40 protein-coding genes and 1 other annotated feature are annotated in these 44,290 nt (G+C 46.5%); of the genes, 10 read left to right on the top strand and 30 right to left on the bottom strand.

From position 1 onward, the window contains the following. Window positions 1-18: 18 nt before the first annotated feature. The 7 genes from cheW to UC15_RS22245 all read right to left on the bottom strand — a co-directional run bounded on the left by cheW (window position 19) and on the right by UC15_RS22245 (window position 7,858). Window positions 19-516: a chemotaxis protein CheW gene (cheW, locus tag UC15_RS22275; protein WP_013575095.1), complete on the bottom strand. Its 498-nt coding sequence runs from the start codon at window positions 514-516 to the stop codon at window positions 19-21. A gap of 82 nt (window positions 517-598) precedes the next feature. Next, complete coding sequence (gene cheA, locus UC15_RS22270; RefSeq protein WP_198659754.1) at window positions 599-2,614, bottom strand: chemotaxis protein CheA; 2,016 nt, start codon at window positions 2,612-2,614, stop codon at window positions 599-601. A gap of 36 nt (window positions 2,615-2,650) precedes the next feature. After that, window positions 2,651-3,754 carry a flagellar motor protein MotB gene (gene motB, locus UC15_RS22265; protein WP_112291024.1) on the bottom strand — a complete coding sequence of 368 codons (1,104 nt, stop codon included), beginning with the start codon at window positions 3,752-3,754 and terminating at the stop codon, window positions 2,651-2,653. Then, a complete protein-coding gene (gene motA / locus UC15_RS22260) occupies window positions 3,751-4,641 on the bottom strand; it encodes a flagellar motor stator protein MotA (RefSeq protein ID WP_112291022.1) in 891 nt (296 codons plus the stop codon). The genes motB and motA overlap by 4 nt, the downstream gene beginning before the upstream one ends. Window positions 4,642-4,818: 177 nt before the next feature. After that, the gene (flhC, locus tag UC15_RS22255; protein WP_112291020.1) at window positions 4,819-5,427 is read right to left on the bottom strand and encodes a flagellar transcriptional regulator FlhC; all 609 of its coding nucleotides are present in this window, start codon (window positions 5,425-5,427) and stop codon (window positions 4,819-4,821) included. Between the two features lie 2 nt (window positions 5,428-5,429). Then, window positions 5,430-5,774, bottom strand: a complete 345-nt coding sequence (gene flhD / locus UC15_RS22250) for a flagellar transcriptional regulator FlhD (protein ID WP_101078669.1) — start codon at window positions 5,772-5,774, stop codon at window positions 5,430-5,432. Window positions 5,775-7,033: 1,259 nt separating this feature from the next. Continuing rightward, entirely contained in the window at window positions 7,034-7,858 is an 825-nt protein-coding gene (locus tag UC15_RS22245; protein ID WP_112291019.1) for an SDR family oxidoreductase, read from the bottom strand. Between the two features lie 326 nt (window positions 7,859-8,184). Further along, window positions 8,185-8,306, top strand: a sequence feature (His leader region). Window positions 8,307-8,379: 73 nt separating this feature from the next. Between UC15_RS22245 and hisG the strand changes: the two genes are divergently transcribed. Genes hisG through hisIE form a run of 8 tightly spaced genes read left to right on the top strand, consistent with a single transcriptional unit; the run spans window position 8,380 to window position 15,534 of the window. Next, window positions 8,380-9,279, top strand: a complete 900-nt coding sequence (gene hisG, locus UC15_RS22240) for an ATP phosphoribosyltransferase (protein WP_013575087.1) — start codon at window positions 8,380-8,382, stop codon at window positions 9,277-9,279. A gap of 3 nt (window positions 9,280-9,282) precedes the next feature. Next, the gene (hisD, locus tag UC15_RS22235) at window positions 9,283-10,596 is read left to right on the top strand and encodes a histidinol dehydrogenase (protein ID WP_112291017.1); all 1,314 of its coding nucleotides are present in this window, start codon (window positions 9,283-9,285) and stop codon (window positions 10,594-10,596) included. Then, window positions 10,596-11,729, top strand: a complete 1,134-nt coding sequence (hisC, locus tag UC15_RS22230) for a histidinol-phosphate transaminase (protein WP_112291016.1) — start codon at window positions 10,596-10,598, stop codon at window positions 11,727-11,729. Before hisD ends, hisC begins: the two co-directional genes overlap by 1 nt. A 14-nt stretch (window positions 11,730-11,743) precedes the next feature. Continuing rightward, window positions 11,744-12,808: a bifunctional histidinol-phosphatase/imidazoleglycerol-phosphate dehydratase HisB gene (gene hisB / locus UC15_RS22225; protein ID WP_369921255.1), complete on the top strand. Its 1,065-nt coding sequence runs from the start codon at window positions 11,744-11,746 to the stop codon at window positions 12,806-12,808. Continuing rightward, a complete protein-coding gene (gene hisH, locus UC15_RS22220; RefSeq protein WP_112291012.1) occupies window positions 12,808-13,398 on the top strand; it encodes an imidazole glycerol phosphate synthase subunit HisH in 591 nt (196 codons plus the stop codon). The genes hisB and hisH overlap by 1 nt, the downstream gene beginning before the upstream one ends. Before the next feature lie 5 nt (window positions 13,399-13,403). Beyond that, the gene (gene hisA / locus UC15_RS22215; protein ID WP_112291011.1) at window positions 13,404-14,141 is read left to right on the top strand and encodes a 1-(5-phosphoribosyl)-5-[(5-phosphoribosylamino)methylideneamino]imidazole-4-carboxamide isomerase; all 738 of its coding nucleotides are present in this window, start codon (window positions 13,404-13,406) and stop codon (window positions 14,139-14,141) included. Then, a complete protein-coding gene (gene hisF, locus UC15_RS22210; protein ID WP_112291009.1) occupies window positions 14,123-14,896 on the top strand; it encodes an imidazole glycerol phosphate synthase subunit HisF in 774 nt (257 codons plus the stop codon). Before hisA ends, hisF begins: the two co-directional genes overlap by 19 nt. Window positions 14,897-14,919: 23 nt before the next feature. After that, window positions 14,920-15,534, top strand: a complete 615-nt coding sequence (gene hisIE, locus UC15_RS22205; RefSeq protein WP_112291031.1) for a bifunctional phosphoribosyl-AMP cyclohydrolase/phosphoribosyl-ATP diphosphatase HisIE — start codon at window positions 14,920-14,922, stop codon at window positions 15,532-15,534. A gap of 84 nt (window positions 15,535-15,618) precedes the next feature. Here the strand turns inward: hisIE and wzzB are convergent, their stop codons facing one another. The 19 genes from wzzB to galU form a co-directional block, all read right to left on the bottom strand. Next, the gene (gene wzzB, locus UC15_RS22200) at window positions 15,619-16,611 is read right to left on the bottom strand and encodes an LPS O-antigen chain length determinant protein WzzB (protein ID WP_112291008.1); all 993 of its coding nucleotides are present in this window, start codon (window positions 16,609-16,611) and stop codon (window positions 15,619-15,621) included. A gap of 202 nt (window positions 16,612-16,813) precedes the next feature. Further along, complete coding sequence (gene gndA, locus UC15_RS22195; protein WP_112291006.1) at window positions 16,814-18,223, bottom strand: NADP-dependent phosphogluconate dehydrogenase; 1,410 nt, start codon at window positions 18,221-18,223, stop codon at window positions 16,814-16,816. A 294-nt stretch (window positions 18,224-18,517) separates the two neighbouring features. Then, window positions 18,518-18,973: an acyltransferase gene (locus UC15_RS22190; protein ID WP_112291004.1), complete on the bottom strand. Its 456-nt coding sequence runs from the start codon at window positions 18,971-18,973 to the stop codon at window positions 18,518-18,520. Between the two features lie 86 nt (window positions 18,974-19,059). After that, on the bottom strand, window positions 19,060-19,959 hold the full coding sequence (locus UC15_RS22185; protein WP_112291002.1) for a glycosyltransferase family 2 protein: 900 nt from the start codon (window positions 19,957-19,959) through the stop codon (window positions 19,060-19,062). After that, on the bottom strand, window positions 19,949-20,854 hold the full coding sequence (locus UC15_RS22180; RefSeq protein ID WP_157961022.1) for a glycosyltransferase family 2 protein: 906 nt from the start codon (window positions 20,852-20,854) through the stop codon (window positions 19,949-19,951). The genes UC15_RS22185 and UC15_RS22180 overlap by 11 nt, the downstream gene beginning before the upstream one ends. Continuing rightward, window positions 20,841-22,190 (bottom strand): O-antigen polymerase, encoded by a 1,350-nt coding sequence (locus UC15_RS22175; RefSeq protein ID WP_112290999.1) that lies wholly within the window; start codon window positions 22,188-22,190, stop codon window positions 20,841-20,843. The genes UC15_RS22180 and UC15_RS22175 overlap by 14 nt, the downstream gene beginning before the upstream one ends. Window positions 22,191-22,200: 10 nt before the next feature. Then, window positions 22,201-23,451: an O-antigen translocase gene (locus UC15_RS22170; protein ID WP_112290997.1), complete on the bottom strand. Its 1,251-nt coding sequence runs from the start codon at window positions 23,449-23,451 to the stop codon at window positions 22,201-22,203. Then, on the bottom strand, window positions 23,448-24,551 hold the full coding sequence (locus UC15_RS22165) for a DegT/DnrJ/EryC1/StrS aminotransferase family protein (RefSeq protein ID WP_112290995.1): 1,104 nt from the start codon (window positions 24,549-24,551) through the stop codon (window positions 23,448-23,450). Before UC15_RS22165 ends, UC15_RS22170 begins: the two co-directional genes overlap by 4 nt. Before the next feature lie 94 nt (window positions 24,552-24,645). Continuing rightward, the gene (locus UC15_RS22160; RefSeq protein WP_112290994.1) at window positions 24,646-25,053 is read right to left on the bottom strand and encodes an FdtA/QdtA family cupin domain-containing protein; all 408 of its coding nucleotides are present in this window, start codon (window positions 25,051-25,053) and stop codon (window positions 24,646-24,648) included. Continuing rightward, complete coding sequence (gene rfbC / locus UC15_RS22155; RefSeq protein WP_112290992.1) at window positions 25,050-25,604, bottom strand: dTDP-4-dehydrorhamnose 3,5-epimerase; 555 nt, start codon at window positions 25,602-25,604, stop codon at window positions 25,050-25,052. The genes UC15_RS22160 and rfbC overlap by 4 nt, the downstream gene beginning before the upstream one ends. Before the next feature lie 80 nt (window positions 25,605-25,684). Further along, complete coding sequence (locus UC15_RS22150; RefSeq protein ID WP_112290990.1) at window positions 25,685-26,515, bottom strand: glycosyltransferase; 831 nt, start codon at window positions 26,513-26,515, stop codon at window positions 25,685-25,687. A 72-nt stretch (window positions 26,516-26,587) separates the two neighbouring features. After that, window positions 26,588-27,466, bottom strand: a complete 879-nt coding sequence (rfbA, locus tag UC15_RS22145; RefSeq protein ID WP_112290989.1) for a glucose-1-phosphate thymidylyltransferase RfbA — start codon at window positions 27,464-27,466, stop codon at window positions 26,588-26,590. A gap of 61 nt (window positions 27,467-27,527) precedes the next feature. Beyond that, window positions 27,528-28,427 carry a dTDP-4-dehydrorhamnose reductase gene (gene rfbD / locus UC15_RS22140; RefSeq protein ID WP_112291030.1) on the bottom strand — a complete coding sequence of 300 codons (900 nt, stop codon included), beginning with the start codon at window positions 28,425-28,427 and terminating at the stop codon, window positions 27,528-27,530. After that, complete coding sequence (gene rfbB, locus UC15_RS22135; protein WP_112291028.1) at window positions 28,427-29,512, bottom strand: dTDP-glucose 4,6-dehydratase; 1,086 nt, start codon at window positions 29,510-29,512, stop codon at window positions 28,427-28,429. The genes rfbD and rfbB overlap by 1 nt, the downstream gene beginning before the upstream one ends. Before the next feature lie 83 nt (window positions 29,513-29,595). Then, window positions 29,596-31,485: a nucleoside-diphosphate sugar epimerase/dehydratase gene (locus UC15_RS22130; protein ID WP_112290987.1), complete on the bottom strand. Its 1,890-nt coding sequence runs from the start codon at window positions 31,483-31,485 to the stop codon at window positions 29,596-29,598. Window positions 31,486-31,513: 28 nt separating this feature from the next. Next, window positions 31,514-32,092 (bottom strand): sugar O-acyltransferase, encoded by a 579-nt coding sequence (locus tag UC15_RS22125; RefSeq protein WP_112290986.1) that lies wholly within the window; start codon window positions 32,090-32,092, stop codon window positions 31,514-31,516. Continuing rightward, window positions 32,089-33,132 (bottom strand): glycosyltransferase family 4 protein, encoded by a 1,044-nt coding sequence (locus UC15_RS22120; RefSeq protein WP_369964593.1) that lies wholly within the window; start codon window positions 33,130-33,132, stop codon window positions 32,089-32,091. The genes UC15_RS22125 and UC15_RS22120 overlap by 4 nt, the downstream gene beginning before the upstream one ends. Next, window positions 33,129-34,073, bottom strand: a complete 945-nt coding sequence (locus UC15_RS22115) for an NAD-dependent epimerase/dehydratase family protein (protein WP_112290984.1) — start codon at window positions 34,071-34,073, stop codon at window positions 33,129-33,131. Before UC15_RS22115 ends, UC15_RS22120 begins: the two co-directional genes overlap by 4 nt. Before the next feature lie 540 nt (window positions 34,074-34,613). Further along, on the bottom strand, window positions 34,614-35,501 hold the full coding sequence (galU, locus tag UC15_RS22110) for a UTP--glucose-1-phosphate uridylyltransferase GalU (RefSeq protein WP_112290982.1): 888 nt from the start codon (window positions 35,499-35,501) through the stop codon (window positions 34,614-34,616). 461 nt (window positions 35,502-35,962) lie between these two features. Between galU and UC15_RS22105 the strand changes: the two genes are divergently transcribed. Continuing rightward, window positions 35,963-37,552: a TerC family protein gene (locus UC15_RS22105; RefSeq protein WP_112290981.1), complete on the top strand. Its 1,590-nt coding sequence runs from the start codon at window positions 35,963-35,965 to the stop codon at window positions 37,550-37,552. Window positions 37,553-37,660: 108 nt separating this feature from the next. On the opposite strand, the gene asmA is transcribed toward UC15_RS22105, so the two are convergent. The 4 genes from asmA to apbC form a co-directional block, all read right to left on the bottom strand. Beyond that, window positions 37,661-39,514 carry an outer membrane assembly protein AsmA gene (gene asmA, locus UC15_RS22100; RefSeq protein WP_112290979.1) on the bottom strand — a complete coding sequence of 618 codons (1,854 nt, stop codon included), beginning with the start codon at window positions 39,512-39,514 and terminating at the stop codon, window positions 37,661-37,663. A gap of 43 nt (window positions 39,515-39,557) precedes the next feature. Further along, window positions 39,558-40,139, bottom strand: a complete 582-nt coding sequence (gene dcd / locus UC15_RS22095; protein ID WP_112290978.1) for a dCTP deaminase — start codon at window positions 40,137-40,139, stop codon at window positions 39,558-39,560. A 37-nt stretch (window positions 40,140-40,176) separates the two neighbouring features. Continuing rightward, a complete protein-coding gene (gene udk, locus UC15_RS22090; RefSeq protein WP_013575064.1) occupies window positions 40,177-40,818 on the bottom strand; it encodes a uridine kinase in 642 nt (213 codons plus the stop codon). A 146-nt stretch (window positions 40,819-40,964) separates the two neighbouring features. Continuing rightward, the gene (apbC, locus tag UC15_RS22085) at window positions 40,965-42,077 is read right to left on the bottom strand and encodes an iron-sulfur cluster carrier protein ApbC (protein ID WP_112290976.1); all 1,113 of its coding nucleotides are present in this window, start codon (window positions 42,075-42,077) and stop codon (window positions 40,965-40,967) included. A 111-nt stretch (window positions 42,078-42,188) separates the two neighbouring features. On the opposite strand from apbC, the gene metG reads away from it, so the two are divergent. After that, entirely contained in the window at window positions 42,189-44,261 is a 2,073-nt protein-coding gene (gene metG, locus UC15_RS22080) for a methionine--tRNA ligase (protein ID WP_255563990.1), read from the top strand. Window positions 44,262-44,290 lie beyond the last annotated feature (29 nt).

Here is a 44,290-nt window from a genome sequence, read left to right as displayed (position 1 = left end):
GACCTTGACTTTAAAGACTTAAATCTTAGTCACGCTATCAACCAGCGCCATTTCCTCACTACTCAGCAACTTCTCAATATCCACCAGAATCAACATCCGGTCGCCGAGCGAACCCAGCCCCGTCAGGTATTCCGTCGACATGGTCACCGCGAATTCCGGCGCCGGACGGATCTGATCCTGGCTCAGAGAAAGCACGTCGGATACGCCGTCTACCACGATCCCGACGACGCGGTTTTCGAAGTTCAGCACGATCACCACGGTGTTTTCATTGTAAATCACATCTTCCTGCGCGAACTTCACACGCAGGTCGAGGATAGGCACGATAACGCCTCGCAGGTTGGTGACACCTTTAATAAACGCAGGCGTGTTAGCAATGCGGGTTACCTGATCGTAACCGCGGATTTCCTGCACTTTCAGGATATCAATGCCGTATTCTTCGTCGCCTAAAGTAAAGATCAGAAATTCCTGACCTACTGTTTCACCCGCAATTTTTGCCACGGTTGCAAGTCCTGCCATGTTGTTCACCTTTGCTTTTATCTTTTAATCGGCCTGAGTTTTTCACACCCGGCGACATTGCGGTCACCGGAAGCGTTGCTGGTTATGCGGCAGAGACGCCCGTTGCCAGTTTGTCGCGGTTCAGCGACTGCAAGGCAGACACATCCACGATCAATGCCACACTGCCGTCGCCCAAAATGGTGGCGGCGGAAATGCCAGGCACTTTGCGATAGTTACTTTCCAGGTTTTTCACCACCACCTGATGCTGACCAATCAGTTGATCAACCAGCAAGGCGTAGCGACGGCCTGCACTTTGTAAAATCACAACAATGGCCTGTGTGGCTTCGGTTTTGGCCTCTTTCACATCGAAGACGTTGTAGAGCTCAACCAGCGGCAGGTATTCACCACGCACCTGCAGAACACGCTCGCCACCGGCCAGCGGATGCAAATCTTCAGCCAGCGGTTGCAGCGATTCCATGACGGCATTCAGCGGCAGAATAAAGACTTCTTCGCCCACTTTAACGGACATGCCGTCGAGAATGGCCAGCGTCAGCGGCAGCAGAATACGGATGGTTGTGCCTTTCCCCTGCTGGGAATGGATTTCAACATGGCCGCCCATTTCCTGGATGTTACGTTTCACGACGTCCATGCCGACGCCGCGACCGGAAACATCCGTCACTTTTTCTGCGGTCGAGAACCCGGCAGCGAAGATCAACATGCCGACTTCTTCATCGCTCATGTTTTCGCTGACGTTCATGCCCTGCGACGCGGCTTTCGCCAGAATACGTTCGCGGTTCAAACCGGCACCGTCATCGATGACCTCAATGCAGATATTCCCGCCCTGATGTTCAGCAGAAAGCGTCAAGTTACCGGTCGGCTCTTTGCCGTTGGCAATACGCACTTCCGGTGTTTCCACACCGTGATCCAGACTGTTACGCACCAGGTGCGTTAACGGGTCGATGATGCGTTCGATCAGGCTCTTATCCAGTTCGGTAGAGCTGCCGAGCAGGGTCAGTTCGATTTGCTTATTCAGTTTGCTGGCGAGATCGCGCACCAGACGCGGGAAGCGGCTGAACACGAATTCCATCGGCATCATACGAATCGACATTACCGATTCCTGCAAATCACGGGCGTTGCGCTCAAGCTGTCCCATGCTGTTGAGCAGGTCGCTGTGAACCACCGGATCCAGCAAATCGGAACGTTGCGCCAGCATCGACTGAGTGATCACCAGTTCGCCGACCAGGTTGATCAGCTGATCCACTTTTTCGACGGCGACACGAATACTGGTCGATTCAGCGGCTTTTGACGCACGGGCTTTCGCCGGTTCGCTGTTAGGCACGGCAGTCAGAACCGGTGCCGGACGCACGGCGACGGCGGCGCTTTCAGTGACGGCCGGGGCTGGCGCAGGTGCGGATTCAGCAACCGCAGGCACAGCGGCCTGTGTGAAACTGATTTGCTCCGGTTCCAGCACAAAACACAGCACCGCAATAATGTCGTCTTCGGTCACCGTAGTGATAAGCGTGGCTTCCACGCTGTCTGCGGTCTGAACCGGATCTTTGATTTCGCCAAGATTGCCCAGCTCTTCGAGCATGACAGGCACTTCCTGCGTTTTCAGGCCGGACAGGCGGACACGCATCCCGCCTTTCGCCGCAGGCGTTGCTGCCGCGACGGGCGCAGCCGCTGCGGGTTCATCTTCCACCACGTGAAGTTCCGGCGCAGGTTCGCGCTGTTCCTGCGCGTCGAGGGCCAGTTGTCTCAGGGCTGCACAGATATATTCAAAACTTTCTGCATCAGGATCCCGGGAGGATTTATAGGCGTCGAGTTGCTCCTGCATAATGTCTTTTGTTTCCAGAAACAGGTTGATGATGTCGGTGCTCAGGCTCATTTCAGCGCGACGCGCACCGTCGAGCAGGTTTTCCAGTAAGTGAGTCGTTTCCTGCAAAACCGTAAATCCAAACGTTGCCGCCCCGCCTTTGATTGAGTGCGCTGCGCGGAAAATCGCATTGAGCTGCTCAACATCTGGCGCCTGCGGATCAAGTAACAACAGATGTTGTTCCATGTCCGCCAGCAGCTCGTCTGCTTCATCAAAAAATGTCTGATAAAAATCAGTAATATCCATGCTCACGTGATCACCTCTGCTGTGAATCGCGGCTTGTTAATGTGTCGCAGGTGCCGTGCCTGCCGCGACAGCCGGAGCTGCCGTCGCAGGTTGAGCGCCTGCCGGTGGTGTCACTGGCGTCTGCGTCTCAATCCCGGGTATTGATGGTGCCTGTAATTGTGATGGTGCTGGTGCTGCTGATGAATCAGGTACCGCAGGTGCAGCCGGAGCCGGGCTCATTTTTGGCGCCAGCGCCGGTGCCGTCTGACGTCCCGGCACAGCTTTTTGCAGTTCGCCGGCGTCACTGATAGTGATCGCTTCACCCTCGCTGTTTTCACGTTCAATCGCTTCTTCAGCATGTTTGTTCAGAACTAAAATGCTGATACGCCGGTTAATCGCGTCACCCGCCGGATGGTTTTTTAACTGCATGGTGGATCCCATGCCCATCACGCGCAGAACTTTACCTTCACTGAGTCCGCCGATAATCATTTCGCGACGTGAAGCATTTGCGCGATCTGTCGAGAGCTCCCAGTTGCTGTACCCGCGTTCGCCCTGCGCATACGGCATATCGTCCGTATGGCCTGCAAGACTGATTTTATTCGGAAAATCATCCAGCACCGGCCCGATAGCGCGCAGAATATCGCGCATATACGGCTCGACAATCGCGCTGCCCAGCTGGAACATCGGACGATTTTTGCTATCAATAATCTGGATGCGTAAACCCTGTTCGGTCAGGTTAATCATCAGATGCGGACGCAAATCTTTCAGCCGCGGGTCAGACGCAAGCATGTCTTCGAGTTTCTGCTGCAAGCGTTGTAAATCACCGGCCTCACGTTTGCTCTCGCCCTGCGACTGATCCATTTTGTGCACTTCGCCGTCCTGCACGGTCGGGTCTTCCCCGCCGCCCGGGATCGGGCTGGTCGCATCACTGCTGCGCGGCCCGCCGGTTATCGCCACCGCCAGCGGTGTACGAAAGTATTCGGCAATTTGCACCAGTTCTTTAGGGCTGGAGATCGAAATCAGCCACATCACCAGGAAGAAAGCCATCATCGCTGTCATAAAGTCAGCGTAAGCAATCTTCCACGAACCGCCGTGATGCCCTCCGCCGTGCTTGTTCTTTTTCTTGCGGACAACAACGATTGGATGGCTTTGATGCTTCATACTTTTTCTTCTTCAGTTTGTTTCTGACCCGGCGACTTAACCTGGCGAACGTGCTCCTCCAGTTCGATGAAGGAAGGACGTTCAGAGGTGTAAAGCGTCTTACGGCCAAACTCGACGGCGATTTGTGGCGCATAACCATTGATGCTGGAAAGCAATGTCACTTTGATGCATTGCATCATCTTGGCGTTTTCCGCGCTTTTCTGGCGCAGAACGCTGGCAAGCGGAGAAATAAACCCGTATGCCAGAAGGATACCGAGGAAGGTCCCGACCATCGCATGCGCAATCAGCGCACCGAGTTCAGCCGCCGGACGATCCGCCGCCGCCAGGGTATGAACGATGCCCATCACCGCTGCGACGATACCGAAAGCCGGGAGTGAATCACCGACCAGCGCCAGGCTGTTGGCAGGCACTTCGCTTTCGTGCTCGTAGGTTTCGATTTCTTCATCCATCAATGCTTCAATTTCAAAAGCATTCATGTTGCCGCTCACCATCAGGCGGAGATAATCAGTCAGATATTCGACTAAATGCTTATCGGCAAGGATGCGCGGATAATTAGCGAAAATGTCGCTTTCGTTGGGATTGTCGATGTCATTTTCCAGCGACAGCATCCCCTGCTGACGTGATTTCGCCAGTAAGCGGTACAGCAACGCCATCAGATCCATATACAACGCTTTGTTGTATTTCGATGCGCGGAACAACTGAGGCAGCGCGCGCATTGTGGATTTAATCGCTTTTCCGTTGTTACCCACGAAAAAGGCACCGATGCCTGCACCGCCGATGATGAGTAATTCTGCGGGTTGGTATAACGCGCCCAGTTCACCGCCGACGAGCATGAAACCGCCGAACACTGAGCCCAACACCACGATGTAACCTATTATCACTAGCACGATGAATCCTTAATTCGATGTGGTTTTAGGGCGAGGAAAAGCGCGACGCCATGATTCTGCCGAGGTTTATGCCGCTAAGACGTGCATAAACGGTGCCAGTAATGACTGAGATATTCGGGGGGGAAATGATGAGCGGTGTTACCACCGCTCAGAACGACTTACTGCAACCCAATCATCTCAGACAGCGCGCTTGACCTGTTCGTCCAGCTCTTGAGATGTTATATCGGCAACCTGCGGGGAAAGTTTACGTTTTTTTACTGCTCGGGATGGGGGCTGGCAAAGACTGCAAACAAACCCGTGACGGGGCTGGTGTGCATGGGTAATAAATGAACCGTCACAGCAGTTACACGCAGAGAGTTGCAACATGCCGCTGTCGACAAAACGGACCAGTGTCCACGCACGTGTCAGCGCGAGGATCGGCGCTTCACCGGGTTGTTCAGGACATTGTTCAAGATACAGACGGTAAGCTTTAATCACCGCTTCCACCCCATTACAATGCCCGCTCTTTAAGAGGAAAGAGTACGCGTTGTAAAACATGGAAGAATGAATGTTTTGTTCCCAGGTCATAAACCAGTCAGTAGAGAACGGCAACATTCCTTTCGGCGGAGGACTTCCACGCAGTTCTTTGTACAGTTTGATCAGCCGGCCACGACTTAATTGCGTTTCGCTTTCCAGCATCTGTAGCCGGGCACCCAGCGTAATCAGTTCCATGGCAAGCTGAATGTCGCGCGCTTCCTGAACGATACTTTTTTCTGCCGGTTTGGTTAACCCATCTTTCCCAGACATAGCTACGCCCTTTTCTTCATCGCGCCGCTATCTTTCGCAGCCAGACCTTTGAGCAAATGACTCGACAACAGAATGCCGGTATGGATTTGCTGCAGGTCATCCACGCGCGATTCTTGTGTCAGGCGTTCAATCGTTTTGCTGTCATCAAAGCGGAACTGACACAAAAGCTGGTTCGTTTCAGCTAATTTCACCATCTGTGGCAACGTGAGCTGACCAAGTGTGTCTGCCATGACGTCATCAATTCCCAACCGGAACATCGCTGAGGCTTTTTCGTCGTTAATCAAACGCTGCGCCAACAGTAAATATGACAGGTTGATATCATATATGTGCTTAAGCAATTCGGACATTCTGTTCTACCCCATTACCGATGCCACTTTTAAAGGTGGCTGATTGATAGACATATTCCATGCAGCGAGAGTTTCACCCGGCGTGACAGGAGTATTTTTTACTATCAAAACAATTGGATCATTGGCTGTTTAATAAATCCTGCGATGAAAGTTAGATTTATCCCGCGGTATTTACTTCACCGCCAATACAAAGTTGTTCCTGATGTAAACTAAATTAATTGTGACAATTGCACTGCTAAGTATTAGTGAAACACTTTAGTTTTGGTGTACTGGCAGGGTCCGTTGCTGTGATGGCGTGTCATTCAGTGAAACGCTTTTACATACATTATTAGGAATTATCTTACTACGACGCAACTCTAACCCCGTTCCCTTTACACATACAATCTTGCCGTGGACGAATTTTGAATAAAGTGTGACACACATCACGCTTTTGAAATTTATTTTGTCTCCAAAAGTGCAATTTATCGTGAGAATTTGCGCAGATTTAAGTCAAAAGTAAAAAACCATCTAAAAAGCTGTCTTCAAACTGTCTTTTTTCGCCATTTTTAGATCATTTTGTACAAAGACCACCTAAAGCCAAATGATTAGCACACGCAGCAATTAATCATAGTTCATGCAGTATTATATGCTGCAAATTTCAAATAGCGTGATCATTGTGCTAATAATGCGCAACCCAGTCAGGGCGCGGCGTTTCGGGGAGTTATCTGAAAAAATGGTGTTTAAAATAAGGACGAATTGTTCTGAAATCGTGAGCAACCACGTGGTTTCAAAAGTAAAAAGACAATGATTGTAATAATTTGTTACTGCGCAGGAAGAATCATCCAGTCATCTGACCAGATTGATAAGGAGAAGTGATGAAACAGCGGATTTTTGCCGTGCTTACCTATCGGCAACTGTTCAGAAAAACTTTAATGATTGGGCTTAAAAAAGTGGTTTGTGCGGTGCAAGCGTAAATTAATAGCTCAAGAATAGGATTTTTATTACCTAACCAGCATCCCACGCCAGAATTTACGCATGAAATACGCATAAGACACATTTTTAACGGAGATAATTAAAGGTATAAGTGAATAACCGGAGGAACGGAAGGTCATTAACTTGTCTTATTAGTGAAATATACGACTGCGGATACTTTTGAAGGGTGATTACTTTCATTCAAAGTAACGGGGGATGTCATTGTGTGTTAATCCAGCTGAATAAAAAAAGCCTGCCGATATTTCAGGCAGGCCATAACTTATTATTATTCAAAAACGATTTACCGATTAAAAAGGCATAGATTGCGGGTCCGGATACTGATACTCAAAACCGAGTTCTTTGCAGATCCACTCGCCATCCACGATTTTGCCTTTTCCTGCTGAACCTTCTTCAGCAAAGGTTGGCGGTTGCAGCCCCATTTGTCTTGCCAGTGCCGGATAGTAATCCGCTTTCGCCGGATGCTTCGGTGCACATACGTTAAAGGTATGCCCGCCTTTTGGCCGGCTGAGCAATAAAGCAATTGCCGCGACGACGTCATCCTGATGCACCAGATTGACCCCGTGGTGACCGCCTTTCACCCCGGTCTTACCCGCCATGAAACGGCCAGGATGGCGATCTCCGCCCACCAGACCTGCCAGACGCAGTACATCAACGGACGTATTTGGCAGTCCGTGGAACCAGTTCTCCAGCTCTTTAAGGACTTTGCCGCTGGCAGTCACCGGCTCGAGAAGAGAATCTTCCCGCACCACGCCCTCTCTTTCGCCGTATACCGACGTCGAACTGGTGAAAATAATCCGTTTCACGTTATGCGCCAGCGCACTGTCGGTTAACTGCTGCACCGCCTGGAAATAAAGTTCACTGCCCTCCACGGTCCGGCGCGCGGGCAGAGTGATAATCAGGGCATCCACATTAAGCAGACGATCGAGATCTTCCGCTTCGCATTCCATTTCTGGTGTGAAAACCAGCGGGAAGCATTCGATCCCCACCATTCTTGCAGCGTCCACGCCATCCAGCGTCGTTTTGCTGCCCACGACATCGTAGCCTTTTGCAGCCAGCGCCATCGCCAGTGGCATTCCCAGCCAGCCCAGTCCGATAATCGAAACCTTCTTCATACTTTGCTCCATTTGTTCAGAGGCACCTGGTATCACATCACCAACTGCTGATATCTTCCTTTATACTAGCAAAGGTCGCCTTTTCCCCGTTCAGTCTGCGTAAGGTTTTCTTGGTGTCTGTTAACAGATTATTCAAAAATCAGATGAAAACCCTGCGGCTGATAAGAAAAACTCATCATCGGAAAAAAAGGTTGCGCTGTTGCCGCCCGATAGTTTAGTTTTATTGGCAACGAATTTGATATGTGTGGCGAATGATTCAAATTGAATCACGCGGCATCTGAATCACTGAATAGAGACACTGACATGACAAACGTTCTGATTAACCACCATCATCACCATCACCCTGACTAGTCTTTCAGGCGATTGGTGCTGGGAGACTGTTTAGATCTTCCAGTGGCGCAGAACGCAGAGATAGCCCCCGGAAGATTTCTTCCGGGGGCTTTTTTTTTGGCCTGACGGATTGAAGTTAAAGAATTTTAAACAAAACGATTTATATAAATAATTGAGAAACTGAGGTCATCATGCTGGATAAAACACGTTTACGGATAGCAATGCAGAAGTCGGGTCGCCTGAGCGATGAATCACGCGAATTACTGGCGCGCTGTGGCATCAAAATCAACCTGCAGGAACAGCGTCTGATCGCTTTCGCTGAGAACATGCCCATCGATATTTTGCGTGTCCGTGATGACGATATCCCGGGACTGGTGATGGACGGCGTGGTGGATCTGGGGATCATCGGCGAGAACGTACTCGAAGAAGAGCTGCTGAGCCGTCGCGCTCAGGGCGAAGACCCGCGTTACTTTACCCTCCGTCGCCTGGATTTCGGCGGCTGCCGTTTGTCTCTGGCAACGCCGCTGGACACCGAATATACCGGTCCGCAAAGTTTGCAAAACGCCCGTATCGCGACGTCTTATCCACACCTGCTCAAGCAATACCTCGATAAAAAAGGCGTCGATTTCAAATCTTGTCTGCTGAACGGTTCTGTTGAAGTCGCACCGCGTGCCGGTCTGTCTGATGCGATTTGCGACCTGGTGTCTACCGGCGCAACGCTGGAAGCCAACGGACTGCGCGAAGTTGAAGTGATTTACCGCTCCAAAGCCTGTCTGATCCAGCGCGATGGCGAAATGCCGCAAGAGAAACAACTGCTGATCGACAAAATGATGACCCGTATTCAGGGCGTTATTCAGGCTCGCGAATCCAAATACATTATGTTGCACGCGCCGAGTGAGCGTCTGGACGAAATCGTTGCCCTGCTGCCGGGTGCTGAGCGTCCGACGATTCTGCCGCTGGCAGGCGATCAGCAGCGCGTGGCCATGCACATGGTCAGCAGCGAAACGTTATTCTGGGAAACCATGGAGAAACTGAAAGCGCTGGGCGCCAGCTCAATTCTGGTTCTGCCAATCGAAAAAATGATGGAGTAAGCCATGAAGCCTGACGCGTTCACTACCCCGATTGACTGGCAGCAATGCGACGAACAACAACGTCGCGAGCTGCTGACACGCCCGGCAATTTCGGCGTCCGACCGTATTACTGAATCTGTCAGTGAAATTCTGCGCCGTGTGCGCAGTGAAGGTGACAGTGCGCTGCGCGAGTTTTGCGCCCGCTTTGATAAGACTGAAGTTCAGGAGTTGCGCGTCACCGCACAGCAAATCGAGGCAGCATCCGCGCGTTTAGGTGATGACGTTAAACAGGCGATGGCCCACGCCGTGCGCAACATCGATACCTTCCATCAGGCGCAAAAACTGGCGGTGGTGGATATCGAAACTCAGCCGGGCGTACGCTGCCAGCAACTGACCCGCCCTATTCAGTCCGTCGGGCTGTATATTCCGGGCGGTTCTGCGCCGCTGGTATCGACCGTATTAATGTTAGCGACACCGGCGCGTATTGCCGGATGCCAGAAAGTGGTGCTGTGTTCTCCGCCACCGATTGCCGATGAAATTCTGTATGCCGCGCAACTTTGCGGTGTGGAAGAGGTGTATCAGCTTGGCGGTGCGCAGGCGATTGCCGCGCTGGCCTTCGGCACCGAAACCGTGCCACGTGTGGCGAAAATCTTCGGACCAGGTAATGCCTATGTGACCGAGGCTAAACGTCAGGTCAGTCAGAGCCTGGACGGCGCGGCGATTGATATGCCTGCCGGGCCTTCCGAAGTGCTGGTGATTGCCGACAGCGGTGCCACACCTGATTTCGTCGCCTCTGATTTACTTTCACAGGCTGAACACGGCCCGGATTCTCAGGTGATTTTGCTGACACCTGATTTGAAAATGGCACAGGCCGTTGGCGAAGCCGTTGAACGTCAGTTACAGACATTATCCCGCAGCGAGATCGCCCGTCAGGCGCTGGCGAGCAGCCGTCTGATTGTGGCGAAAGACCTCGCGCAATGTATCGACATCAGCAATACCTACGGTCCGGAGCACCTGATCCTGCAAACCCGCGAGCCGGAACAGCTTGTCGACAGGATTACCAGCGCCGGTTCGGTCTTTCTCGGTGACTGGTCACCGGAATCTGCTGGCGATTACGCCTCCGGTACCAACCACGTCTTGCCGACGTACGGTTACACCGCGACCTGTTCCAGTCTCGGGCTGGCCGATTTCCAGAAACGCATGACCGTTCAGCAGTTAACACCTGAAGGTTTGCTCGGTCTGGCAAATACCATTGAAACCCTGGCGCAGGCTGAACAGCTGACCGCACACAAAAATGCCGTGACTTTGCGCGTTAACGCTTTAAAGGAGCAACGCTGATGAGCAACGAAAACAACCTCAGCGTTCAGGCGCTGGCACGTAAGAATGTGCAGGAACTGACGCCGTATCAGTCCGCCCGCCGTCTGGGGGGGAACGGTGATGTCTGGCTGAATGCCAACGAATATGCCATCGCGCCACAGTTCCAACTGACACAGCAAACGTTTAACCGTTACCCGGAATGTCAGCCTGCGCTGGTCATCAACCGTTATGCAGCTTATGCGGGTGTCGATCCGGAACAGGTACTGGTCAGTCGCGGCGCAGACGAAGGCATCGAGCTTTTGATCCGCGCTTTCTGCGAACCGGGCAAAGACGCCATCCTTTATTGTCCGCCGACCTACGGCATGTACAGCGTGAGTGCCGAAACCATTGGCGTCGAAGGCCGCACGGTGGCCGCGAAAGCCGACTGGTCTCTGGATATTCCTGCCATTGAAGCCGCCCTCGACGGCGTGAAACTGGTGTATGTGTGCAGCCCGAATAATCCGACCGGCAACATTATCGACCCGGATGAAATCCGCGCCGTACTGGAAATGACCCGTGGCCGCGCGATTGTCGCCGTCGATGAGGCTTATATCGAATTCTGCCCGCAGGCGACAGTTTCCGGCTGGTTGCAGGAATACCCACATCTGGCGATTTTGCGCACGCTGTCTAAAGCCTTCGCACTTGCCGGTCTGCGCTGCGGCTTCACGATCGCCAACAGCGAGCTGATTGGCTTATTAATGAAAGTCATCGCGCCTTATCCTTTATCAACGCCGGTCGCCGATATCGCTGCACAGGCGCTGAGCCCTGAAGGACTGGCGATTATGCGTCAGCGCGTGGCTGAAGTAACAGAGAACCGCGAGTGGTTACTGAAAGAACTGGAAAAATGCGCCTGCGTTGAAGAGGCTTTTGCCAGCGACACGAACTATGTGCTTGCCCGTTTCTCTGCTTCAAGTGCAGTATTTAAAAACCTCTGGGATCAGGGCATTATCCTGCGTGACCAGAATAAGCAACCGGGACTTTCCGGCTGCCTGCGAATTACCATTGGTACGCGTAACGAGTTGCAACGCGTGATTGACGCACTGCAACCGTTACCGGGCGCGACCGCCACGACCATCAACGATAATCAAAATAGCCCCCGCAAGGAGCACATGTGAGCCAGAGCCCGTTATTGCAAAAAACACTGTTTATCGACCGCGACGGTACGCTGATTTCTGAGCCACCGGAAGATTTCCAGGTGGACCGTCTGGATAAACTGGCTCTCGAGCCGGGCGTTATTCCGGCACTGCTGGCGCTGCAAGACGCCGGTTTCAAACTGGTGATGATCACCAATCAGGACGGTCTGGGTACCGCCAGTTTCCCTCAGGAAACCTTCGATCCGCCGCACAACCTGATGATGCAAATCCTGACCTCGCAGGGCATCGTTTTTGATGAAGTTCTGATCTGCCCTCATCTTCCGGCCGATCACTGTGATTGCCGTAAACCGAAAACCAAACTGGTGACCGGTTATCTGGAAAGCGGCGTGCTGGACACGGCAAACAGCTATGTCATTGGTGATCGTGATACCGATATTCAGCTGGCGGCCAATATGGGCATCGCCGGGCTGCGTTATCAGCGCGATACCCTGAACTGGGCAGCCATTGCGGAGCAACTGACTAAACGTGACCGCCATGCGAAAGTGAACCGCGTGACGCGTGAAACGGCGATTGATGTCGATGTCTGGCTGGATCGTGAAGGCGAAAGCAAAATCCGCACCGGTGTGGGCTTCTTCGACCATATGCTGGATCAGATTGCCACGCACGGCGGTTTCCGTATGAATATCGAAGTGAAAGGCGATTTGTATATCGACGATCACCACACGGTAGAAGATACCGCACTGGCGCTGGGCGAAGCGTTGAACAAAGCGCTGGGCGATAAACGTGGCATTGGCCGTTTCGGATTCGTGCTGCCTATGGATGAATGTCTGGCACGCTGTGCGCTGGATATCTCCGGCCGTCCGCACCTGGAATACAAAGCAGAATTTAACTATCAGCGCGTCGGTGACCTGAGCACGGAAATGGTCGAACACTTCTTCCGTTCCCTGTCCTACGCGATGGCCTGTACCCTGCATCTGCGCACCAAGGGCAAGAACGATCACCACCGCGTCGAAAGCCTGTTCAAAGCCTTTGGCCGCACACTGCGCCAGGCAATTCGCGTCGATGGCAATACCCTGCCGAGTTCGAAAGGAGTGCTGTGATGAATGTCGTTATCCTTGATACCGGCTGTGCCAACCTCTCTTCCGTAAAATACGCGGTGCAACGTCTGGGCTACGAGCCGACGGTAAGCCGTGAAGCGGAAATTGTGTTGCAGGCAGACAAGTTATTTCTGCCGGGCGTCGGTACCGCACAGGCCGCAATGGAACAACTTGAACAGCGCGAGCTGATCGAACTCATCAAAGCCTGCACACAACCGGTGCTGGGTATTTGTCTGGGGATGCAACTGCTGGCTTCTTCGAGTGAAGAAAATGGCGGGATTGATACGCTGGGCATTATCGAAACGCCGGTAACACGTATGCAGGATATGGGGCTGCCACTGCCGCACATGGGCTGGAATCAGGTCATTGCCAACGCCGACAGCCATCTTTTCCGTGGTATCGACGAAAACGCCTACTTCTATTTCGTCCATGGATTTGCCATGCCGGTATGCGAAAACACCATCGCGCAGACACTATACGGTGAGCCCTTCAGCGCAGCCGTACAAAAAGACAACTTCTTCGGCGTGCAGTTTCATCCCGAGCGCTCCGGTGCCGCTGGCGCACAGTTGCTGAAAAACTTTCTGGAGATGTAAACAGCATGATTATTCCCGCTTTAGATTTGATCGACGGCAGCGTGGTGCGTTTGCATCAGGGTGATTACGGTCAGCAGCGTGACTACGGCAATGATCCGCTGCCACGGTTGCAGGATTATCAGCAACAAGGCGCGCAGGTTCTGCATCTGGTGGATCTGACTGGCGCAAAGGATCCGGCAGCGCGTCAGATCCCTTTGCTGACCAAACTGCTGGCCGGTGTTTCCGTGCCGGTGCAGGTCGGCGGCGGTATCCGCACCGAACAAGACGTTGAGGCTTTGCTCAGCGCCGGTGCAACCCGCGTGGTGGTCGGCTCGACAGCGGTAAAAGATCCGCAGACCGTACAGGGCTGGTTCAGCCGTTTCGGCGCAGATGCGCTGGTTCTGGCACTTGATGTACGCATCGATGCAGAAGGCACTAAAAATGTCGCCATCAGCGGCTGGCAGGAAAACTCCAACGCCACGCTGGAACAGGTCGTCGAGCGATATCTGCCGTTCGGCCTGAAACATGTACTTTGCACCGATATTTCCCGTGACGGCACGCTGGCGGGTTCTAACGTTGAACTTTATCGTGAAGTGACCGCACGTTATCCGCAGGTAGCATTTCAGGCATCCGGCGGCATCGGCTCGCTTGATGATATTGCGGCATTACGCGACAGCGGCGTAAAAGGTGTCATTGTCGGGCGCGCATTGCTCGACGGTAAATTTACTGCGACGGAGGCAATTTCATGCTGGCAAAACGGATAATCCCCTGCCTCGACGTTAAAGACGGTCAGGTTGTGAAAGGCGTGCAGTTCCGCAATCACGAAATTATCGGCGACATCGTGCCTTTAGCGCAGCGTTATGCTGAGGAAGGCGCAGACGAACTGGTGTTTTACGATATTACGGCGTCCAGCGACGGTCGCGTGGTAGACAAAAGCTGGGTATCACGCGTGGCGCAAGTCATCGATATCCCCTTCTGTGTCGCGGGCGGCATCAAGAGCCTCGAAGATGCAGGCCAGATTTTGCAGTTTGGTGCAGACAAGATTTCCATTAATTCACCCGCACTGGCTGACCCGACATTGATCAGCCGCCTCGCCGACCGCTATGGTGTACAGTGTATCGTTGTCGGTATTGATACGTGGCACGATGCGGCGACCGGTACCTATCAGGTGCATCAGTTTACCGGCGACGAAGCGCGTACCAAAGTCACTACCTGGCAGACGGTTGACTGGGTGAAAGAAGTTCAGGAACGCGGCGCCGGTGAAATTGTACTTAATATGATGAATCAGGACGGCGTGCGTAACGGTTACGACCTTGCGCAACTTAAGATGATCCGCGAAGTGTGTCACGTTCCGCTGATCGCCTCCGGCGGTGCCGGCACCATGCCACACTTCCTCGATGCCTTCCGCGAAGCACAGGTTGACGGCGCACTGGCCGCCTCCGTGTTCCACAAACAAATTATTAATATTGGTGAGCTGAAAAGCTACTTAGCCGAAAATGGCGTGGAGATCCGCTTGTGAGTAATCAGGACGTAAAAACCAATCTGTTAACCGGTGAACAGATCAGCCAGCTCGACTGGGCAAAAGTGGATAACCTGATGCCGGCCATCATACAGCACGCGGTGTCGGGTGAAGTACTGATGCTCGGTTATATGAATCAGGAAGCGCTGAGCGTTACCCAGTCCTCCGGTAAAGTCACCTTTTATTCCCGCACCAAAGAACGTCTTTGGACCAAAGGTGAAACGTCAGAGAACTATCTGAATGTGGTCAGCATCACGCCAGATTGTGATAACGACACGTTGCTGGTTCTGGTAAATCCGGTGGGTCCGACCTGCCACAAAGGGAATAACAGCTGCTTCCATCCCGCCGAAACCGACTGGGCGTTTTTGTATCAGCTGGAAGAACTGCTGGCATCGCGCAAAACCGCCGATCCGGAAAGCTCTTACACCGCGAAACTTTACGCCAGCGGGACCAAACGTATCGCGCAGAAAGTCGGTGAAGAAGGCGTGGAAACTGCGCTGGCAGCCACCGTCAATGACCGCTTCGAACTGAAAAACGAAGCCTCTGATCTGATTTATCACCTGCTGGTCTTACTGCAGGATCAGAATCTGAACCTGAGCACCGTGATCGAAAATCTGCGTCAGCGTCATAAGAAATAACAGCAGGCTTTAACGCTAAAAAAGTCCAGACGTAAAAAAGCCGCCTTTGCTGAAGAGCATTGGCGGCTTTTTATGGGCAATTTATTAGTTACGTGGCGTATAGGATTTAACCATGTTACGGCCAAGTACAATCACAGAACCCACAATAATACCCAGAATCGCGCCAAGCAGTAGAATTAACACTTTCTTAGGGCTATCTCTGTGTATAGGCAGATCAGGTTTCATGACATAGCGAAGCGCATAAGTTGAATCAGGTTTAGATTTTAATGCACTAATTGCTAACAATGTCTGACGTGCCTGATAATATGACGCATCAAGGGGTAATGGTCGTGTTGCTTCATTTTTAATAGTAGCAGAGAGAGCATCGCTACCCAGAACAAAAAGAGTATCTTCAGAGAGCGTTTCTGCCTGCTGGACCAGAGTATCTTTAATGTTCGCCTGTTGGGCAACCAGCAATGCTTGGTTTAACATTTTCAAACGGAGATCTTTCTTCTCCTGAGCAACCTTCTCCTGAGTCGCTAAATCCTCTTTAAGGTCTTCAATTTTAGAGTTGATACTAATTTGCAAGTCATTATCAAGTTCAGTCACTACCCGCTTGTTGATTTGTTGAATGTAAGTGGTGAGAGTTTTTTGCGCCTCGCCAGCAGTTTTTGCGGTATAGCTTATTTTGAGAGGGACAGGTTGATCTTTAACGGCCGGAGCAATCGTGAGCTTTTCCGGATCCACCTGGTTATCAAGTTGTTCAGATAAAGCAGAAATTGAAGCATTAAATCGACCGAAAAAACGCTGTTGAACATCCACTACCGAAGGGGCATTAGCTGGGTTCTGGCTGTACAACATACTCATCGCATTATTGTAGTTAGCTATTTGGCCTGAATCAGGATATGTGACAATAGCTTCAGAAGTCCATTTCTGTTTAGCCACAGACAAATAGACGACCGCCAGAATAATTGTCAAAATCATAATTGTAAAGATTAGTATTTTACCACGCCACAACTGCATAAGGACGTCGATAAGGTCAATTTCTTCATTTTGTCTCGAAGACAGGTTATTGGTCATTTTATTATCTTGATTCATGATTACCCTAGAGAAAAACAGTCACATTAGGTCAGTAATTTGTGCCAATCGATTATAGACAGGTTTCCAGAGAAAATTGGGATTATAAGCAATGATTTTCGTAAGAATTCCCTGAAAAAAATCACTCGGGGATTTTAGGGGAAAGGATCCCTGTCAAAAAAAACGCCCCTCCTCGGGGCGTTAATATTTTAGTTAACTCTGATTAATCCAACCATTCGGTATGGAAAACGCCATCTTTGTCGGTACGCTTGTAAGTATGCGCACCGAAGTAGTCACGCTGTGCCTGGATCAGGTTAGCTGGCAGAACCGCTGAGCGGTAGCTGTCGTAATAGTTGATCGCAGCAGAGAAAGTTGGTGTCGGGATACCGTTCTGAACGGCATAAGACACAACATCACGCAGCGCTTGCTGGTATTCGTCAGCAATGTTTTTGAAGTATGGAGCCAGCAGGAGGTTTGCGATAGATGCATTTTCAGCATACGCATCGGTGATTTTCTGCAGGAACTGCGCGCGGATGATACAGCCAGCACGGAAGATCTTCGCGATTTCGCCGTAGTTCAGGTCCCAGTTGTTCTCATCTGAAGCAGCTTTAAGCTGTGAGAAGCCCTGAGCGTAAGAAACCAGTTTACCCAGATACAGCGCACGACGCACTTTCTCGATAAACTCAGCTTTGTCGCCAGAGAAAGGTTTAACAGCCGGGCCAGACAATACTTTAGAGGCAGCAACGCGCTGATCTTTCAACGAAGAAAGATAACGGGCAAATACGGACTCAGTGATCAGGGTCAGTGGTTCACCCAGATCCAGTGAACTCTGGCTGGTCCATTTACCGGTACCTTTGTTCGCTGCTTCGTCGAGGATCACATCGACCAGGTATTTACCCTCGTCGTCTTTCTTAGTGAAGATGTCTTTGGTGATGTCAATCAGGTAGCTGCTCAGCTCACCTTTATTCCAGTCAGCGAAGGTCGTAGCAAGCTCTTCGTTGCTCAGGTTCAGGGACTGTTTAAGCAGGGAATACGCTTCAGCGATAAGTTGCATATCGCCGTATTCGATGCCGTTATGAACCATCTTAACGTAATGACCAGCACCATCTGCACCGATGTAAGCTACACAAGCGTCGCCATCTTCAGCACGCGCGGCGATTTTCTCAAGGATCGGAGCCACCAGTGCGTACGCTTCTTTCTGACCGCCTGGCATGATGGATGGGCCTTTCAGTGCGCCCTCTTCACCACCGGAAACCCCGGTGCCGATGAAGTTAAAACCTTGCTCAGACAGTTCGCGGTTACGTCGAATGGTGTCTTTATAGTAGGTGTTGCCGCCATCGATCAGGATGTCGCCTTTATCCAGATGCGGAGTCAGGGATGCGATGGTTTTATCAGTTGCTTCACCGGCTTTCACCATCAGCAAGATACGACGAGGTTTTTCCAGCGAGTCAACAAACTCTTCGACCGTGTAGTGCGGAACCAGATTTTTACCCGGGTTTTCAGCGATGACTTCATCAGTCTTGTCGCCAGAACGGTTAAAAATGGAAACGGAATAACCACGGCTTTCGATGTTAAGCGCGAGGTTACGGCCCATGACCGCCATACCGACAACGCCGATTTGTTGTTTGGACATTAGCAACTCCTGTCTGAAATAGTTGAACGCTCAGTATTTAGACTAAACCTCTGTAAATAGTAGGTTTAACTGAACTGGGCTATACAAATGAACTCAAGCATTGTACATGAGAATGATAACGGTGGAACCTATTGCAGCGTTCAGATTCTTTACAAAAAGTGAAAATTATCATTCATTTTAAAAAGAGTTATCCAATGAGTGATGATCGTAGCAAAAAAAATTAGCCGAGGGGAATAAGTGTAAATCAACAGTTTTTTGATAATTTCATGTCTAAACATTACCGCAGAGTATCAATTACAGATGTTTAATTATTCGTGCAGGTGCCCCAGCAACGACAACATTTGGAGGAACATCTTTTGTAACAACAGCACCGGCACCAACTAAACTATTCTCGCCTATTGTAATACCGGGGAGAATAGTGGCATTCGCCCCAATGGAAGCATTTTTTTTGACTAATATCTTAGGGAAATTTTCAGGGTAATGCTTTGAACGAGGGAACTTATCATTTGTGAATACAGCACAGGGACCTACGAAAACATCATCTTCAAGAGTAACGCCATCCCATATGTAAACACCTGATTTGATTGTAACGTTATTACCAATTACAACATCATTTTCTATTAAAGAACTGGCACAGATATTACAATTGGTACCTATCCTGGCACCTTTCAGCACTACAACAAATTGCCAAATTTTGGTACCATTTCCAATATTTTCACTTTGAACATCACTTAGCTTATGAATAAACATATCGAAATCAATCCCGTAATAATGTAAAATTTAAATATTACAGACAATGCATATGTAACTAAAATATTTAACAAATAAACACAGCATCAAAATAACTTACGCGAAAAATTTTTCTTTATGCCGTCATATACACCTAAAAAAACATATTTCGAAAGTTTAAACTTATCTTTCTTAATGAGTAACATAATTATGTAAAAACAAAATAATCTGAATATGTTATATCTTCGCCAGCAACCGGGGAATGGACGGTAGAGGCTACAGAAAGTACCATTTCTAAAAACATAAAAGTAGCGATAAGTTGAATGAACCGGAACCTCAATTCTATTGAATATTTTTTTCCTGTCATCGCCTAATTTATGAATCAATTTAGCATTTTTAACTCCAAAAATTTTGAATCCTAAATTAACAAGTCTTAAACACCAGTCAGTATCAACATATTCTAAAAAGAAACCCTCATGATTTTTCCCTACGATAGGCCAGACAGAAGTCGGGAAAAAAGTACCTGATGAAATTAACTGATGAGTTTCAATGTATCTATGATTAACTTTTTCAGGTTCTATAACAAGACGCTGATTGTTATCATATAGGTAAAAAGGAAACTGTTTACCACTTCTTTCGTCGACAATTAAAGGCCCCAGTGCTCCTACATTAATATTCTCAGCTTTAAGTTCATTGAAAGCTTCTAAAAGGCTAGAAATGAAATTCTGTTCTAAGCGGCTATCTTGGTCAAATAGGCAAACATATTTATAATTTTGCTCGATAGCTTTATCAACGCCAATATTCTGCGCTGCTCCTATCCCAACATTTGATTCAAGAGTGAAAATTTCAACTCTCGATTGACCAACCTCTTCTTCTAAAGGTGTGTCAGAACCGTTATTGACTATAATTATTTTTTGAACTTGATCTATTAGGGAAGAGATAAGAAGCCGCAAATCAGATAGATTTGGTTTATAGGTGACAATGATGCCACAAACATTATTTTCCATAAGTGACTAAAACCTTAAAATTGAAAACCAACCGTAATAACTTTCTAAGAGCAGCTCCAATAAGCAGTGATATTTTCTTGGAAATTCTATTACTATCATTGAGTCCTAATGAATATGTTTTTAAAAAAAGACGATTTAATCCGGACCATTGATTCGCATAACCAGCATTAACAACTCTAATCTCATGATTCATTTTTTTTCTGAAAGTACTTTCACGAGATATATTAGTATTGTGTACCCTATATGCGGCAATAGGTAAAAAATCAAAATGAACTTTTACTCCACGGAGTAATCTCAAATAAAAGTCACGATCTTCTGCTATTAATTGGGGATCGTAGTACCCTATAACATCATAAGCTTTCTTTTTTATAAGCAAACATGGTCCGGGAACACACCAATTCGTGACTATTTCACCAATCAATAATTTATCTTCAGCTAACGCTTTGGCGTTAGCATTAAAATATGACAAGAAACCACTTTCATGAGTGATTTCGGATTCGTTATTAATTATGCAAACATCACTTATCAAAGCATCATATTTATGACTGTTCAAAAACTCTAATTTGTTGGGAATTGAATCCGGTAGCATAAAGTCATCAGCTGCACAGATGTTTATGATATCATATTTTGAAGCCTTAACTCCGCGATTCAGGGTTTTACAAACACCTGAATTAGTTTCATTTTTTAAGAAAATAATTTCGAAATTTTCTCTTGAATTTTCACTTATCCATTTATCGACTACTGCTGCTGAATTATCTTTAGAACTATCATCTATTATAACAACCTGTACGTTGACATTCCTCACCCGAAATAATGAATTAAGGCATTCAAGCACGTATTGCTCTTGATTATAAAGTGGGACAACAAAGGATATAGATTGATTACTGTTCTGCAAAATGTTCTCTCTCTCTGACATCCAGGCTTTCAATATTTTTTTTGGTAGAAGGAAAATACTTACGATAACTTGAAATGAATAAAGAAATAGCTAACGGCACTGAGAATACTACAATTATTTTTAAGTACAATCCTAAAGCAAGGGACGGATCTACAAAAATAAAGCAGGAATACGTACAAAAAACAACATAAAAGAAAAAGCGTAACGATGTTCTGGGAGTTCTGCTATTTATAATTCCTCTGCCAGAACGGATGGCACAATAGATAACGCCGATTAAAAAAGAGAATAAAACAGAGAAGTAAGGACCAAATAGGTATAGACCTAGTATGTTATGACGCGCATTAGGCCCTATACCGCTGTCAATGTTGTAATAATACTTGGCGATTTCATAGCCAAAAACAACCTTTTCTTTACTCGAAAAACCAAATAGTTCTTTAACTTTATTGATGGTACCGCCAAAGAAATAATCCCAAGGATAGATATTTGTCGGCAGCGATGCAAAGAAAACTTTATTATACCCTTGATAGAAAACATCCCCAAAAAGAACAAATCTTTCAAAAAAAGCTTTTATAACGTTCTCATCAGAGTTCCAAACGCTGAATAGAATTATCATTAGCCCAAGGATAACCAGAGGGGAGATGTAAGATAGATATTTTACCACTTTATTCAGTTCTTTAATTTTGTAAACTTCTTTAACTAAAAATAAAGAAACAATCAAAAAGAAGAAGTCGGATTTCCCCCCCTTAGCAAGAAGGAATACAAAACAAAATCCAATAATTATAAGATCCATTTTGTTTTTTTTGAAAAACACATATCTCTTTATAATGACTAAAGCAGGTAAACACACCCAATACACATCTGTGAACCACGATAAAGCCCCCAGCGAATCAGTAGTATCAAGACGTGACATTTGATTCAAAATCGGTATGCCAGCTAAAGCGAAGTACGCGACAGATGTTATTGCAAATATTATTAAGGTAACAAGATAGAACGTTGAATAATTTGCGTACCATTCACTGGTTATACTTGCTTTAATATTTTCACCTAAATAATTCTCTTTGTATTTTTTCCGCATAAAAGCACATGGCAATAAAAATGCAACTTCAGTAAAGATGAATGAATAGAAAAAATAATCAGAAAGAACATCTTCGATATAAATAAACAAGACAACCGAGCATGAAAAAGCTTGGGCAAGATAACCAATCATGAGCGGGTCGGCAATATGTGCTATATTACGACCAAAAATGAAGTAATATAAGACCAGTACTGAAATCATGACAATTATATATGTACTTATATCTGAATATAATAAATCCAAAAATTGATTATTGGTCATGTAATATTACTCAGTTTGAAAATCTCTTTAAATTAAAGACAACAAAAATCAAATACAAAATATAGTTAACAAGATAACCAACATTTGCCCCTTGCACGCCAAATTGGTTAATAAAGAAATAGCTTAAAATAACAAAAGTTGCCGAAAAAAACAGTTCAGTTGAAATAAACCATTTAGTAGCGTTACGTGCTAGCATTGGAAATGCATAAAGCCAACTGGCAATTTTGATGACATCACCCACTAGTTGTATTGCAAAAAGATTTCTTGCCTGGCGGAATTCTTCTGTGAAAAGGATGCTTATAGCGACATCGCGTAGAAAGTATACACAAATGGCCATCAGACTGACTAACGGAAGAATAATTTTAGCCGTATTCTTAATTTCACGTCGTGTCGCTTCCAATCCACTTATTGTAGAAAGTCTTGGAAGGTAGTAGGCACTTAGCGCCATAGTGCAAACACCCAAATATACTTCTGATATTTTCCAAACTGCTTGCCATTGACCGGCTAACTCCCAGCCAACTTTACTAATCAAAATATTGCGAAGTAAAACTAATGAGATTGGCAGGGCCAGCGCAGTGGCGCTAGCCATTAAAATATAGCCCCCAATCTCTTTGTAAGCTTCCTTGTTGGCTCTACCATACCAATACTTAAAACGTAACCATGGTTGTTTTAAGGATAGTACAAGTAAAATCCCTCCTATCAATGCAGACTGCAAAGCCGCGGCCATCAATGCCCCCCTCAGATTATAATATATGATTAAAATAATCATAAGGAGGCCTGATAAAACAGCAGAAATCATCCCAAGAGCAACATATTGCTTGTAAAGTTGCTGCCCATTAATTATAGAAGTAATTAATGTTCCAATAGCAGTAAATGGAAGTGAGGCTAAAACAATATAGATAATCCAGTTGTAATCCGGATCTCTAAATATCCAGTCAGATAGTTCAGGCGCGAAGAACAAACCAACAGGTATCAATATACAAGCTAATAACAACACCCAGTGTAACGATGCTTTCCACCATGAAGAGCAGGAGTCGTAGCCACGTTCGGAATACTCAGCTGTATATCGTACTACGCCATTACTAACTGGAGAGTTAATTATCCCGTTAAAGCTGTTTACGACGCTTTGCACCTGCCCGAGCATCGCCATGCCTGTTGGACCAGTGTAGACTGCAACAACTTTTGCTATTACGAATCCCATTCCCATTTTCACTAAAGTTAACAGACCAGTCATTGCAGTAACTTTTAATAACTTTTTCATAAACTAAAGTCATTCATGGCATCAATAATTTTCTGAATGTCGGTTTCGCTCAATGTTGGATCTAAAGGTATCGATAAAACATGTTGATGAATCTTCTCAGTTATCGGAAGAGATTTATTATTCCACTCAGAATATGCTTTTTGTTTATGTGGTGGGATAGGATAATGGATGAGGGACTGAATGCCATGACTTGTTAACCATGCTTGCAAAGATTCTCTGTGCTCAGTTTGTATAACAAAAAGATGCCATACATGTCCGTCTTGATGAATAACTTTAGGAAGCTCAATAAGTTCATTTTTGATGTTTTCTAGATATTTATTGGCAACTTTCTGACGTAACTTAATATCATCTGGAAGATATTTAAGTTTAACATTTAACATTGCAGCCTGAATTTCATCTAACCGACTGTTAACACCGGCGTAGAGATTCTCATATTTTTTATGAGACCCATAATTCCTTAAAGCCTCAAGAACATGTGCTAGCTGATGATCATTTGTCGTTATCGCACCCGCATCCCCCAAAGCGCCCAAGTTCTTACCAGGATAGAAACTGAAACCAGCCGCATGCCCCCAGGAGCCTGCTTTTACGCCATCAACACTTGCCCCATGAGACTGAGCGCAATCCTCGAGTACAAGCAAATCATATTCCTTAGCAATCTCCATTATTTCTGGCATTGGCGATAGCTGACCATATAAATGTACTGGCAAAATAACTTTAGTTCTGAGACTGATCGCGCTTCGAATGCTACTCGCATCAAGATTGAATGTTTGACGATTGGGTTCTACTAAAATAGGTGTCAGGTTATTGGCAGTAATTGCTAAGATTGATGCAATGTAAGTGTTGGCCTGAACAATAACTTCATCACCATCTTGCAACTTACCTAATTCTTTCCAGGCTCTTAAAACCAGAGTTAATGCATCCAACCCATTTGCAACACCCAGCGCGTGGTCGGTACCACAAAATTCCGCAAAGTTTTTTTCAAAACTACTGAGTTCATTCCCCATCAAATACCAACCAGAATTAATGACACGGGAACAAGCTTCTAGCAATTCATTCTCATATCTTGCATTTATTGATTTAAGATCCAAGAAGTTAATCATTTTTATCTCTGCAAAAAATTAATATTGAATATTTAATGAATTCATCATTAAATCATAAATTACTGCTTACTTAAAATTTCACCTTATTCTGAATCTACTCAGGAATATTTTTACATATTTTAAGGAAGTCGTCATAATCCCTTACATAATCTGATTCATCATAATGACTATCCGCTAAGACCATTAAGACACAATCATCTGAAAAATCGTACATTTCTCTCCACATAAAGGATTCAATCAATAAACCCTGTGCAGGATTATCTAAAAGCAGCTCAATCCGCTCTTTTCCATCATCTAATAAAAATCTGCAGGACCCACGTACTGCAATAGCTACTTGCTTCAGGCATTTATGGGCATGAAATCCACGTCTTATGTCTGCCTTAGTTTTGAACATGTAATATACTCTTTTGATTTCAAAAGGTATATTTTTACCCTCTTCTAAAGCAATGAGTGAGCCACGCTCATCACCATGAGTTTGTAGTGGTATAATTTGAACGTTCATTCTTGAGTCCTGTTGCTAAAGATTTTGTTTAAACTTTGTGCATTCTTATCTTTATCCGAAAGAATGATATCGGAGGAAGGCCATGTGATGTTTATCTGTGGATCATCCCACCGGATACTGCACTCAAATTTTGGATTATAATAATCTGTAGTTTTATAAACAAATTCAGCTGTTTCGGTGAGAGTGAGAAACCCATGAGCAAAACCTCTAGGGATCCATAACTGCTTTTTATTTTCGGCAGAAAGTTCTACACCAATCCATTTCCCAAAATAAGGAGATCCTTCCCGAATATCGACAGCTACATCATAGACAGCGCCAGCAACACATCTAACCAATTTCCCCTGAGCGTATGGAGCCCATTGGAAATGCAGTCCTCTTAATACGCCTTTACTTGATTTAGAATGATTATCTTGCACAAAAGAAACTTTCTCATTAATGGCTTTATCAAATTCGCGTTGATTAAAACTTTCAAGAAAGAAGCCTCTTTCATCGCCAAAGACTTCAGGCTCGAAAATAATTACATCGGGTATGTCTGTCTTAACTATATTCATAAATGCCTCAAAATTCGGCGTGATTATTATTAAATTATTTCTAATGGCATTCTTAATCTTCAAAAATTCAGATGATAACGTTAATTAGAGTTAACACGCGTTCTTTTGTATAGGTAACTTAATAAGAATACAGGCAGTACACGAGGCAAACTTCTCAGTACAAAGGTAAATGTAGCAGGCAACAATGGTTGAATATGAAGTGCATATTTAAGTCTCGCGAGCTGATATTCACTTTTGACGTAAGCAAGCCCCTTCCTCCTGGCTATCATATTACTACCCGCTCGTACCATTAATAGCGGATTATTCAAATTGGCTACCTTATAGGATTTAGCGATAATCCTTAACCACAGATTATAATCTTCCATGAGATAATGGTGCTTATAGCCACCGACACTTAGTACGACTGATTTTTTAAACATAACCGACATATGATTAAATGGATTTTTTAACTTTGCAAATTCAATTATATCATTATGATCCGTAGGCACTGTTCTGGTCGAGGTGATGGTCGTGATATCAGACTCGCATTCGTAAATCGTACAACCCAGTATGGCGGTATCAGGGTGCAAGGTCATATAAGCTATTTGTTGTTCAAACCGAGTATTGAGACATGCGTCATCAGTATCCATTCTTGCAACAAGCTCATAAGTGCAATGTTTTAATCCTTCATTCAATGCATTACCAAGCCCAACATTCTTGTCAAGTGGTATAATTTTAATTGGTAATTTATTTAACCAATTGTTTACAACAGCCTCTAGTTCATTCCCTATCGGCCCATCGTATACACAGATTAACTCATTACAAGGCAGAGTTTGGTTATAGATACTTAAAAAACAATAATCAAGATACAGTGGATTTTCTTTACTGTATAACGACATCAATACACTAAATTGTTTTGCTAATGTTTGCATACATGCAAGCCAGTTAATTCTATGTAATGAATTTGCAAACTTAAATGTAATTTATGCTTGCCGGTGTTTTATTTAATTAGTTTTAACTAACTTAAGAAGATATTTACCGTAATCATTTTTAATGAGCGGTGCTGCTAATTTTTTGACCTGATCAGCGCCGATAAACCCCTTCCGATAAGCAATTTCTTCCGGGCATGCTACTTTTAAACCCTGTCGCAATTCAATTGTTTGGATAAAATTGCTGGCCTCAATCAAGCTCTGATGTGTGCCAGTATCAAGCCACGCATAACCCCTCCCCATCATTGCTACCTGAAGACGCCCCTCCTCCATATAAATACGGTTTATATCAGTAATTTCTAATTCGCCACGCTTTGAGGGCTTAAGCTCTTTAGCCATTTTCACTACGCTATTATCATAAAAATAAAGCCCTGTAACAGCATAGTTGCTTTTGGGTTCCAGCGGTTTTTCTTCCAGAGAAATAGCTATACCTTCTTTATCAAACTCGACAACGCCATAACGTTCCGGATCCTGAACATGATATGCAAAAACGGTTGCTCCTGATTTCTTTGCAACAGCGGCCTCCAGCTGCTTTTGAAGATCATGACCATAAAAAATGTTATCGCCAAGGACAAGCGCGCAATCATCTTTCCCAATAAACTCTTCACCAATGATAAAGGCCTGAGCAAGGCCATCAGGGTTTTCCTGTACCTTATAGACCAGATTCAAACCCCATTGGCTTCCGTCACCTAATAGTTGTTCAAATCGAGGAGTGTCTTGCGGTGTACTGATAATTAAAATATCTCGAATTCCTGCGAGCATCAGCGTGCTGATCGGGTAATAAATCATCGGCTTGTCATAGATAGGTAGAAGCTGCTTGCTCACTGCCATAGTCACTGGATAAAGGCGCGTTCCTGAACCACCAGCAAGAATAATTCCTTTACGATTCGTCATATTAAACCCTCGATTTTGACGCTGCCTTTTAAGGCAATTGTTATTTATTAGCCAGAGGTTGTTACAGGCCTGAAGGGGTAAACAGCTCTTCGAGCATCCTTTTGACGCCCATATCCCAAGATGGCAAGGTTAAGCCAAAGGTCTCTTGGAATTTTCTATTATCAAGCCTTGAGTTGAGCGGGCGACGGGCAGGCGTTGGATATGAGTCTGTTGGCACAGGGTGAGTTATCTTTAATGCGAGCTTATAGCCAGCATTTTCCGCCTCTGCAAAAACTACGTTCGCATAATCGAACCATGTAGTAATGCCAGAAGCAACCAGGTGATATATACCGGCAACATCCGGTTTACGCAAGGCCATTGCTATCGCATGAGCTGTGCAATCTGCCAGCAACTCTGCGCCTGTGGGTGCGCCGAACTGATCATTGATAACAGAAAGCTCTTCACGTTCTTTTGCAAGACGAAGCATTGTTTTTGCAAAATTGTTACCTCGGTTTGCATATACCCAGCTTGTACGGAAAATCAGGTATTTCTGACAATTTTCGAGCACGGCCATTTCGCCAGCAAGCTTTGTTTCACCATAAGTATTCAGAGGCCCTGTAGTATCAATCTCACGCCATGGTTTATCGCCATTACCTGGGAATACATAATCAGTAGAATAATGAATAAGCCATGCACCAATTGAAGCGGCCTCTTTTGCGATAGCTTCAACGGTAGTCGCATTCAGCAATTTAGCAAATTCATGCTCTGCTTCTGCTTTGTCCACGGCAGTGTGCGCCGCTGCATTAACAATAACATCTGGCTTAATTCTTCTGACGGTTTCTGCAATCCCTTGTGGGTTACTAAAGTCTCCACAATATTCCTTTGAATTAACATCCAGAGCAATCAGGTTGCCTAAAGGAGACAATGCGCGCTGTAATTCCCAACCAACCTGACCTGTTTTACCGAACAGGAGAATATTCATCATTTACGCTCTTCGTAATTCTTCTTAACCCAAGATTTATAAGCACCAGTTTTAATATTATCTACCCAATCTTGATTATCTAAATACCATTCAACTGTTTTACGGATGCCACTCTCAAAGGTTTCAAGTGGTCTCCAATTAAGCTCTTGACTGATTTTATCTGCAGAAATAGCATAACGGCGGTCATGACCTGGTCTGTCCGTCACATAGGTTATTTGCTCTCTATAAGATTTGTCTTTAGGCACTAGCTCATCCAGAAGATCGCAAATTGTTAAAACAACATCGATGTTTTTCTTCTCATTATAACCACCAATGTTGTATGTCTCCCCCACAACTCCTTCGCAGACGACGGTATAAAGAGCACGAGCATGATCCTCGACATATAGCCAATCGCGAATCTGATCACCTTTACCGTAAATTGGGAGGTTTTTTCCCTCAAGCGCATTCAATATAACTAACGGAATTAGCTTTTCAGGGAAGTGATACGGACCGTAATTATTTGAACAATTTGTGACTATGCATGGCATGCCATATGTTCGTTGCCATGCCCGTACGAGATGGTCACTGGAAGCTTTCGAAGCTGAATAAGGACTGCTAGGTGCGTAGGAAGTTTTCTCTGTAAAAAGCGGTAGCGGCTCTTGGTTATCCCACTCATCGGGATGTGGTAAATCACCATAGACTTCATCAGTAGAGATGTGATGGAACCGGAAAGCTTGCTTTTTTTCTGTGTCTAGCTGCGACCAATAAGCTCTCGCAGCTTCAAGTAAGATATATGTTCCTACTATATTCGTCTCTATAAATTCAGCAGGCCCTGTTATAGAGCGGTCTACATGGCTTTCTGCAGCCAGGTGCATCACTGCATCTGGCTGGTGTATTTTGAATATAGACTCTAGTTCTTTGGCATCACAAATATCCGCCTGGGAAAATACATATCTATCGCTATCTGAGACTAATTTTAAGGATTCTAAATTGCCAGCATAAGTCAATTTGTCAACATTAATAATACTGTCTTGCGTATTTTCAATTATATGACGAACCACTGCCGAACCGATAAAACCAGCGCCGCCGGTGACAAGAAATTTCATCTTATTCATCTCTCTTAATGCTTTATTTAGCAGCCAGTATAAGCCGTAACAGACTGCTCGGTTTACATACTAAATGTTTACGATTATAAGGTATTAGATTTAACCCACAGCAGGTCGCAAATATCATCTGTAGGTGTGAATCCAGTCGGAGCTTTAATAAGTAACTCTCGAATTTTACTATGATCAAATTGGCCACACGCAATTTTTAAATGGTCAAGATATTTTGATAAATCTTCCCATGGCATCATAACTTCATTTGCAGTCAGAATGCGTGGATGCTGCGTTTGCCTTACATTTTCACCAATCAACAGCTCTTCAAATAATTTTTCACCGGGACGCAAACCAGTTGTCTTGATTTCAATATCTCCCTCCGGATTAATGTTGTCACGAAGTTTGAGACCGCTCAAAGTCACCATACGCCTCGCTAAATCGATGATTTTTACAGGTTCCCCCATATCAAGCACAAATACATCACCACCCTGCCCCATTGCTCCAGCCTGAATGACTAACTGTGACGCTTCAGGGATCGTCATGAAATAGCGGATGATATCTGGATGGGTAAGTGTGATTGGTCCTCCAGAACTAATTTGCTTTTCAAACAATGGGACAACTGAACCCGAAGAACCAAGAACATTGCCAAAACGTACCATACTAAAGCATGTCGTTTTTTGGGCTGAGGCCAAGCCCTGAAGCACCAACTCTGCAATACGCTTTGTGGCACCCATCGTATTTGTAGGGCGAACAGCTTTGTCTGTGGAAATCAGTACAAATTTGCTTACACCGCACGCTATTGCTGCCTGCGCACAGGCTAGTGTGCCAAATACATTATTATTCACACCATCAGTAACATTGTATTCAACTAAGGGTACGTGTTTGTAAGCAGCAGCATGATAAATAGTTTCAATTTTGAAATTTTCTAATACACGTTCAAGATGAGGCTGGTTCTGCACATTACCTAAAATAGGGATTAATTTAGTCGATAATTTATTAGTTTTTATTACCTCTGATAATTCGCGTTCTATTGCATACAATGAATACTCAGAAACCTCATATAAAACTAAAGTTCTAGGATGGTTTTTTAATATCTGTCGGCACAATTCTGAGCCAATAGAACCACCGGCGCCTGTGACCATTACATGTTTTTCGAATATATTTCGCGAAATCAACTCAGGTACAGGGTCAACAGGGTCACGCCCCAGAAGATCTGTTATTGATACTTTTTTGAGTGCATCAATTTTTGCTTTTCCCTCAACCAAATCTACCATCCCAGGAATTGAGAGCACTTCACATGGCAATCCCTCAAGTTGTTGTATGACTTCATTCTTGCGACCACGAGTCACACTTGGCATTGCCAAAAGGATTTTTTTAACTTCATATTTCTCAACTAACCAGACAAGTTTTTTTGGGGAATAAACTGTCATGCCATGTATCACAGTGTCTTGCAGTTGTGGATTATCGTCAACAAAGGCCACCGGGTAATATTCTGAAGCTTGGCTTAATGCCGGAAGCAATTGCCGACCCGATGCCCCCGCACCATAGATAATCACTTTAGTCCCAAGTTTGAGGCCACGGTTGATGATCATACGCAGAGCAAGGCGTGACCCAGTAATCATTAATAGGCCAAATGCGAAATATATAATAGGGACTGTGCGGGGGAGAAATAAATTACTGTAGAAAGCAGCAACAATTAATAAAAAAGAAGATATTGCCATACCAAAAGAAACAGCAACCAGAACCTGAGCAGTTATATAGCGTATAACTGCTCGATAAAGACCGAGCTTCACAAAACAAGCAAGAGTTGCAACAATAACTGAAGAAATCAATATCCAGTGCGGATAACTTGTTACCGGGGTCATTGAATCAATCCGAACCCAGAAAGCAAACCAGAATGCAGTTAGTAACAACACGACATCAATAGCCAGTGTTATAATTCTTTTCACCGGCCTTGGTAAAGAGAGCAAATACGTTAGCATAATTTCAACCGAGTAAATTATCAGAGTATTACACTCTTGTTTTCAAAACTGATCCAGGAGTGCAGATTGCGTAGGGCTCAACATAAGTATTATACCCACCGCTAGAGCCTGCTTGAATAAAAGCGCTTCTTCCAATATCGCTATTTCCCGCCAAATTAACCCCTACTCCAAGGTGAGAATAATCTCCGAGTTTACTGTCATGGTCAATCGCACATGAGCAATTGACAATTACACCATCCCCAATTTTTACATCGACGCCTAATACTGTCCCAGCGAATATGACAACACCATTTCCAATTTTTGCCGAAGGACTGACGCAAGCATGGGGGTGAATTAGGGTCACTAATTTAAAGCCAGCATCTGATACTTGTTGTTGCAAATTTTCTCGTACTTTATTGTTACCAATACCGATAATTGCATGACTAAAAATTGTGGAGTATTTAGCTAAATCTGCCACTAAACCAATGATTAGCGACCGATCCTCATCATTTGGAATCCAGCTATCATCAAGGTATGCTATACTTGAAAACTTCCCTGATGAGGCAGCCACTTCATATATCGACTTTCCATGTCCACCGGCACCAATGATAATCAGCGAATCTGTCATGTTGATTTTTTTTCCCTATCCTTCACACCTGCACCACCGAAATAGGCAATTAAGCATAATGGTATCCAGGCAATAAGCACACCTACAACACCCGTTAAACTACCTCTTGCAATTAATATAGCAACAGGTGTTAACCAAACTAAGTTAACCACTAGAACGACAGTTGTAACAGCTTTGTGACTTTCAAATTTTCTCGCCATGATTTGATAAGTATGACTTGCATGGGCCTCATACACTTTTTTACCTGCAATTAGTCTCCGTAATAGAGTTATCGTTGCATCAACAATGAATACGCCAAGTAAGCAAATTTCGGCCATAAACATCGAACTATTAATCAGTGCAAGATGCAAGACGATTAGCCCAACAACCATACCGAGGAATCCACTGCCTGCATCCCCCATAAATATTTTTGCCTTTGGAAAATTCCATAGCATAAAACCTAAGGTCGAGGAACCTAGCATCACAAGAACAGAGAACAGTCCGCTGTCACTCACCCCAAGTGTAGTATTTAATAGCAGCAAACATGATGAGAATGAGAAACTAATGGCTTCAATACTTGCCAGACCATTAATACCATCCATAAAGTTATAAAGATTCAGCATCCAGGCTAAATAGACCAGACCAAATACCATTCCAATCCAACCTGAAGATAATTCAAAACCGAACAAGTCTATAACAGGAAATTTCCCTAAAAAATATAAACCTGCTGCTGCCGCAATAAAATGCATCAACAAACGCCATCTTGCCGCAATATGCCCGTGATCATCGAGAAAGCCGACTACGGCAATAATCGCGCCTGCAATAAATAATGAAAGTAATTGTTCAACAGAAATAATTTTCATCAGACATAGAACAACCAATCCGATAAGAAAACTTATTACTAATGCAACTCCTCCACCTCGTGGGGTTGGTGAGGAATGAGAACTTCGTTGGTTAGGAATATCTATTACATTATTTTTAAGTGCATAAATGCGCAACAACCAGGTGAGTACAAACGAACAAATGAAAACGACGACAGCAATGCTTAAATTCAGCATCATTTGATTTCCTTACGAAAACATGCAGCTGTTTGCTTCATGGTGTCTAGTATTGTTACAGGCTGCTGCCAACTTAATAATTCCGATGATTTACTTGCATCGACCTCAAGAGAACCGTAAAGCTGCTCGTATAAATTTTTTCTACCTACTGCCTGAAGTACAGTTTTTAAAAATGAAGAATGTAATCCGAAAATGCGGGCAGGCTTGTTCATTCCATCTGCAAATGCGTGAATAATCTCTTCTATACTTGGTGAATTCGAATCTGCCAGTAAGAATAATTCATCTTTTGATTTTTGATTTAATATGCAGGCAATAATAAAACTTACTACATTATCGAGTGAAGCCATTGCTCTTTTATTTTTTACGCCTTTGAACGGTAATGGAATACCACTAGAAACAAGCTTTAATAAACGGTGGATATTGCCTGGCGCATTCTCACCACAAATCAGTGCTGGACGAATAATCGTAATCTTCATCGCACTATTTGCAAATTGCTCAGATAAAGCCAATTCCGCTTCATATTTGGAAATTGCATATTCTGAGGCTGGTTTGGGTTCTGATAATTCTGTAAAAGGTTCGCCCTTGGTATAATTACCATTGACACCAATTGAACTGATAAATATGAAATGTTTTACTCCAGCCTCTGATGCGTCATGTGCTAATTTTAATGTGGCATCTCGATTTACTCGAAGGAACTCAGAAAGTTTATCTTCAGCTTTATCATTGAGAATATGCGCTCGACCAGCGGTGTGAACTACAGTCTCGCAACCATCGAGGACGTAAGACCAATCTGTAGATGCAGAGATTTCTCCCATATTGATTAATGAAGACTCAACCGGCCCGGCTCGTCGTGAGGTTGCGACTACGGCGTGATTTAGCTTTTCAAGTTCAACAACCAATCTGCTTCCCACAAAACCGGTAGCCCCTGTTACCAGGATTTTCATTTTTCATCCTTTTGTCTTTCTGAGTATCAGCATTGCTATCAAATATCTAAATAACTTTAATAAAAAGCTACGAAAATCAGTCTTCAATTAAAACAAGTCAGGTTTCATGAAAAGCACATTAGGGTATTCACAACCCACAAATGTGTTATCAATATGCGCGTTATTAAGTGCTACTAATAGCGCAGGGATGAGGTACTAACCATGTGATTTTTTATTACACTGCGCCGTAAGGCTCATTGAATAAGCACGCTACCGCCCTTGGCTCTAAAGCTACCAATGCACTTGTTGCAGTAACAATTAAATTTTATGACTACGATTTCAAAACTTCGTTTTTTGACCTGTTCGTCCGGGAATCCTATACGAACCGAGACTGATTTTACGCTTTAGAATAGTGATAGCAAGTTGTGCCTAGCATTAAACACCAATCGAATTGTTTAAATAATAATCACTTAACAGCTTTTGCATGTGTGACATAATAAAATTAATGCGTGCGAAAAAGCACCATAGATATGGTGCTTTCTTTATAAGCAATACAAATAGTTACTCTTCAGCAAACTCTTTCAGCCACGCCTTAAACGCTTCACCCTGTGAGTTATGGCGAATACCATACTCTACGAAAGCTTTCATATAACCAAGTTTGTCGCCACAGTCGTGTGAACGGCCGGTCATGGAGAAGGCTTCTACGGTTTGCTTTTTCATCAGCATCGCGATGGCATCAGTCAGCTGGATTTCGTTACCGGCACCGTATGGCGTCACTGCCAGCAGTGGCCAGATGGCTTCGGAAAGCACATAACGGCCGACAACCGCGAGGTTTGATGGCGCATCTTTAAGCTCTGGTTTCTCAACGATAGCCGTCATTGGCGCGCTTTCGCCCGGCTCAACTTCCACACCGTTACAGTTAACGATACCGTATTTAGAAACGTCTTTCTCCGGCACTTCTTCAACCATGACCTGGCTGTTGCCAGTTTCCTGGAAGCGGCGAAGCATCGCAGCAAGGTTGTCTTTACGCAGATCGCTGGTGGAATCGTCCATCAGAACGTCAGGCAGAATAACCGCGAATGGCGAATTGCCAATCAGAGGTTTTGCACACAGAACAGCGTGGCCGAGACCTTTTGACTGACCCTGACGCACGTTCATGATTGTCACGCCCTTCGGGCAGATAGACTGCACTTCTTCCAGCAACTGGCGCTTAACTCGAGATTCCAGCATGCTTTCCAGTTCGAATGACGTGTCGAAGTGGTTTTCGATCGCGTTTTTAGAAGAATGCGTGACCAGAATGATCTCTTTAATGCCCGCTGCAGCACATTCATTAACGATGTACTGGATTAAAGGCTTATCGACGATAGGCAGCATTTCTTTTGGAATGGCCTTCGTCGCTGGCAACATACGTGTGCCCAGACCGGCAACAGGGATAACAGCTTTTAACATTGTAAAGGATACTCCTTGAAACCTATTAGTGTGTAAATCCAGTCAGTTAGAATTCAAACATGTCAGGGAATTCACCGGACTGAAATTGTAAATACAAATTTTTTTCCGCAACGCCATTTCTTCCCTGAGTATAGTCCCTGCCATTTACTTTAGGGAGGCAATACTGCTGACTTTAGGACTCCAGCACGATTCTCTGTATTTGATTACGATACCAGTAAGCCGCACGAAACGGTAAGGTAAAGACCTAATTTTAGGAATGTTAAACCTATTCGGTGATTTTATAATCATAAATTGCTGCTTTCGAAAACATCAGCGTCTGTCCATTGAGCGTTGCCCCTGACCTCCCCTGCTCTGTTGCACGGTTTTGCCTAGCCCACTGTTTTAGATTTGAAATTTCATGCCCTGACGCCCATTATTCTACGTGCGGCAAACGCCGCTTAACTAAAGGTGAAAAACGCTATATGGAATGGATCGCCGATCCGTCGATTTGGGCCGGGCTGGCTACCCTGGTTATTCTTGAAATTGTTCTGGGGATAGACAATCTCATCTTTATTGCCATTCTGGCGGAGAAACTTCCGCGCAGCCAGCGTGATAAAGCCCGCGTCACAGGGCTGATGCTGGCGCTCGCCATGCGTTTGCTGCTCCTTGCTTCAATCTCATGGTTATCGACACTCACCCGTCCGCTCATTACGGTGCTGGGTCACCCGTTCAGTGTGCGTGACATGATTATGCTCGTCGGCGGCATATTCCTGTTGTTCAAGGCAACGTTGGAATTGAATGAACGCCTCGAGGGTAAGGATGAGGAGCAAAGCCAGCAGCAACGCGGGGCTAAATTCTGGCCTGTTGTCGCTCAGATTGTGGTGCTGGATGCGGTATTTTCCCTCGACTCGGTGATTACCGCTGTCGGTATGGTTGACCATCTGGCCGTCATGATGGCTGCTGTATGTATAGCAATCGGGCTGATGCTGCTGGCGAGTAAGCCACTGACCCGTTTCGTCAATGCGCACCCGACTATTGTTATCTTGTGTCTGAGTTTCCTGCTGATGATTGGGTTTAGCCTGGTAGCTGAAGGCTTTGGCTATGCGATCCCGAAAGGCTATCTTTATGCGGCCATCGGTTTCTCGGTCATTATCGAAGGCCTGAATCAGCTGGCGCAGTTTAACCGCAAACGCTTTTTGTCATCACGTCGCTCTCTGCGTGAGCGTACTGCTGAAACCGTTTTACGCGTACTTCGTGGCAAACATGAAGAAGCCGAACTTGATACGCATTCCTCAAATATGATTGCTGACAGTGCAGGCGAAGAGGATGCCATCTTCAATCAGCAGGAACGCCATATGATTGAGCGCGTTCTGGGCCTCGGGCAGCGTACCGTCAGCAGCGTGATGACTTCCCGCCACGACGTCGATAATCTTGAACTCAATGACCCGGTTGATTTGCTTAAGCAGCAAATAGCGGAAAACCAGCACACGCGAATTCTGGTGACCGAAGACAGCTCTACCGATGAACCGCTGGGCGTGGTGCATGTTGTTGACTTGCTGAAACAACAACTCCTGCAAAATGAGTTAGATCTTAAGGCACTTATCCGCCAGCCGCTGATTTTCCCGGAGCAGCTTTCCCTGCTGATGGCGCTTGAGCAGTTCCGCCTGGCCAAAACTCACTTTGCATTTGTCGTCGATGAGTTCGGTTCAGTTGAAGGCATTGTGACCCTGACTGACGTGATGGAAACAATCGCCGGTAATCTGCCTGAATCTGATGAAACGCCGGATGCGCGCCACGATATTTCGCAACAGGAAGACGGCACATGGATTGCCAACGGTTATATGCCGCTGGAAGACCTAGTGATGTACATCGCCCTGCCGGTTGATGAAAAACGCGAATATCACACGCTGGCAGGATTACTGATGGAACATACGCAGAGCATCCCGCAGGTCGGCGCGCAAATCCACATCGATAACTATCTGTTTGAACCACTTGAGGTCAGCAGTCATCGTATTCTGAAAGTGAAAATTACGCCGCTCAAAACCGACATGGATGATGATTACGAAGTGTAATCCTCCGTTCAGATGGACATTAACGTTCAGATAGACATTATAAAGAAAACGGGACGCTGATGAGGCGTCCCGTTTTTACTGAGTCGTACAAATTGAGTTACAGAAAGATTATTTATTTAATAACTTCTGCACATCGTCTTTTTCTTTACTGTCTTTGCGTTTATCCACCCAGTTCTGAATGGCGCTACGGGCACTCTGTTCCACTGTCCGGCGCAGGATCTGATCAACCTGAAGCTGATAACCCAGCTGCGCCCACGGCCCGTACACTCGCAGCGGGATATCCGTGGTTTTCAGGGTGTTGATCAGATTGCTGTCGCCTTTCCAGCCACCGGTCACGCGGATCAACAGATTCATATCTACTTTTTCGCCGGCGAGATCAACAGAGCCATCACCTTTTGCGTAAACCATTGGCGACTGGCCTTCCAGATCGTTTAGTTTCAGGGTGCCGTTTTTCAGCTGCCCCTGCGCTTTCAGTGTATCAATCTGGCTGTAATGCTCGTATTTATCCAGCCCCTGAACGCTGCTGGTATTACGGCTGATTGCCTGCTGGATAAGCTGCTGAATATTAAGTCCGTTCAGATGCGCATTGGTCATAGTAAGTTCAGCATTGCCCTGCCAGTTACGCGCAAAATCTTCTGCCGAGAGCCCCTTTCCGTTCACGTCTCCTTTCATAGAGAAGTTGCCGGTCAGCGCTTTCGGCAATCCGTAAGCAGTCAGCAGATCAGCCAGCTCAATATTATTCACATCCGGCGTCATGTGAACCTGAATGCTTTTGCCGGTCACATCCATATCACCCGGCAGGGAAAAACTTCCCGACCCAAGATTGCCACTGAACGTCGGCATCGCAACCTTACCCAACCGGTTATTAGCATTCAGTGCCAGATTTTGAATCTTCATCCCGCGATAGGTTAAATCCGCTACTTTCAGTGCCAGATTCGCATTGAAAGTCCGCAAAATGCTCAGGCCGTTCGGCTGCTCATCGACATTACGTGCAATGACCGGCGCGGAGGTGATTGACTGGGTGCTCTGCGCCGTCTGCTCAGCAGTTTTAGGCTGCCAGCCGGAAAGCGCATCCAGATCGAGTTTGTCAGCGTTTAAATTGAGCTGATAATTACCGATATCGCCACCCATCGTGGCAGAAGCAGTCCCTGAAATCTGATTATCATTCGCCGTTAACGCCAGCTGGGTGAGTTCCAGTGAATCATTATCGCGCTGATAACTGGCCTGCATCGAACCATTACCCTGAACACCTTTCACAGGGATGTCAGCGCCACTCAGCTGATAAGTGAATTTACTGATCTTAGCCGAAAAAGCCTGCGGATAATGCTGCATATCCACGTCTGCATTCATGGTGAATGCAAGGTCGCGCTGATTGCGGTTTATGCGGCTTGAAAGCTGAATGGTGGCCTGACGGTTATCGTTTTTATCAATTTCCATATTGATATCACGAACGTTTATCTGGTCATCATCGCCGCGCTGCCAGATAAGCAGACTGTCAGCAATGCTGATTTTATCGATATCAAACTTCCAGCCAGCTTCAAGTTCAGAAGCTCCGGGAGCGACAGGCGTTGGCATTGAAGGCGCAACAGGTGCATCGGGCTGATTCTCTTCAGTTTCAGGCGTCAGACGTATTACTGCGTTTTTCAACAGTACCTGTTTCACCGCCAGCTGATGAGAAATAAGAGGCCAGAGTTTAACGTCCAGCCGCATGTTTTCAGCACTGACAACCGGCTCTTTAGCGCCCGCCGCAGTAAGCGACGTCTGACCGGCAATAATGCTCAGCTGTGGCCAGACATGCCAGCGCAGCGATCCGTTGATGGCCAGCTGATATCCGCTTTTCACCTCGACCCGTTCCACCATGTACTGGCGGAAATCATTCGGGTTGATCAGAAACACCAGCGAAGTCATGCCGGCAATGATAACCACCAGTAAAATCACCAGTGTTGTCAGTAGTCTTCTCATGCCTTCCTCACGTTTTTATCCGTTATACGGATAAAAAACTGAATCAGTCTTCATCAATACGACTGGCAATTGCGCTTTGCTGGTCGCGGTATTTCGCATCCTGACGGCTGTTATAAGGACGTGCAGCAGAACCGGATAACGGTTCAAAGCTCAGCGCACCGATCAGCATTCCAGGGCGAAGCGCCAGCGGGAGCTTACCTGAATTATAGAACTCGAGAACAATCCGCCCTTTCCAGCCCGGATCAATACGATGTGCGGTTACGTGTACCATCAGCCCGAGACGCGCCAGTGAGGAGCGCCCGTCAAGCCAGCCGACCAGATCGTCAGGTATGGTGACCGACTCATAAGTAACCGCCAGCGCCAGTTCGCCAGGATGCAGGAAGAATGCTTCGCCTTCCGGCAATACAATTTCATCGCTCATCACTTTATCCAGTGCGGCGCTGACTTCGTCTTTCGGGCCACTCAGGTCGATATAACCCGCGTTATGGCCGAGGAAAACGCGGAAGCCGTTACCCAGACGCACATCTACGGTCGCACCGTTAATTCGTTCAACCGGCGGACGGGGTGAAATGCCTAATTTGCCGCTGTCGAGCCAGGCTTCTATATCTCGGTCGCAAAGTCTCATCGTATCTCCGGTATGTTTTCTGCAAATGGTTCCGCGATTAATTGAAGAACTGGCTGATTTTCGCCTTGAGAATATCAATCGCAATGCGGTTTTTGCCGCCGCGCGGCACAATGATGTCTGCGTATTGTTTTGAGGGTTCGATAAATTGCAGGAACATCGGGCGTACAGTCTTCTGATATTGCGCCATCACGGAATCCATAGAGCGGCCACGTTCGTTGACGTCACGTTTCATGCGGCGCATCAGACAGATATCCAGCGGGGTATCGACGAAGATGGAGAAATTCATTTCGTCACGCAAACGCGCATCGGTCAGGAGAAGGATCCCTTCCAGAATGATCACTTTCTTTGGTTTTAGTGTCACCGTCTCAGGCAGACGAGTGTGCTCAATGAAGCTGTAGCTCGGCAATTCAATCGCCTGACCAGACTTCATGGCTTGTAAATGCTGGAACAGTAAATTGTGATCCATCGCACTTGGATGGTCGTAGTTGGTTTTGACCCGCTCTTCCATGGTCATGTGGCTTTGGTCTTTATAGTAGCAATCTTCCGGGATAACCCCGATGTGCTCATCACCAACCTGATCACGAAGTTCACGGTATAACGTACTGGCGATGAGGCTTTTTCCCGAAGCAGATGCGCCAGCGATACCCACGATGACACACTGATGGAATTTGTCAGACATAAAATTAAAGACCTGATTTGGAAGTTGGAAGGCAAGCACAGACGTGTGCTTTGAACGCGCCAATTATAAGTACAAGACACTGCCTGATGCCAGCGTTAAGGCTGTGTAATCGCTGACATCCGGCAATAATTCACTGAGTTGGGGGATTAAACCGCTCTGAAAGCAATTTCAGTCGGGATAGCGTCACCTCTCCAGAACAATTGCGACGCAATTTTTGCCGCCAGTTCGCGGTAAATTGCAGTGAATTCACTTTCAGGATTAGAGACGACTGTCGGCTCGCCACGATCTAAATCTTCGCGCAGTGAAATATGCAGCGGTAATTGCGCCAGTAATTCACAGCGATATTTCTCAGCCAGACGCTGCGCGCCACCGGTGCCGAAAATCGGTTCGTGATGTCCGCAGTTGCTGCACACGTGCATACTCATGTTCTCGACGATGCCCAGAACCGGCACATGCACTTTCTCAAACATGACGATGCCTTTCATGGCATCCAGCAGCGCGATGTCCTGCGGCGTCGTTACCACCACCGCGCCTGTGACCGGAATATTTTGCGACAGCGTCAGCTGAATATCACCGGTGCCCGGCGGCAGGTCGATCACCAGATAATCAAGATCAGGCCACAGCGTATCGGAAAGCATCTGCATCAGCGCTTTACTGGCCATCGGGCCGCGCCACACCATGGCGTTTTCGTCGGTAACCAGATAACCAATGGAATTGGTCGCCAGTCCGTGCGCCATAATCGGCGACATATGCACACCATCCGGTGATGACGGACGCTCTTCTTCCGTACCCAGCATATTCGGGACTGACGGACCGTAAATATCGGCATCCAGAATACCGACTTTCCCGCCCTCAGCGGCCAGTGCCAGCGCCAGATTCACGGCAGTCGTCGATTTCCCTACCCCGCCCTTACCCGAGCTGACAGCCAGAATATTGCGCACACCTTTAATACCCGGCTGATCGTTAGCGCGTTTCATGGTGGCGATATCGTGACGCAGGTTCCACTGAATAGCCGTAGCGCCGGTGACCCGCAGCAATTCTCCGCTGGTTTCGTCTTTCAGCACATCGAAACCGCTGTTCCAGGCAAACGGCAGCGTCAGGTCAATATGTAAAACACCGTCCATCAGCACGCAGTGATGCAATGCTTTTATCGCGGGTAAATCTTTTTGTAATGTGGAATGGCGGAAGGTGGCCAGTACGCCGGTCACTAGTGCGCGCAGCCCTGCGGGTGTGGTCTGCTGTGGGGATTGAGATGTCATCCCGGCTCCTTGAAAACTGGTTATCAGACTATTTATCTACTCATAAGCATAACAGAACACACGTAAGGAGATCCCCCCGTTTGTTTACGCGGGACGGCGCTTTCGGTTAACATCAATGCCCCTGATTTCAACTACAGAAAGCAAGCTCTTACTATGGCTCAAGTCGCGAAAAAAATTTTGGTAACCTGTGCACTTCCGTACGCCAACGGATCCATCCATCTCGGTCACATGCTCGAGCACATCCAGGCTGACGTCTGGGTCCGTTACCAGCGAATGCGCGGCAATGAAGTGCATTTCATCTGTGCGGACGATGCGCACGGCACCCCGATCATGCTGAAAGCGCAGCAGCTCGGTATCAAGCCGGAAGAGATGATTGCCGAAATGAGCCAGGAGCATCAGAAAGATTTCGCCGGCTTCGGTATCAGCTACGACAACTATCACTCCACGCACAGCGACGAAAACCGTGAGCTGTCCGAGCTGATTTATGGTCGCCTGAAAGAAAACGGCTTCATCAAGAACCGCACCATTTCTCAGTTGTACGATCCGGAGAAAGGCATGTTCCTGCCTGACCGTTTCGTCAAAGGCACCTGCCCGAAATGTAAATCGCCAGATCAGTACGGCGATAACTGTGAAGTGTGTGGCGCAACCTACAGCCCGACTGAACTGATCGACCCGAAATCTGTGGTTTCCGGTGCGACGCCGGTGCTGCGTGATTCTGAGCATTACTTCTTTGATTTGCCGGAATTCAGTGCAATGTTGCAGGCGTGGACCCGCTCCGGTGCGCTGCAGGAACAAGTGGCGAACAAAATGCAGGAGTGGTTCGAACACGGTCTGCAACAGTGGGATATCTCCCGCGATGCGCCGTACTTCGGTTTTGAAATTCCTGATGCGCCGGGCAAATATTTCTACGTCTGGCTGGACGCGCCAATCGGCTACATGGGTTCTTTCAAAAACCTGTGCGACCGTCGCAGCGACCTGAATTTCGACGAGTTCTGGAAAAAGGATTCGACTACCGAGCTGTATCACTTCATCGGTAAAGACATCGTTTATTTCCACAGCCTGTTCTGGCCGGCGATGCTGGAAGGCAGCGGTTTCCGCAAGCCAACCAACCTGTTCGTGCACGGTTATGTCACCGTGAATGGCGCCAAGATGTCCAAATCGCGCGGCACGTTCATCAAGGCCAGCACCTATCTAAATCATCTGGATGCGGACTGCCTGCGTTATTACTACACCGCAAAACTGTCTTCACGCATCGACGATATCGACCTGAATCTGGAAGATTTCGTGCAGCGCGTTAACGCAGACATCGTGAACAAAGTGGTTAACCTGGCGTCACGCAATGCCGGTTTCATTACCAAACGTTTTGACGGCAAACTGGCTGACAAACTGGCCGATGAAGCGCTGTACAAAACCTTCACCGATGCCGCTGAAAGCATCGCTCAGGCGTATGACAGCCGTGAATCAGGCCGTGCAATCCGTGAAATCATGGCGCTGGCTGACCTGGCCAACCGCTATGTCGATGAGCAGGCACCGTGGGTAGTTGCAAAACAGGAAGGCCGCGACGCTGACCTGCAAGCCATCTGCTCAATGGGCATCAATCTGTTCCGCGTGCTGATGACTTACCTGAAGCCGGTTCTGCCTTCACTGTCAGAGCGCACTGAAGCCTTCCTGAACACCACGCTGGATTGGGACGCTATTGCTCAACCGCTGCTGTCGCATCAGCTGAATCCGTTCAAAGCGCTGTTTAACCGTATTGAGCTGGATAAAGTGACTGCGATGGTTGATGCGTCGAAAGAAGATATTGCGGCTGCGAAAGCTCCGGCAACCGGTCCGCTGGCGGATGATCCGATTCAGGAAACCATAACTTTCGATGATTTCGCCAAAGTGGATATGCGTATCGCGCTGATCAAAAGCGCTGATTTCGTGGAAGGTTCAGACAAACTGCTGCGTCTGCAACTGGATCTGGGCGGCGAAACCCGTCAGATTTTCTCCGGTATCCGTTCTGCGTATCCTGATCCGAAAGCACTGGAAGGCCGTCTGACCATCATGGTCGCCAACCTTGCACCGCGTAAAATGCGCTTCGGCATCTCTGAAGGAATGGTGATGGCGGCGGGCCCTGGCGGAAAAGACATCTTCCTTCTCAGCCCGGATTCCGGCGCACAGCCTGGTATGCAGGTGAAGTAAAACTCATGACTGCTCCTCCCCCTGCGAAG

Source organism: Rahnella sp. AN3-3W3, from assembly GCF_003263545.1.
Lineage (GTDB): Bacteria > Pseudomonadota > Gammaproteobacteria > Enterobacterales > Enterobacteriaceae > Rahnella > Rahnella variigena.
The sequence above is the reverse complement of the archived record's forward strand: the minus strand, read 5'-3'. Positions and strand labels throughout refer to the sequence as shown.

Bases quoted from the DNA above. Each gene is read 5' to 3' on its own strand.
- UC15_RS22120 (WP_369964593.1), bottom strand. From the start codon at position 33,132: ATGATGCTGAATTTAAGCATTGCTGTCGTCGTTTTCATTTGTTCGTTT.
- rfbD (WP_112291030.1), bottom strand. From the start codon at position 28,427: ATGAATATTCTCCTGTTCGGTAAAACAGGTCAGGTTGGTTGGGAATTA.
- UC15_RS22125 (WP_112290986.1), bottom strand. From the start codon at position 32,092: ATGACAGATTCGCTGATTATCATTGGTGCCGGTGGACATGGAAAGTCG.
- asmA (WP_112290979.1), bottom strand. From the start codon at position 39,514: ATGAGAAGACTACTGACAACACTGGTGATTTTACTGGTGGTTATCATT.
- rfbC (WP_112290992.1), bottom strand. From the start codon at position 25,604: ATGAATATAGTTAAGACAGACATACCCGATGTAATTATTTTCGAGCCT.
- UC15_RS22105 (WP_112290981.1), top strand. From the start codon at position 35,963: ATGGAATGGATCGCCGATCCGTCGATTTGGGCCGGGCTGGCTACCCTG.
- cheW (WP_013575095.1), bottom strand. From the start codon at position 516: ATGGCAGGACTTGCAACCGTGGCAAAAATTGCGGGTGAAACAGTAGGT.
- apbC (WP_112290976.1), bottom strand. From the start codon at position 42,077: ATGACATCTCAATCCCCACAGCAGACCACACCCGCAGGGCTGCGCGCA.
- UC15_RS22160 (WP_112290994.1), bottom strand. From the start codon at position 25,053: ATGAACGTTCAAATTATACCACTACAAACTCATGGTGATGAGCGTGGC.
- UC15_RS22165 (WP_112290995.1), bottom strand. From the start codon at position 24,551: ATGATTAACTTCTTGGATCTTAAATCAATAAATGCAAGATATGAGAAT.
- UC15_RS22170 (WP_112290997.1), bottom strand. From the start codon at position 23,451: ATGAAAAAGTTATTAAAAGTTACTGCAATGACTGGTCTGTTAACTTTA.
- UC15_RS22185 (WP_112291002.1), bottom strand. From the start codon at position 19,959: ATGGAAAATAATGTTTGTGGCATCATTGTCACCTATAAACCAAATCTA.
- cheA (WP_198659754.1), bottom strand. From the start codon at position 2,614: ATGGATATTACTGATTTTTATCAGACATTTTTTGATGAAGCAGACGAG.
- wzzB (WP_112291008.1), bottom strand. From the start codon at position 16,611: ATGAATCAAGATAATAAAATGACCAATAACCTGTCTTCGAGACAAAAT.
- hisC (WP_112291016.1), top strand. From the start codon at position 10,596: ATGAGCAACGAAAACAACCTCAGCGTTCAGGCGCTGGCACGTAAGAAT.
- motB (WP_112291024.1), bottom strand. From the start codon at position 3,754: ATGAAGCATCAAAGCCATCCAATCGTTGTTGTCCGCAAGAAAAAGAAC.
- flhC (WP_112291020.1), bottom strand. From the start codon at position 5,427: ATGTCTGGGAAAGATGGGTTAACCAAACCGGCAGAAAAAAGTATCGTT.
- hisF (WP_112291009.1), top strand. From the start codon at position 14,123: ATGCTGGCAAAACGGATAATCCCCTGCCTCGACGTTAAAGACGGTCAG.
- UC15_RS22175 (WP_112290999.1), bottom strand. From the start codon at position 22,190: ATGACCAATAATCAATTTTTGGATTTATTATATTCAGATATAAGTACA.
- UC15_RS22190 (WP_112291004.1), bottom strand. From the start codon at position 18,973: ATGTTTATTCATAAGCTAAGTGATGTTCAAAGTGAAAATATTGGAAAT.
- hisA (WP_112291011.1), top strand. From the start codon at position 13,404: ATGATTATTCCCGCTTTAGATTTGATCGACGGCAGCGTGGTGCGTTTG.
- hisD (WP_112291017.1), top strand. From the start codon at position 9,283: ATGAAGCCTGACGCGTTCACTACCCCGATTGACTGGCAGCAATGCGAC.
- rfbB (WP_112291028.1), bottom strand. From the start codon at position 29,512: ATGAAATTTCTTGTCACCGGCGGCGCTGGTTTTATCGGTTCGGCAGTG.
- UC15_RS22130 (WP_112290987.1), bottom strand. From the start codon at position 31,485: ATGCTAACGTATTTGCTCTCTTTACCAAGGCCGGTGAAAAGAATTATA.
- UC15_RS22150 (WP_112290990.1), bottom strand. From the start codon at position 26,515: ATGCAAACATTAGCAAAACAATTTAGTGTATTGATGTCGTTATACAGT.
- rfbA (WP_112290989.1), bottom strand. From the start codon at position 27,466: ATGACGAATCGTAAAGGAATTATTCTTGCTGGTGGTTCAGGAACGCGC.
- hisG (WP_013575087.1), top strand. From the start codon at position 8,380: ATGCTGGATAAAACACGTTTACGGATAGCAATGCAGAAGTCGGGTCGC.
- gndA (WP_112291006.1), bottom strand. From the start codon at position 18,223: ATGTCCAAACAACAAATCGGCGTTGTCGGTATGGCGGTCATGGGCCGT.
- udk (WP_013575064.1), bottom strand. From the start codon at position 40,818: ATGTCTGACAAATTCCATCAGTGTGTCATCGTGGGTATCGCTGGCGCA.
- UC15_RS22115 (WP_112290984.1), bottom strand. From the start codon at position 34,073: ATGAAAATCCTGGTAACAGGGGCTACCGGTTTTGTGGGAAGCAGATTG.
- galU (WP_112290982.1), bottom strand. From the start codon at position 35,501: ATGTTAAAAGCTGTTATCCCTGTTGCCGGTCTGGGCACACGTATGTTG.
- UC15_RS22245 (WP_112291019.1), bottom strand. From the start codon at position 7,858: ATGAAGAAGGTTTCGATTATCGGACTGGGCTGGCTGGGAATGCCACTG.
- flhD (WP_101078669.1), bottom strand. From the start codon at position 5,774: ATGTCCGAATTGCTTAAGCACATATATGATATCAACCTGTCATATTTA.
- dcd (WP_112290978.1), bottom strand. From the start codon at position 40,139: ATGAGACTTTGCGACCGAGATATAGAAGCCTGGCTCGACAGCGGCAAA.
- hisH (WP_112291012.1), top strand. From the start codon at position 12,808: ATGAATGTCGTTATCCTTGATACCGGCTGTGCCAACCTCTCTTCCGTA.